General features: G+C 60.0%; 52 protein-coding genes and 2 pseudogenes. 35 read left to right on the top strand and 19 right to left on the bottom strand.

The genetic code is table 11. The annotated features are described in order from the left end of the window. Window positions 1-313: 313 nt before the first annotated feature. Window positions 314-706, bottom strand: coding sequence for an ester cyclase (locus tag ACCD05_RS25995; RefSeq protein WP_413396321.1), 393 nt, complete (start codon window positions 704-706; stop codon window positions 314-316). A 449-nt stretch (window positions 707-1,155) separates the two neighbouring features. Between ACCD05_RS25995 and ACCD05_RS25990 the strand changes: the two genes are divergently transcribed. From ACCD05_RS25990 to ACCD05_RS25980, 3 genes are read left to right on the top strand one after another with little or no spacing between them, the layout of a single operon-like run. Beyond that, the gene (locus ACCD05_RS25990) at window positions 1,156-1,908 is read left to right on the top strand and encodes an ImuA family protein (protein WP_111563919.1); all 753 of its coding nucleotides are present in this window, start codon (window positions 1,156-1,158) and stop codon (window positions 1,906-1,908) included. Continuing rightward, complete coding sequence (locus ACCD05_RS25985; protein WP_413396314.1) at window positions 1,829-3,340, top strand: Y-family DNA polymerase; 1,512 nt, start codon at window positions 1,829-1,831, stop codon at window positions 3,338-3,340. The genes ACCD05_RS25990 and ACCD05_RS25985 overlap by 80 nt, the downstream gene beginning before the upstream one ends. 16 nt (window positions 3,341-3,356) lie before the next feature. Further along, window positions 3,357-6,620: an error-prone DNA polymerase gene (locus ACCD05_RS25980; protein ID WP_413396312.1), complete on the top strand. Its 3,264-nt coding sequence runs from the start codon at window positions 3,357-3,359 to the stop codon at window positions 6,618-6,620. Between the two features lie 301 nt (window positions 6,621-6,921). Here ACCD05_RS25980 and ACCD05_RS25975 read toward each other — a convergent pair whose 3' ends face one another. From ACCD05_RS25975 to ACCD05_RS25955, 5 genes and pseudogenes are all read right to left on the bottom strand, one after another. Next, window positions 6,922-7,551, bottom strand: coding sequence for a hypothetical protein (locus ACCD05_RS25975; RefSeq protein WP_112436051.1), 630 nt, complete (start codon window positions 7,549-7,551; stop codon window positions 6,922-6,924). Between the two features lie 51 nt (window positions 7,552-7,602). Then, window positions 7,603-7,995, bottom strand: a complete 393-nt coding sequence (locus tag ACCD05_RS25970; protein ID WP_112436050.1) for a DUF2177 family protein — start codon at window positions 7,993-7,995, stop codon at window positions 7,603-7,605. Window positions 7,996-8,173: 178 nt separating this feature from the next. Beyond that, window positions 8,174-8,827: pseudogene (locus tag ACCD05_RS25965) on the bottom strand (SDR family NAD(P)-dependent oxidoreductase). A 196-nt stretch (window positions 8,828-9,023) separates the two neighbouring features. After that, a complete protein-coding gene (locus tag ACCD05_RS25960; protein WP_283193728.1) occupies window positions 9,024-9,164 on the bottom strand; it encodes a hypothetical protein in 141 nt (46 codons plus the stop codon). A gap of 150 nt (window positions 9,165-9,314) precedes the next feature. Next, the gene (locus ACCD05_RS25955) at window positions 9,315-9,989 is read right to left on the bottom strand and encodes an SOS response-associated peptidase (protein WP_112436049.1); all 675 of its coding nucleotides are present in this window, start codon (window positions 9,987-9,989) and stop codon (window positions 9,315-9,317) included. Between the two features lie 1,180 nt (window positions 9,990-11,169). On the opposite strand from ACCD05_RS25955, the gene ACCD05_RS25950 reads away from it, so the two are divergent. From ACCD05_RS25950 to ACCD05_RS25940, 3 genes are all read left to right on the top strand, one after another. Then, window positions 11,170-12,414, top strand: coding sequence for a DUF2252 family protein (locus ACCD05_RS25950; protein WP_112949252.1), 1,245 nt, complete (start codon window positions 11,170-11,172; stop codon window positions 12,412-12,414). Window positions 12,415-12,678: 264 nt separating this feature from the next. Next, window positions 12,679-13,065 carry a hypothetical protein gene (locus tag ACCD05_RS25945; RefSeq protein ID WP_413396310.1) on the top strand — a complete coding sequence of 129 codons (387 nt, stop codon included), beginning with the start codon at window positions 12,679-12,681 and terminating at the stop codon, window positions 13,063-13,065. 392 nt (window positions 13,066-13,457) lie between these two features. After that, window positions 13,458-13,901 (top strand): hypothetical protein, encoded by a 444-nt coding sequence (locus ACCD05_RS25940; RefSeq protein ID WP_112949253.1) that lies wholly within the window; start codon window positions 13,458-13,460, stop codon window positions 13,899-13,901. Between the two features lie 479 nt (window positions 13,902-14,380). On the opposite strand, the gene ACCD05_RS25935 is transcribed toward ACCD05_RS25940, so the two are convergent. After that, window positions 14,381-14,680, bottom strand: coding sequence for a DUF982 domain-containing protein (locus ACCD05_RS25935; RefSeq protein ID WP_113201238.1), 300 nt, complete (start codon window positions 14,678-14,680; stop codon window positions 14,381-14,383). Between the two features lie 775 nt (window positions 14,681-15,455). On the opposite strand from ACCD05_RS25935, the gene ACCD05_RS25930 reads away from it, so the two are divergent. Together ACCD05_RS25930 and ACCD05_RS25925 are read left to right on the top strand one after the other, a co-directional pair. After that, window positions 15,456-15,719, top strand: a complete 264-nt coding sequence (locus tag ACCD05_RS25930) for a hypothetical protein (protein ID WP_413396308.1) — start codon at window positions 15,456-15,458, stop codon at window positions 15,717-15,719. 72 nt (window positions 15,720-15,791) lie between these two features. Further along, window positions 15,792-16,334 carry a DUF1003 domain-containing protein gene (locus ACCD05_RS25925; protein ID WP_413396306.1) on the top strand — a complete coding sequence of 181 codons (543 nt, stop codon included), beginning with the start codon at window positions 15,792-15,794 and terminating at the stop codon, window positions 16,332-16,334. A 399-nt stretch (window positions 16,335-16,733) separates the two neighbouring features. Here ACCD05_RS25925 and ACCD05_RS25920 read toward each other — a convergent pair whose 3' ends face one another. Genes ACCD05_RS25920 through ACCD05_RS25910 form a run of 3 tightly spaced genes read right to left on the bottom strand, consistent with a single transcriptional unit; the run spans window position 16,734 to window position 20,176 of the window. Next, window positions 16,734-17,789: a Gfo/Idh/MocA family protein gene (locus tag ACCD05_RS25920; protein WP_413396304.1), complete on the bottom strand. Its 1,056-nt coding sequence runs from the start codon at window positions 17,787-17,789 to the stop codon at window positions 16,734-16,736. Next, window positions 17,786-18,775, bottom strand: coding sequence for an MDR/zinc-dependent alcohol dehydrogenase-like family protein (locus tag ACCD05_RS25915; RefSeq protein WP_283193724.1), 990 nt, complete (start codon window positions 18,773-18,775; stop codon window positions 17,786-17,788). The genes ACCD05_RS25920 and ACCD05_RS25915 overlap by 4 nt, the downstream gene beginning before the upstream one ends. Before the next feature lie 15 nt (window positions 18,776-18,790). Next, window positions 18,791-20,176 carry a UDP-glucose dehydrogenase family protein gene (locus ACCD05_RS25910; protein ID WP_413396302.1) on the bottom strand — a complete coding sequence of 462 codons (1,386 nt, stop codon included), beginning with the start codon at window positions 20,174-20,176 and terminating at the stop codon, window positions 18,791-18,793. 24 nt (window positions 20,177-20,200) lie between these two features. Between ACCD05_RS25910 and ACCD05_RS25905 the strand changes: the two genes are divergently transcribed. The 14 genes from ACCD05_RS25905 to ACCD05_RS25840 all read left to right on the top strand — a co-directional run bounded on the left by ACCD05_RS25905 (window position 20,201) and on the right by ACCD05_RS25840 (window position 35,198). Continuing rightward, entirely contained in the window at window positions 20,201-20,425 is a 225-nt protein-coding gene (locus tag ACCD05_RS25905) for a hypothetical protein (protein ID WP_162724834.1), read from the top strand. Between the two features lie 47 nt (window positions 20,426-20,472). Beyond that, window positions 20,473-21,579, top strand: coding sequence for an NAD-dependent epimerase/dehydratase family protein (locus tag ACCD05_RS25900; protein ID WP_112436072.1), 1,107 nt, complete (start codon window positions 20,473-20,475; stop codon window positions 21,577-21,579). Next, the gene (locus tag ACCD05_RS25895) at window positions 21,576-23,621 is read left to right on the top strand and encodes an NAD-dependent epimerase/dehydratase family protein (RefSeq protein WP_413396318.1); all 2,046 of its coding nucleotides are present in this window, start codon (window positions 21,576-21,578) and stop codon (window positions 23,619-23,621) included. Before ACCD05_RS25900 ends, ACCD05_RS25895 begins: the two co-directional genes overlap by 4 nt. Next, window positions 23,618-24,739: a glycosyltransferase family 4 protein gene (locus ACCD05_RS25890; protein WP_413396299.1), complete on the top strand. Its 1,122-nt coding sequence runs from the start codon at window positions 23,618-23,620 to the stop codon at window positions 24,737-24,739. Before ACCD05_RS25895 ends, ACCD05_RS25890 begins: the two co-directional genes overlap by 4 nt. Then, a complete protein-coding gene (locus ACCD05_RS25885) occupies window positions 24,739-25,869 on the top strand; it encodes a glycosyltransferase (protein WP_113201230.1) in 1,131 nt (376 codons plus the stop codon). The genes ACCD05_RS25890 and ACCD05_RS25885 overlap by 1 nt, the downstream gene beginning before the upstream one ends. Continuing rightward, entirely contained in the window at window positions 25,866-26,957 is a 1,092-nt protein-coding gene (locus ACCD05_RS25880; RefSeq protein ID WP_113201229.1) for a glycosyltransferase, read from the top strand. The genes ACCD05_RS25885 and ACCD05_RS25880 overlap by 4 nt, the downstream gene beginning before the upstream one ends. Continuing rightward, the gene (locus ACCD05_RS25875) at window positions 26,954-28,066 is read left to right on the top strand and encodes a glycosyltransferase (protein WP_112436038.1); all 1,113 of its coding nucleotides are present in this window, start codon (window positions 26,954-26,956) and stop codon (window positions 28,064-28,066) included. Before ACCD05_RS25880 ends, ACCD05_RS25875 begins: the two co-directional genes overlap by 4 nt. A 12-nt stretch (window positions 28,067-28,078) precedes the next feature. After that, the gene (locus ACCD05_RS25870; RefSeq protein WP_112436037.1) at window positions 28,079-29,110 is read left to right on the top strand and encodes a UDP-glucuronic acid decarboxylase family protein; all 1,032 of its coding nucleotides are present in this window, start codon (window positions 28,079-28,081) and stop codon (window positions 29,108-29,110) included. A gap of 3 nt (window positions 29,111-29,113) precedes the next feature. Beyond that, window positions 29,114-29,872, top strand: coding sequence for a TIGR04290 family methyltransferase (locus ACCD05_RS25865; protein WP_112436036.1), 759 nt, complete (start codon window positions 29,114-29,116; stop codon window positions 29,870-29,872). Window positions 29,873-30,592: 720 nt separating this feature from the next. Next, on the top strand, window positions 30,593-32,041 hold the full coding sequence (locus tag ACCD05_RS25860) for a hypothetical protein (protein WP_413396295.1): 1,449 nt from the start codon (window positions 30,593-30,595) through the stop codon (window positions 32,039-32,041). Beyond that, complete coding sequence (locus ACCD05_RS25855; RefSeq protein WP_413396293.1) at window positions 32,019-32,849, top strand: hypothetical protein; 831 nt, start codon at window positions 32,019-32,021, stop codon at window positions 32,847-32,849. The genes ACCD05_RS25860 and ACCD05_RS25855 overlap by 23 nt, the downstream gene beginning before the upstream one ends. After that, a complete protein-coding gene (locus ACCD05_RS25850) occupies window positions 32,849-34,000 on the top strand; it encodes a hypothetical protein (RefSeq protein WP_413396316.1) in 1,152 nt (383 codons plus the stop codon). Before ACCD05_RS25855 ends, ACCD05_RS25850 begins: the two co-directional genes overlap by 1 nt. Further along, entirely contained in the window at window positions 33,994-34,935 is a 942-nt protein-coding gene (locus tag ACCD05_RS25845) for an OmpA family protein (RefSeq protein WP_113201222.1), read from the top strand. The genes ACCD05_RS25850 and ACCD05_RS25845 overlap by 7 nt, the downstream gene beginning before the upstream one ends. Window positions 34,936-35,009: 74 nt before the next feature. Next, window positions 35,010-35,198 carry a hypothetical protein gene (locus ACCD05_RS25840; RefSeq protein ID WP_112991129.1) on the top strand — a complete coding sequence of 63 codons (189 nt, stop codon included), beginning with the start codon at window positions 35,010-35,012 and terminating at the stop codon, window positions 35,196-35,198. Window positions 35,199-35,386: 188 nt separating this feature from the next. On the opposite strand, the gene ACCD05_RS25835 is transcribed toward ACCD05_RS25840, so the two are convergent. Continuing rightward, complete coding sequence (locus ACCD05_RS25835) at window positions 35,387-36,463, bottom strand: ABC transporter ATP-binding protein (RefSeq protein WP_413396291.1); 1,077 nt, start codon at window positions 36,461-36,463, stop codon at window positions 35,387-35,389. Window positions 36,464-36,561: 98 nt separating this feature from the next. On the opposite strand from ACCD05_RS25835, the gene ACCD05_RS25830 reads away from it, so the two are divergent. The 8 genes from ACCD05_RS25830 (at window position 36,562) to ACCD05_RS25795 (ending at window position 44,145) form a co-directional block, all read left to right on the top strand. Further along, entirely contained in the window at window positions 36,562-37,239 is a 678-nt protein-coding gene (locus tag ACCD05_RS25830; RefSeq protein WP_111563927.1) for a GntR family transcriptional regulator, read from the top strand. 47 nt (window positions 37,240-37,286) lie between these two features. Beyond that, window positions 37,287-38,219, top strand: a complete 933-nt coding sequence (locus tag ACCD05_RS25825; protein WP_413396289.1) for an alpha/beta hydrolase — start codon at window positions 37,287-37,289, stop codon at window positions 38,217-38,219. A gap of 23 nt (window positions 38,220-38,242) precedes the next feature. Continuing rightward, the gene (locus ACCD05_RS25820; RefSeq protein WP_413396287.1) at window positions 38,243-39,445 is read left to right on the top strand and encodes an ABC transporter substrate-binding protein; all 1,203 of its coding nucleotides are present in this window, start codon (window positions 38,243-38,245) and stop codon (window positions 39,443-39,445) included. A gap of 64 nt (window positions 39,446-39,509) precedes the next feature. Continuing rightward, the gene (locus tag ACCD05_RS25815; protein ID WP_111563930.1) at window positions 39,510-40,433 is read left to right on the top strand and encodes a carbohydrate ABC transporter permease; all 924 of its coding nucleotides are present in this window, start codon (window positions 39,510-39,512) and stop codon (window positions 40,431-40,433) included. Continuing rightward, complete coding sequence (locus tag ACCD05_RS25810; RefSeq protein WP_413396285.1) at window positions 40,430-41,263, top strand: carbohydrate ABC transporter permease; 834 nt, start codon at window positions 40,430-40,432, stop codon at window positions 41,261-41,263. Before ACCD05_RS25815 ends, ACCD05_RS25810 begins: the two co-directional genes overlap by 4 nt. A gap of 61 nt (window positions 41,264-41,324) precedes the next feature. Beyond that, window positions 41,325-42,206: a sugar phosphate isomerase/epimerase family protein gene (locus ACCD05_RS25805; RefSeq protein ID WP_413396283.1), complete on the top strand. Its 882-nt coding sequence runs from the start codon at window positions 41,325-41,327 to the stop codon at window positions 42,204-42,206. After that, entirely contained in the window at window positions 42,203-43,198 is a 996-nt protein-coding gene (locus ACCD05_RS25800) for a Gfo/Idh/MocA family protein (protein WP_413396281.1), read from the top strand. The genes ACCD05_RS25805 and ACCD05_RS25800 overlap by 4 nt, the downstream gene beginning before the upstream one ends. 704 nt (window positions 43,199-43,902) lie before the next feature. Beyond that, window positions 43,903-44,145 carry a DUF982 domain-containing protein gene (locus ACCD05_RS25795; RefSeq protein ID WP_111563934.1) on the top strand — a complete coding sequence of 81 codons (243 nt, stop codon included), beginning with the start codon at window positions 43,903-43,905 and terminating at the stop codon, window positions 44,143-44,145. Between the two features lie 511 nt (window positions 44,146-44,656). Here the strand turns inward: ACCD05_RS25795 and ACCD05_RS25790 are convergent. Next, window positions 44,657-45,007 carry an RT0821/Lpp0805 family surface protein gene (locus ACCD05_RS25790; RefSeq protein WP_111563935.1) on the bottom strand — a complete coding sequence of 117 codons (351 nt, stop codon included), beginning with the start codon at window positions 45,005-45,007 and terminating at the stop codon, window positions 44,657-44,659. A gap of 996 nt (window positions 45,008-46,003) precedes the next feature. Between ACCD05_RS25790 and ACCD05_RS25785 the strand changes: the two genes are divergently transcribed. Then, window positions 46,004-46,288 (top strand): hypothetical protein, encoded by a 285-nt coding sequence (locus ACCD05_RS25785; RefSeq protein WP_111563937.1) that lies wholly within the window; start codon window positions 46,004-46,006, stop codon window positions 46,286-46,288. Window positions 46,289-46,361: 73 nt separating this feature from the next. Here the strand turns inward: ACCD05_RS25785 and ACCD05_RS25780 are convergent, their stop codons facing one another. Then, window positions 46,362-46,610 (bottom strand): hypothetical protein, encoded by a 249-nt coding sequence (locus tag ACCD05_RS25780; RefSeq protein WP_112950591.1) that lies wholly within the window; start codon window positions 46,608-46,610, stop codon window positions 46,362-46,364. Between the two features lie 277 nt (window positions 46,611-46,887). Between ACCD05_RS25780 and ACCD05_RS25775 the strand changes: the two genes are divergently transcribed. Next, window positions 46,888-47,142: a hypothetical protein gene (locus tag ACCD05_RS25775; protein WP_112980671.1), complete on the top strand. Its 255-nt coding sequence runs from the start codon at window positions 46,888-46,890 to the stop codon at window positions 47,140-47,142. 801 nt (window positions 47,143-47,943) lie between these two features. Here ACCD05_RS25775 and ACCD05_RS25770 read toward each other — a convergent pair. Then, entirely contained in the window at window positions 47,944-48,171 is a 228-nt protein-coding gene (locus ACCD05_RS25770; RefSeq protein WP_181459301.1) for a hypothetical protein, read from the bottom strand. 2 nt (window positions 48,172-48,173) lie between these two features. Then, window positions 48,174-48,527 carry a DUF983 domain-containing protein gene (locus ACCD05_RS25765; protein ID WP_162718086.1) on the bottom strand — a complete coding sequence of 118 codons (354 nt, stop codon included), beginning with the start codon at window positions 48,525-48,527 and terminating at the stop codon, window positions 48,174-48,176. 279 nt (window positions 48,528-48,806) lie between these two features. Here ACCD05_RS25765 and ACCD05_RS25760 point away from each other — a divergent pair, with 279 nt between their 5' ends. Next, on the top strand, window positions 48,807-50,183 hold the full coding sequence (locus ACCD05_RS25760; RefSeq protein ID WP_112436071.1) for a PLP-dependent aminotransferase family protein: 1,377 nt from the start codon (window positions 48,807-48,809) through the stop codon (window positions 50,181-50,183). A 304-nt stretch (window positions 50,184-50,487) separates the two neighbouring features. Beyond that, window positions 50,488-51,204, top strand: a complete 717-nt coding sequence (locus ACCD05_RS25755; protein WP_413396277.1) for a DUF72 domain-containing protein — start codon at window positions 50,488-50,490, stop codon at window positions 51,202-51,204. 192 nt (window positions 51,205-51,396) lie between these two features. Here the strand turns inward: ACCD05_RS25755 and ACCD05_RS25750 are convergent, their stop codons facing one another. Next, window positions 51,397-52,014: an outer membrane protein gene (locus ACCD05_RS25750; RefSeq protein ID WP_413396275.1), complete on the bottom strand. Its 618-nt coding sequence runs from the start codon at window positions 52,012-52,014 to the stop codon at window positions 51,397-51,399. Window positions 52,015-52,530: 516 nt separating this feature from the next. Between ACCD05_RS25750 and ACCD05_RS25745 the strand changes: the two genes are divergently transcribed. Continuing rightward, window positions 52,531-52,938, top strand: coding sequence for a hypothetical protein (locus ACCD05_RS25745; RefSeq protein WP_112436020.1), 408 nt, complete (start codon window positions 52,531-52,533; stop codon window positions 52,936-52,938). 142 nt (window positions 52,939-53,080) lie between these two features. Here the strand turns inward: ACCD05_RS25745 and ACCD05_RS25740 are convergent, their stop codons facing one another. The 3 genes and pseudogenes from ACCD05_RS25740 to ACCD05_RS25730 all read right to left on the bottom strand — a co-directional run bounded on the left by ACCD05_RS25740 (window position 53,081) and on the right by ACCD05_RS25730 (window position 56,939). Beyond that, a complete protein-coding gene (locus ACCD05_RS25740) occupies window positions 53,081-53,389 on the bottom strand; it encodes a hypothetical protein (RefSeq protein ID WP_112436019.1) in 309 nt (102 codons plus the stop codon). A gap of 2,727 nt (window positions 53,390-56,116) precedes the next feature. Continuing rightward, window positions 56,117-56,319 (bottom strand): annotated as a pseudogene (locus ACCD05_RS25735) (transposase); the annotation flags it as partial. Between the two features lie 347 nt (window positions 56,320-56,666). Beyond that, window positions 56,667-56,939, bottom strand: coding sequence for a hypothetical protein (locus ACCD05_RS25730; protein WP_112436017.1), 273 nt, complete (start codon window positions 56,937-56,939; stop codon window positions 56,667-56,669). Window positions 56,940-57,157 lie beyond the last annotated feature (218 nt).

Raw genomic sequence — 57,157 nt, 5'->3', positions numbered from 1 at the left:
CTGTTCCCGGCATCTAAGCCGAAGTCAGGCAGAAATTCCACTTATCCGTCCTGTCCAAATTTCCCGAGCCAGCTCTGTTTATCTCGCGAGGGTGCATCCTCAGGACGCGCCGATCCTGGCAAAGGCGATCAGTGACAGCATCATAGCACATCGGCCGCAATAGCAGTCGTACCGGGTCTGTAATTCCGAAGGCGTCTATGTGACGGTGATGTGCTTTGGTAGGGGTTTTCGTGATGCGAATGCGAGCCCGTACGATACGTCGGAATTGTGGTACCCGCCGACAGCGAAGATGATCATTGAGTGGCGACCAGGTTCATGTCCTGGACTTGAGGCGGCTTCCACCTGTATGGCGCGCGAGCCCATAATTGGAAAGCTGCTTCTCGATTTCGATCTTGTCGATCACCGACCATACTTCCACGATTTTCGCGTTGGCAAATTTGTAGATCACTTGTTCCGTAAACGAAATCTCTCGCCCGTTCACGGGGAGCCCGACAAAGCTGCCGATCGGTGAAGCTCGAAATTCCAGACGCGCCATCGGTAACGGCGGCTCGCACACGATCTTCGTTGCTTGGAAGTGGAGGTCGGGGACGGTTTTGAAGTCATCGAGCAGCATGTTTCGGTAGCCGGCGAGGCCGAAAGGGCGCTCGTTATGCCGAACATTCTCATCTACAAACTGTCCAAGCTCGTCCCATGCTTGCCGGTTAATTCAAGGTGGATTGCTCAATCGCCAAGGCCGCCTTTTCACCACGAGATAACGGCCATCGGGGTGTGAGGGTAGTGTAGGGTCGCGGTGACGGCATCCTGTCGGCTCGCTGTTTTCAGTATGTAACTAGAGCGTACGCACATGCTGGCCAGCGCGATGAAGGCCCGGAAGGACTGCTAAACCTTGTCGCCGCGCTAGAGCCAGCTACATTTAGAAGTCGAGCCCAACCTTTAACCCACTTAAAAATATTTTCAACCAGGTCACCGCCTTAGCCGCTTTCGCTACCAAATTGATTCGTTTCGCTAAATTTTCGAATCTCTAATCCACGCCGTAAGATTCCGGTTCCAAGGCATCTTGACGCCGTCATCGATACGGAACAGAAAGAGAACAACCGAGTTTTCACGGCATGATGTCGTACCTGTCCACCGCGACTTCCAGAGGATTCGTGACCGATGTCGGCTGCCCGCGAGCTAGCCATCGCTGAACTGCGCGAACGCATCTCCTCGATCGAGGGCGGCGTAGCAAAGAAGGCTGGCTGTCTGCCATTTGGTGTCCCGGAGATCGATGCCGTACTCCCGGGCGGCGGCCTGGCATACGGGGCACTGCATGAATTCGCCGGTGGTGGGTCAGGCACCGTCGACGGTGCGGCGGCCGCTCTCTTCGCCGCAGGTGTTGCCGCAAGGACGAAGGGCAAGATCGTCTGGTGCCTGACAAGGCCCGACCTTTTCATGCCAGCGCTGGCGCAGGCAGGCCTCCATCCCGACCGGGTCATCTTCGTCGAGGCCGGCAGGGAGGAGGACGTCCTCGCCAGCATGGAGGAGGCTCTCAGCTACGGTCGCCTCGGCGCGGTCGTCGGCGAGCTCGTCCGCCTGCCAATGGTGTCGTCGCGAAGACTGCAGCTCGCCGCGGAGAAGTCCGGGACACTCGGGATCGTGGTGCGGCGTTGGCGACGGCAGACTGAAGCGAACGACTTCGGACAGCCGACGGCGTCGGTGACGAGGTGGAGGGTGAGCGCGCTGCCATCGGACCCGCTGCCCGTGCCGGGTGTGGGGCGAGCGAAGTGGCTTTTGGAATTGATGAGATCGCGTGCCGGCGAGTGTGCTGAGTTTGAAGTTGGAGCCTGCGATGACAAGGGTCGTCTCGATATTTCTTCCCGATCTTTCGACCGACAGGGTACGGCGGGGCGATCCCTCTATTCAGCCTGAGCAGGCGATCGCCGTTATCGCGAGGTCAGGCTCGAAGCGCTGGGTCGCCGCCGCCGACGCTGCCGCGCGCAAGGCTGGATTGCGCGTCGGCATGCCTGCAGCGAAGGCGCAGGCCCTGTTCCAGGGGTTGATGACGGTCGATGCCGACCCGGCCGCCGACGCAGCCGCCCTCGAGCGTATCGCGCTCTGGGCGCTCGGCATCTATTCCCCGATCGTCGCGGTCGATGGCACGGATGGGCTGGTTCTCGACACCGAAGGCGCGGACCACCTCCAAGGTGGCGAGGAGCCGATGCTGACAGGTGTCGCCAATCGCTTCCGCGCGACCGGGCTGACCGCCCGCGTGGCGATTGCCGACACCTGGGGCGCGGCCCATGCTTGCGCTCGCGCGATCACCCGAGAGACTGTGATCGTTCCCCGTGGCGAGATCGTTCGCGCCGTCGAAAAGCTTCCGCTATCTCTTCTTCGGCTTCCCCCAAAGGTCGTCGATGACCTTCGGGTTCTTGGTTTCAAATTCATCGGCGAGCTTGCCAACACTCCACGCGCCCCACTTGCGCTTCGCTTCGGGCCTGAACTTGGCAGACGCATCGACCAGATGTATGGGCGCACTTCGGAGCCGATCGAGCCCATCCGATCACCCGAATGGATCGAGGTGACCCGCCAATTCGCGGAGCCGATCGGCGCTGCCGAGACAATCAACAGGTACGTCGGGCGGCTTGTCGTGGAACTGGTGGGCGAACTCCAGCGCAAGGGATTGGGCGTCCGTCGCACCGACCTCATCGTCGAGAAGGTCGACGGGACGCGCCAGGCGATCCGCGCCGGAACAGCCAAGCCAGCGCGCGACGTGTCGTGGCTCACAAAGCTCTTCAAGGACCGCACGGAGAAGATCGAGCCGGGCTTCGGAATCGAACGGCTGACGCTCGTCGCCGTCATGTCGGAAACGCTCGAGGAGGAACAGCGCTCGTCGTCGCTCGTCGATGATGACGACGATGACGTCACGCCGCTGATCGACATCCTCGGCAACCGCGGCAACAGGGTTTATCGCCTCGCGCCCGTCCCATCGGACGTTCCCGAACGAAGCTTCCATCGCATCGCCGCGGCTGCGGAACCCGTCAACGAGACTTGGGTCCACGATTGGAAGCGGCCCGTGCGACTGCTGGACCGCCCGGACGCTGTCGAGGTCATGGCTTTGATGCCCGACCATCCTCCGGCTTGGTTCTCATGGCGTGGCAAGCGTCGTCGCGTGAGGTGCGCCGACGGCCCCGAGCGCGTATTCGGCGAATGGTGGGTCCGCACCTCCGAGGCCGATGCTGTTCGCGACTACTTCGTCGTTGAGGACGACGCTGGCGAGCGCTTCTGGCTCTACCGCTCAGGCGACGGGGTCGATGCGGGCACGGGCTCGCACAAGTGGTTCATCCACGGAATCTTCGCGTGAAGGGCAGGGACGTGTCATGAGGTACGCGGAACTCCAGGTAACCACGCATTTCTCGTTTCTTCGGGGAGCATCGTCGGCCGACGAGCTCTTCACGACGGCGAAGGAACTGGGCATTGACGCAGTCGGCGTTGTTGACCGCAACTCCCTGGCGGGGATCGTCCGGGCGCTGGAAGCCTCCCGCGCCATCGGCGTCCGCCTTGTCGTTGGATGCCGCCTCGACCTGACGGACGGGATGTCACTGCTTGTCTACCCGACAGACCGGGCCGCGTATTCGCGGCTGACCCGCCTGCTGACGCTCGGGAAATCGCGCGGCGGGAAGGGCAACTGCATCCTGAGCTTGGACGATGTCGCGCTCTACGCCGAAGGACTTCTCGCTGTTCTCGTACCCGACCTTCCGGACGAGAGATGCGCAGTCCAGCTTCGCAAGGTCGCCGACCTCTTCCGTGACCGAGCCTACCTTGCGCTCTCCCTCCGGCGTCGCCCAAACGACCAGATGCGGTTACATGAGCTGAGCAATATGGCGACGAAGCACCGGGTCCGCACCGTCGTCACTAACGACGTCCTTTTCCACGAGCCCTCGAGACGCCAGCTCCAGGACGTCGTCACCTGCATCCGGGAGCACACGACCATTGACGACGTCGGTTTCAAGCGCGAGCGCCATGCCGACCGATATCTCAAGCCTCCCGAAGAAATGGCGCGCCTGTTCCCGAGATATAGGGAAGCCCTGGCGAGGACGATGGAAATCGTCGACCGCTGCAAGTTCTCGCTCGAAGAGCTGACCTACCAGTATCCCGAAGAGGCGATCGTTCCCGGCATGACCGCGCAGGAATCCCTCGAACACTATGTGTGGGAATGCGCACCTAATCGCTATCCGGAGGGCTTGCCGCCTGAAGTCTTGAAAACGGTCCGGCACGAGCTCGATCTCATCAAGACGATGAGGTATGCGCCGTATTTCCTGACGGTCTTCTCGATCGTGCGCTACGCGCGTTCGCAGGGAATTCTTTGCCAGGGCAGGGGATCGGCGGCGAACTCCGCCGTTTGCTACATACTGGGCGTGACGTCCATCGATCCCAGCACAAACGACTTGCTGTTCGAGCGTTTTGTCAGCCAAGAGCGCGACGAGCCGCCTGACATCGACGTGGACTTCGAGCACGAGCGACGCGAGGAGGTCATTCAGTGGATATACAAAACCTACACGCACCAGAAGGCGGCTCTCTGCGCCACCGTCACCCGCTACCGTGCGAAGGGCGCGATCCGAGACGTCGGCAAAGCGCTTGGCCTGCCTGAGGACGTCATAAAGGCTCTTTCGTCGGGAATGTGGTCGTGGTCGGAAAAAGTGAGCGACCGGAATGTCAAGGAGCTGAACCTCAACCCGAACGACCGTCGCCTGGTTCTGACGCTACAGCTTGCCCAGCAGCTCATGGGCGCGCCTCGGCACCTCGGGCAGCATCCGGGCGGCTTCGTGCTGACCCATGACCGCCTGGACGATCTCGTTCCCATAGAGCCGGCGTCAATGAAGGATCGACAGATCGTGGAGTGGGACAAAGATGACATAGAGGCGCTCAAGTTCATGAAGGTCGACATTTTGGCCTTGGGCATGTTGACCTGCATGGCGAAGTCCTTCGATCTAATCCGAGAGCACAAGGACGACGACCTCGATCTCACGAATATCCGCCAGGAAGACGCGGCGACCTATGCGATGATCCGGAAGGCTGACACCCTTGGTACGTTCCAGATCGAGTCTCGCGCGCAGATGGCGATGCTTCCCCGTCTGAAGCCAAGGACCTTTTATGACTTGGTCGTCCAGGTCGCGATCGTGCGGCCGGGACCGATCCAGGGCGACATGGTCCATCCCTATCTCCGCCGCCGCGAGGGCAAGGAGAAGGTAGAATATCCGACACCCGAGCTTGAGGCCGTCCTCGGCAAGACGCTCGGCGTCCCGCTGTTTCAGGAGTCCGCGATGAGGGTCGCCATGGTTTGTGCTGGCTTCACAGGCGGGGAGGCGGACCAGCTGCGCAAGAGCATGGCGACGTTTAAGTTCACGGGCGGAGTGTCACGGTTCAAGGACAAGCTCGTCGGCGGCATGGTGAAGAACGGCTACTCCGCTGAATTCGCGGAGAAGACCTTCTCTCAGCTGGAAGGCTTCGGCAGCTACGGATTTCCGGAGAGCCATGCCGCGTCTTTTGCCTTGATCGCCTATGCCAGCAACTTCATTAAGTGCCATCACCCCGACGTCTTCTGCGCGGCCTTGCTGAATAGCCAGCCGATGGGGTTCTACGCGCCCGCGCAGATCGTGAGCGATGCCGCCAAGCATGGCGTGGAAATCCGTCCGGTCTGCGTCAACAATTCCAGGTGGGACTGCACGCTCGAGCGCATCGGTAATACGGACCGCCACGCGGTTCGTCTTGGAATGCGGATGGTGAAGGGCCTCGCCGTCGCCGACGTCGCCCGGATCGTGGCCGCGCGCATGAACAAGGATTTCGAAACCGTCGACGATATGTGGCGGCGGTCTAATGTTCCGACCGAGGCGCTTGTTCAGCTTGCCGAGGCAGACGCGTTCCTGCCGTCGCTCAAGCTCCAGCGACGCGACGCGCTCTGGGCGATCAAGGCACTCCGCGACGAGCCGCTTCCCCTTTTCGCGGCCGCCGCCGAGCGCGAAGCGGCCGTCATTCCCGAACAGCAGGAGCCGGAAGTCGAACTTCGACAAATGACCGAAGGGCACAATGTGGTCGAGGACTATGGCCATGTTGGGCTGACGCTTCGTGAGCACCCGATCGCCTTCCTGCGAAAAGACCTCGAGAGGCGAAGCATCGTCACCTGCGCGGACGCCATGAACGCGCGTGACAAACGGTGGGTATGCACCGCCGGGCTAGTGCTCGTCCGGCAGAAGCCAGGCAGCGCCAAGGGCGTCATGTTCATCACGATCGAGGACGAAACGGGGCCCGCCAACGTGGTCGTGTGGCCCTCGCTGTTCGAAAAGCGCCGTCGCGTCGTGCTTGGCGCGTCGATGATGGCGATCCACGGCAAAATCCAGCGTGAGGGTGACGTCGTGCACTTGGTCGCCCAGCAGCTCCTCGATCTCAGCGGAGACCTGTCAGGACTTGCGGATCGCGAGATCGACGTGAAGATACCGACAGGCAGGGGAGACGAGTTCGCTCATGGATCGCCGGGAAGTCCTGACTCGAGGGATCGCCTAAGGCCTGTCCCGCAGGCGCGGGATATCTTTGTGCGGGACTTGCACATCGACACCCTCAAGGTGAAAGCAAGGAACTTCCATTGACGGGCGGGATGGCATGGCATGGCATGGCACTGGCCTTATCGCTCAACGGAAATCCACTAGCTTGCTCAAGTCTCGGTTTCAAAGAGGATGCCCAAGCAGGGTTCTCGCAAAAAACTGCTTGTTGCATTGGCGATGATTGCCGCCGGCGTCATGGCATTTTTCCTACTCCTCTATCTGACCGGGCACGACCCGGACGAAGTCCATTGACGCTGACCGAATGGGTCATTGGCGGGATTTTGATCGGGCCAGGCTTCGGCTATCTCATCAGATGGCGGCGCGAAAGGGAGAGCCGGCGTCGCGCTCAGCGAAGCAGGCCGTCGATGTCGAATTCGTCCCAACCTCGTAGCTGCGATGCCGCGTCATCTGGCTCCTCTCGCTTTGCTTCCTTCGTCTTGGCACGCGTCTTGAGGGACCTCTTCAACTTCGCCTCGTAAGCCTTCTTCTGACGTTTCTCAGCTTTGGCTTCGGCATCTTCAACGCGCCACTCATCGACAACACCTCGGTCGAGCAAGTCTTCAACAACCTTAGGATCGAAGACGTGGAACGTGATCTGCCGAGCGCGTCCGTTCAATCGGACGGTTCGGGTTCCCGCGCTTGGAAGTCGGCCGTCCGCCAGCCATCGGTGCCTTTCGGTCGGCTTGATCGTTAGAATGTCCTGGATTTCGCGTGGGATTACCGGAAGTGTCTCGGCCTCGGCTACTGTACTCGAGATGATCGACGAGGCGGCGTGGAAAGCGGCCTTCTCGCTGGCCGACAACGCCAATGTTAGCTCAACGCCATCCAATGAGATGGACTTCTTCGAAGCAGCGGGGAGACGAGCCTGAATTTCCTGGAGGATACCCTTGGCGCGCACCGCGGACCCTAAAGTCGCGGACGCTGGCAGCGTCCACCCCCGGATGAGTTCGACGTCGTTCTTCTCTTTTTTGCGCATTCCGAATAGATGGTGTAGGTCTCGTATATCGTCAATGCGGCGTTCAGTCTGCTAGGCCATGCCACGGGCGGCGGCATACCCGCAGGCGCTTGCAACGCTCGTTAGAATGGTCCCCCAGATCATGTCGACAATGCTGAGGCTAGCGGGCCATCCCTTCAACGTCGAAAGGTTGGTCATGTCGTAGGTGCCGTACGCGGCAAGCCCAAGGACTGCACCGTATCCGACCGCGCCCCACACAGAACCTGCCGGCCATACCGCCAGTACCACGATGGCGATCGTAAAGAAGACATAGAAGGCTGCCGCGATACCGAGATTGGGAGAGGGAAGCATGAGGCCGCCGAGCTGCTGGCGATAGAAATTCTTGGCCACCAGGCCCAGCCACACCGCATCTATGAGGAGGAAAGAAACGAGGGTCGCGATGTACGCAATGCCGAATGCCTTCATGGGTCGTCTCCTGTCCGCGTTTGAGCGGATCAGGAACCGTCACAAGACGAGGTTGTTCCCGGCGCTCCCGCATTTGAGTAAACAGATCGAGTTCCGACCAGTATTGCATGGAGATAGCTCTTAGAGATTGAGCGCGTCGCAACCACGGGTTCCTTCCAACGCGCGCACTAGTGGCTTGTCACCAGGGCACGACCGTTCCGTCAAAATAGACGTCACCTGTCTGCCCCTCCTCGCCCTGAGTGGCAAGCCGCCCAAGCCCGTTTGCGGCCTCCTCGACCGTCCGATAACCGGAGTGGCCTTTGAAGTCGGTCGCGGTATAGGCGGGATCGGCAGCGTTCACCCTTACCCCTGACCCCGCAAGCTCCTTCGAAAGAGCTGCGGTGACCGCGTTCAATGCGGACTTGGAGCTGTTGTACCCGGGAAAGTTTACGCCGTAGAACTGGCTGTCAGGGTCCGAGAGCCATCCAAGCGAGCCGAGGCCGCTGCTAACCATGATGACGTTCGCGGTGCCCGCGTTCCTCAGGAGTGGAAGGAAGGCTTGGGTAACCCGGATCGGGCCGAAAACGTTGGTCTCGTGGATATTGCGAACATCGGCGACAGACTGCTCAGAGGGCGCGACCATCTGACCCGAAATCGCGTTGTTGATCAGAACGTCAAGCCTGCCTTTTTCGGCTTAGGCGAGCGCCGCGGCTCGAATGATCGACGCATCGTCGGTGACGTCAATCGAGATCGGCTTAAGGTCAATACCTTCGATGGAGAGCACACAAGCGGCTTCCTCGCCTCGGGCGACATCACGACTTTCCAACCAGATGCGATGGCCCTGCCGGCCCAATTGGCGCGCTGTCTCGAAACCGATCCTTTTGTTTGCACCGGTAATCAGCTCCGTTTCTTTTCCACGTGCTTCTCCTTCAAATCGGGCGACGATCGCCGGAGATAAAAGAAGCTATGCGCTCACATCGGTTTTGCAAGCACCCGAATCACGCCCAAAGTGATCGCCGCGGCGAACAATGGCGGTAGCCCGGCGAGCCTCAGGCCGTCTCCCGGTTCAATATCCGCAAGGTTCTTATCTGGCTCGCCACCGCCAACAACGCTTTCGCACCGGTTTCGTCGGACATTTCATCAATGTGCTCGGCGATGTCGTCGATCACACGCTCGGTGGCTTCATCCATCGGGCAGCCTTTGCAGTCTTGATCAGCAATCCCCTTAGAGGCCCGGAGGCGGCAACGCCCCGTTCCACGAGACCACGTCGCTCACGAGCGCCAGCGGCTGAACGTTGTTCGCCGCCCGGACGAATTCCGCGATCATGTCCGTCGTCACCGTCACAGGGAGTTCTCCTCAGGCAGTGGTTTGCCCTCGAACTTCGACGAGTTCACATCCCGAGAGACTCGATGAAATTCAAGCTGATCGTCCAGGTTATCCTGCAACAGTTCTTTCGCCTTCGGCCCGGATGTCGACGGGTCGAGCCACTCCTCATAGGCTCCCGGGTCCAAAATCACCGGCTGCCGATCGTGAAGCGTCTTCATCGGATCGCCGGCCGGCATTGTTACGATCGTGCAGCTCGTCACGCCGAGCCTGTCGTTGCGGGCCCACAGGCCCGCAAAGGAAAATGGCAGGTCGCCGGGCAGGTGAATGTGCCAAGGGTCCTTTTTCCCGTCTTCCCGATTCAGCGTCCATTCGTAGAACGCCGACGCAGGTATCAGGCAACGCTTGCTTTTAAGCGCCTCACGGAAGGCCGGCGCGGTGTCGACCGTCTCGATCCTGGCATTGAACATCGCCGCTTTCGGCATCTCCTTTGCCCAGAAGGGCACCAGCCACCAGCGGGCCTCCTCGGCGATCTGGCGGCCTTCCGCGTCGTTGTGAACCACCAGAACCTGCTGAGTGGGCGCGATATTGAACCGGGCTGCCGTGTTTCGACCGCGTTCGGAAACCCATGGGAGGTTATAGAGATCGAAAAACGCCGACCATTCATGCTCGAACGTGAACCTACCGCACATGCCGCTTACAATCTCCTTTTCTTCAAGATCGCAAGATTGCGCTCGAGGCCGCGGTTGGCAAGGACCGGAGCATGTGATCGGGGGCAATCTCGACCATTGCAGCGGCGACCTCTTCGGGATGCCAGCCTGCCTCTACGGCGGCTGCGGCGGGTGTCGCAAAAGCGCCGTCGAGAGCTTCCTGACATCGCAGGAAGCGATCGGGGTGCGCAGGTGAGGAAGGTGCGGGTGTCCGGGTCATGACAGCAAAATGTCGCTCGTCATTTGGGCGTCAGTGCCAACCACTGTCCATCTTCGTCCGGATAGGTATCACAAGTGCGGTCGAGGGCTCGATCATGTCCCGAGGTGCCTTGATCGGATTTGCCCGTTTCGAGAAATAGTGAAGGGATGCTTGCGGTAACCCGCGAGGAACGCCTTGACCGGAACGCCGGCGGGCGCGCCAACATGATCGACGGACTCGACGACAGCTGTCCAATGGTGGATCGGGCCGCCGCAACGCCGGCGACCCTTCGAAAAGACAACAGTGTGAGGTCTGACGACCAGGATCACCCGCCCGGCGGGTCTTTTGGTTTCAAGACGCCCCGCATTAAGCCTAACGCTCCATCGACATTTTAAGCGCTCTGGTCGGGTAGCGGAACAATCCGGCGAGCCGTGGATTTACACGCCATGCCGGTCGACCGTCCGCGCTCAGCGGATCGCCTCTCCGGGTTCGTCGGACGGCATCGCAACGGACGGGGAGTGACGCGTGTCCACGTCCATAATGACGACCCGATGACCCAAGGAAGTCGTCGGGCGGTCTCGTCAATGTTTCAGGGATTGCGCGGGCTCACCCCAATCCGGTTATGTTCCGGCGAACGACCCGGACCACCCGCCCGGCGGGTCTTTCGGCTTTCAAGACGCCCCGCATCAGGTCAGGTGCTCCATCGACATTTTAAGTGCCCTGGTCGGGTGGCGGAACAATCCGGCGAGCCATGGATTTACACGCCGTGCCGTCCGACCGTCCGCGCTCAGCGGATTGCCTCTCCGGGTTTGTCGGACGGCATCGCGATCGCATTGGAGTTTTGCTGGCTATCTTGTCCCTCGAGTGGCGCCCGCCACTTTAACCCGCAACGGACGTGCTTCCGATCTTCCCGCAACACTCTTGTCCCCCCTCCAGCCACGCTCCACGGATCCACGGGCCCCCATGAAAACGAATGTTCTCCCCGAAGATCGCCTGCGCATACTACTTGCACATAAGAACCGGAAAATGGCGGCTTCGGCCCACGCCTACGTTCGGGGCAGCACCAAGCGGTTTTACGAATGGCTTGATCGAGCCGATCGGGTCGAGCTTCCGTCCGGGCCACGGCTATGGATCTGCGGCGACTGCCATGTCGGCAATCTCGGCCCCGTGGGGAGCGGAAGTGGAGGGCTCGCCATTCAGATACGCGATCTCGACCAGACGGTGGTTGGAAATCCGGCACACGATCTGGTGCGGCTCGGCCTGTCCCTGGCGATGGCCGCGCGTTCCTCCGATCTTCCGGGCGTTGTCACGGCGCTGATGATCGAAAGAATGGTCGAGGGCTACGCCTCCGCGTTCCGGCCGGACGCCTTCCCAGAAGCCGATGTCGCGAATATTCCGAAGACCGTCGAGCACGCCCTGCGCGCGGCGGCGCGTCGGTCGTGGAGGCATCTGGCTGACGAAAGGATCGAAGGCGAGGCCGTCCTGCCCCTCGGATCTCGCTTCTGGCCAATATCCGAGGAGGAGCGACGAGAGGTCGACAGCTTTTTTGGGCGGGACGACGTTCGTGAACTGGTGACAATCCTACGGCACGGGAAAGATCTTGAGCGGGTCAAGGTCAAGGATGCGGCGTACTGGCGCAAGGGCTGCAGTTCGCTGGGGCGTCTGCGCATGGCGGTTCTTCTCCAGGTCGGTAGGGGCGATGACCGCCGCTATTGTCTAATGGATATCAAGGAAGCGACTTCCGCCGCCGCGCCACATGATCCAGACGCGCCGATGCCCGAGGATCCCGCCGCGCGGGTACGACAGGGTGCAACCGCGCTGTCGCCATATCTAGGATCGAGAATGGTCGTGGGTCATCTTCTTGACCGCCCAGTCTTCGTGCGCGAACTGTTGCCACAGGATCTTAAGCTTGAGATCGAGGAGCTGTCCCGGGACGAAGCCGTGGCCGTGGCGGGTTTTCTCGCGCGCGTTGTCGGCACGGCGCATGCCCGCCAGCTCAACGCCGTGGATCGCGGCCGCTGGCTCGCTGAACTGGAAAGACAGCATGATGTCTCGATCGAGGCGCCGTCCTGGCTTTGGAACGCGGTGGTTGATCTGGTTGCCATCCACGAGGCCGCGTACCTCGAACATTGCCGACGTTTCGCGCTGAGGGCCTCGCGCGGCCGGTCGGATGCGGTCGACGAAGAAGAGCCTGATGGTGCGTCTTAAACCGTTGAGATGCCGCATCAATGAACAAGCGGTCGGGCAATATGGCGGGCGCGGCCTCCACATTGATCTCGATTTACGTCGGGATCGCCGGGGACACATGTGAACGCGCATCCTCCGCTCCGGATCATTGAGGACGACGTCCGAGGGCATACGAGGAAAAGGCACTGGGCTTATTTCCTCTACCCTCGGTCCAACGGCTTCCACTGCTTACCCGGAACCGATTGAACCAATGCAAGTTTCACCGTGATCGAAACGAGGAAAAAAATGGCAACCACATCAAGAGGCCGCGAGCGCGCTCGCGTTATATCGGGCCGGGACCACGACATTAAGGATGAGGCTGATAAGGAAGGCGTCTCCCAAGGAATGAAAGCCATCTCAGACTTCAGCAGGCTTCCCCCCCTAGAACGGCGCGCTGTCCTGGAGGGACTGGCGGTTACACTGGCGGATACCGCTGAACTGGCGGCGTCCGAAGGCGAAGACGCGCTCGAGATGGTCATGCGTTCGGTCGGAGCGGCGTTGCGGGAGGCCGCGGGCGATCTAGCCGATACCGACGTTGCTCTCGCCGAGGATGTGGCGGTTCGTGCGATGAGCCTGATCATGACGTTCCATGCGCGCCACCCTCATTTGTCATTAGAGCCGACCTTGCACTAGGGGGCTGTCGAGCCACTGGCCCCCGATCCAACGTCTGACTTGCCGACAAGCTCGTCCAAGCCCACGCTAGAAAGCGAACGCAGTCGACGCCCTTGCGCGAAGGGACGATCGCGCGGAACATCCTCGCCGTGGTCGTTCCATCCTAGGACCCGCCATCCTTTTGGAGATGCAGCTAAGCTATTCATGCGCTCACCCGCGATCCCCGTGGTATTCACACTCAGGATTTGCATGCGGGTGTCCATTCGCGGCGCAAGGACGTGGAGTAACGGGACGTTACAATGACTTGCCTGTCGGCCTTCAGGCTGGCGTGGTGCGGGGCATCGGACGCGGCCCCTTTGCCTTTTGTCGTTCTGCTAGGTATCGTCACACGATAACCTAGCCGCGCCGATTCCATGACTATCCTTTTCAAGACCACAATCTCCGAAAGCGCCGCATTCGAGTTGATCGAGCAGGCGATTACGCCAGGCCGCCCGTGTGACGGCTACTTCAACGCCGTGAGTGACGCCGGAGAGACGACATTGGTCTGGTCGCCCTCGAAGAGCGCGGAGGAGTTTCTAGCCGAGGTAAGGGAAATGCTTCGGCTCACCTGGGACGTCGCCCGCTTCTGGATCATTTACGAACGACGCGACAACGGCAGAGATCCGGAACCGACAGAGGTGCGCAATGCCGCCTTTAATCTTACCCGTGGCTTCAACGGTGTCATTGTCGCCTCACTGAGCATCCTCGGAAAGCGAGATGCCGATCATGATCTGGAGCTGGTCTTTGTCTGCTTCGCCGACGACTTCCAGCGCCGAAACTTCCGTCTCCGGTACGAAGGCAAGGCGATCTCGACCTGACCAAGCTGGCAAATCAGCAAGGAGTGGAGCTAAAGCGAATTTTAGATAATGAGTTCCCGGCTACGACGAGATGGCGTTCCGTTACCTTTTTGCGAGTATCGGTCGTTTCCGAAAAAATGGTCGGCGGACGGATTGTCTATCGCGAACCAAAGCGATCCGGTGTCCAACCCACGTCGCGAGACGCGGGCGGTTGGGGTCGGAAATTACAGCTCGCGGCCAGGGTCAGCCCATGCCGCCATGGGCGATATCGGGAGGCGCTCCGGGCGATACCTGATCCGACGCGGGTCGGCTCCTACCCACAGGAGAGGTCGATACGGATTTCGCGGCGATCGTACGCGCGGGGCTGGCTTAGACGCCTGCCAAGCCGGAAAAGCATGGCATTCGATCGAGAGGGCATGGTATCGCCGCGGAAGATTGAAACGCCGGATCAGAGGCCGGCTTGGAAGGCCGCGAACACTGCCCCCTCGATTGATCTTCTCCTAGGGACTCAGCCGGCCACCGCCGGTCGGGGTCTTGATCATCCACGGCTCGACGGCCGGTTGCTTCATCAAGATCCCCTTCTTGTGCCCAAAGGCTCGCACCGCGTCCCGTGCCACCTCGAATGGCGTGTGGCCATCGTGGGCCATGTAGCAGGCTTTAAGTGTCACCTCGTGCACGAGGTCTCGGTCCTTTTGGGGCCAGCCTTCGAGACAATCGATGGCGTCCGCCAGAGAGTTAATTTCCCGAACCAGGCCTTCCCGTTCCTTCAGATAGACGGGACGAGTAAAGTTCGCGTTCATCGCTACCTCACTGAAAACGTTGGTCTTCATCAAGTTGGCGGCTGGAAACCAGCGCCTTCCGCAGATTTATTTTCTCCCTTTTTCCATTTCAATACATGCCGAGGAAAAATTGTAGCGGGGCTAAACCGTGCCACTTGAAAAGGCTTTTCCCCTCAGGTCCCATCGTGGATCTAGCTCCCGATTTTTGAATCGTTAAGCGAAAATTCCGCCCGTGGTTTGCGAGCTCGCGATTGTCACACGGAGGAGGAAGGCGCGTCCATCCGCTGGATGGCACAACTTCACGCCGGTGATTAACCACCACGGATCCGGCCATTCCGCATTCTCCCATGCCGCGAATTCCGCCAGCGAGACTAGTTCCTTCCCGCCATATTCAATTGCATGGAGTACAAACGGCCATACATCGGATCAAGGCTTGAAGGCACCCGCGCGCAGCCCGTCTTCCGTTGGTCCTTCGTTCAAGAACAGACCATCCCCTCGGCTGTCGATCAATGTCGAATGCTTCACGCTGAGATGGATCAAGCCGCCGCCACGGACTAGGGATGCGCTCCGCCTGGGCGCCAAAATCCTCACGCGGCGCATCGTCGATGACGATCCCTCCCGTTCCTCAGCCATGCGGCCAAAACCCAGTTCGGGAACTGGGCCCTCGCCAACGATTTGGAAGCCCGCGACCTCAATGCGATCACGAAATGGTTGGCGTCTAGCCCATGAGCACTGGAACTTCGGTTCACCGTCAAGGTTATGAAGGAAATCAGGTGATGACACGAAGGATATAGCGATGAGCAGCTCCGAAACGACAACGGATCATCATATCATTCAGGAGTGGGTGGAGGCGCGTGATGGTCGGCCGTCGGTCATCCGCACGAAAGGGAAGGGCGGCGTTCTCCGGATCGATTTCGGACAGCCGGAGGACGACTTTGAGGAAATCGGCTGGGACGAGTTCTTCAAGATTTTCGACGAGAACAAACTCGCTTTCCTCTATCAAGGCGAAACAAAGGATGGCGAGACGAGCAGCTTCAACAAGTTCGTCGAACGGCAATGAGCGTCCTTGTCACTCTGACGCATCGCCGTGAGACCTCGAACGGCGACGCGGCATCATGTGGGCAACCTCACCATGGATTTTGAAAGTCCAACAACAGCGGCTGCCGGAGGCCTCACTCCGGCGCTCGCTCGCAATATCGAGGCGATCATGCGGCGTCGCCGTGACGCCAAGGCTGCGGCCGGCGCGCAAGAGCGTGCGGCCGCCGCCATTAGTCGCTTCGCCGGATCCATGGCCTTCGTCTACATTCACCTCGCCGCGTATGGCTCATGGATCTTGGCGAATACCGGACTTGTCCCCGCGCTGCCCGCGTGGGACCCCTCGCTTGTCATACTGGCGATGGCGGCATCCGTGGAAGCCATCTTCCTTTCAACCTTCGTGCTGATCAATCAAAACAGAATGGCCGCCGAGGATGACTTACGGGCTGATCTCGATCTGCAGGTCAGCTTGCTGAATGAGCACGAGACGACGCGCCTCATCGCAATGGTGGAGGCCATTGCCAGAAAACTTGAAGTCTCGACCGATGCGGACGATGAAGTCAAGGAACTCAAGCAAGACGTGGCACCTGAAGCAGTGCTTGATCGCCTTGAAGCCAGCGACGCCAGGGAAGAAGAATAAATGCTCGCGACGCGCTGGAGCTGGTGTTGCGCGAGCATGGCTGGGCCCATGCGCGGCTTAGATCGACGTGGGCCGCGGAGTTTTCGCTAAAGCCTGATCTCGCGGCGCGGAAAGGTGACGGAGCTCCATACGGATCAAGGCGACCGCTCGGTTCCCGATGCCCGGGATCCTTAGCAACTGTTCATCGGACAATGTGCAAATGAGGCTCATCCGCTTGATGCCGTGTTGTCGCAGCGCCGTGATGACCCATTGCGGCAAATTACTCCTGATCACTAGATCCGACGCGGTTTTCGTCCGCTCCCACTCAAATCGTCGCCTCGGCATTTTCAGCCCCTATTCGTTTGCTGTAGAACCAGGGCTGCGAGCCTTGGTTCCGCGCGGCCGGGGAGCTTATGCGATTTATTGACGCGACGGCGACCAGTCGCAGCTTTCGCTCCGATAGATCAGGTCGATAGCCTCCGAGACGTCAACGAGCTTTTCCGCGGCCGGGTCGAACCGGCCGCCGCCGCTCAACGTCGCGGCCCATGCGATCGCCGCTCTCCCGCCCCATTCATCCGGTGGATCAATCAGCCTGCGTCGATGCGTTCCGTGAAACTGGTCCGCGTGAAAGTCATGGAAAGATCCATCGACATTGCGCATCGCCGCACCGCCATCGGTCCCGTAAAAGCTGGCGTCGATGACGCAGTCGCGGCCGGCGTTCAGGCCCCAGGAGCATGCCAGGCGGACCACGGTGCCGTTTGCCAAATGCAGCGTCGCGACGGCATAATCCTCGACATCCTCCTGTGTTCGCGGAACCGGGCTCCCTTTAAACAAAAGCTTGCTCGACACCTCGACAATCTTCGGGAAATCGAGAGCCCAAAGCGCGAGATCGATCAGGTGGACGCCAAGATCGATCACGCATCCTCCTCCTGAGTGGGATCGTTGGTAAAACCATGGTTTATCGGGTCCGTAGGCATTGTGGAATGTCAGGTCAATGGCCATGACGTCGCCAAGTTCGCCCGATTGAAGCAGCTGCTTGATATGCCGCATCGCCTCGGTGTGACGGTAAGAGAGGTCGACGCCAAGAAGGCGGTCGGCGCCCTTCGCCGCGTCGATGACCGCCCGCACCTCGTTCGCTGTGCGTCCGAGTGGCTTCTGGCAAAACACCGCGAGCCCCGCATGCAAGGCTCGTATGGATTGCTCCGCGTGTTGGGCACTCGGCGTGGCGATGACGACGCCATCGAGCTCCTCTGATAGAAGCTCATCGTACGTCCTGACGATCTTCGCGTTCGGTGCCGACACAGAGGCGGCCGCCACCATCTCGGCGGAGGGCTCGGCGATCACCGCAGCTTCGACGTTACCTGTCGCGAGCATCGCCTCCATGCGATTGCGACCGATCCACCCGACCCCAAGAAAGCCCAAACGCGCGGGCCTGGTGGACGTGCGAAACGCTTCCCGTGGCGCGACACCGCTCATGAGTTGATCACCAAGGCCTTGATGAAGTTCCCTGGGCGATCGCGCGTGTCATTGAGAGCCTGGTCGAGCTGCTCCAGGGGATAACGATGGGTGTACAGCGACGACGGATCGAGCCCGCCTTCACAGACTGCCTTGACCGCCTCCCGCATTCCCTGAATGTAGATGGCGGGATCTCGCTCGTGAGCATTCACAACGTCTAGCCCGCGCCAATTCCACAGCTGCATGTTGACCTGTCTTGGACCATCCTGATGGTAGCCGGCGATCACGAGACGCCCACGCTCCCTTGTCAGTTCAGCGGCAAGATCGACGGGCCACTGCTTGCCGACGGCCTCTATGACGCAGTCACAAAAATGTCCATCGGTAAGGGCCTTCACATTCTCAATGATGCGCCAATGATCATCCATGGCGATGGTTTCGCACGCGCCCATACGCCTTGCCGCGTCAAGCGCCTCTTCACGACGCGATATGGCGATCACCCGAGCACCAGCGTGCACGGCAAGTTGTGTCAGAAGGGCCCCAAGAAAACCTATCCCGACGATAGCGACAGTCTGGCCGGCGCGGATTTCCGAGCGCTTGAATATATTCATGGCGCAGCCGAGGGGTTCGCCTGGAAAGGGTTTGCCATCCAATGCCGCGGGCAATGGTACGACCATCTCCACCGGAGCGAAATCGTGGCTTGCATAGGCATGGTAGGAGAGGGCCGCGACGCGGTCGCCCGCCTTTAGATGATCCACGCCTGGTCCCACCGCGTCGATGCGGCCCCAGCCTTCATGTCCAAGACCGCCAGGTTCCGTTGGAAACCGCATCCAGTCGGGTCCTGCCCAGGGTGTGAGGTTCGATGCACAAACACCACACCCCTCAAGCATGATCCGTATTTCGCCTTCACCCGGCTCGCGAAGCGAGGACTGGGTGATCTCAACTTTACCCGCGGCCGGAACGACCGCGGCCCTGAGCTTCGCTGTTCTCGGATAATTCATCGCGTCCATCGTGTCCTCCAAAGTTCAAAGCGGTGATGCCGCCACATCGGCCCATGACGGACTTGCACCCGCGACCTTCGTCCGTTGGCGGCTGTTGGACGGAACAGCAAGCGGACGTCCAAGACTATGGTAGAAGAGGCCGTGACGCGTCGCGCTCTCGGCGTCCAGGATATTGCGGAAGTCAAAAAGATGTCTGCCGGCCATGAGGGCGCTAAGCCTTTTCAGGTCGAGCTCGCGATACTCATCCCATTCCGTCATGATTGCCACGGCGTCAGCTCCACGAGCCGCCGAGTATGGGTCATCATGCCATATCATGCCGGGGCCCAGGATGGTCTCGGCTTGAGGCCGCGCCTTCGGATCATGGCCAGACACTTCGACACCTGCCCTCATCAGTGCTTCGATAACCGTCAGGGCTGCGGATTCGCGCACGTCATCGGTGCGCGCCTTGAAAGCCACGCCGAGTACCGCGACACGCGCGGCTTCGTTGCCCGAGATAGCGGTGAGGATCCGGTCCGACAGCATTGCCTTGCGTTCCTCGTTTGCCGTGATGAGCCGCTCGATCAGGGGCTGCGGCGATCTGAAGCGCCTGCCGGTGGCGGCAAAAGCGCGTGTGTCCTTTGGAAAACATGATCCCCCGAAGCCTGGTCCGGGCTGCAGGAAATTCTCGCCGATGCGCCGATCTGTCCCGATCCCACGTGCAACCGCGGCGACGTCCCCACCCGTATTCTCGCAAATATTGGCGACGTCATTGATGAAGCCGATCTTCAAGGCGAGGAAGGCATTGGCGGCGTACTTGATCAGTTCGGCATCGGTCGTGGTGGTGCTGATAAAGGGGACGCCTCGTTCGATCAACGGACGATAGAGCTCGCGCATCGCCGCGGCTGTGCCGGGTTCATCGGCACCCACGACGATGCGGTCGGCCCGCATGAAGTCGCTTATCGCCGAGCCTTCACGCAGAAACTCCGGGTTGGAGGCAACCCGCGTCGAACGACCGCCCCCGTGCTTCTTTAGGATTTCTCCAACGGCCCTCGCGGTTCCGGCCACGACCGTTGATTTGACCACGACGATGGCGTTATCCGCTATCGCTTGGCCGATATCGCGGGCAGCGGCTTCAACGAAGGAGAGGTCTATGTCGCCGTCTGGCCTTGAAGGGGTTCCGACAGCGATGAACACAAAATCCGCTGACGCCACTTCAGCTCCGAGATCGGATGAAAAGCGGAGCCTGCCAGCGGCTCTCGTCTGGGCGATCAAATCGCTCAGCCCGGGCTCGAAAATAGGGACTTCGCCTCGCGTCAGATCGCGGATGCGTTCCGCGTTCAGATCCACGCAGCAAACGTCACAGCCCAGCGACGCAAAACACGTACCCGTCGTCAGGCCGACGTAGCCCGCGCCGATCATCACTACTTTCATGGAAAACTCTCCGATCCAGGATGATTGTCGGAAGGCGAACTTCAAACAGCTGAAAGAGTTCCTGATGATGTTGAGGAAGACAATGTTCAAGATGATGGTCTGCTCGCGCAAACGTCCGCGCGCCAAACCTTCATCTCCCGCGTGGCTCAACACGACCAGGGATGCGCCTGTCGGCCGGACGATCTCATTGATGAAGTCAATGAAGTTATCAATCATGTTATAGAACAGGAACTTTCGGAGATTGCCTAAGTTCGCCTCTCATCGTGATCACAAAATCCAACAATGATGAGGTCGAGATGGCAAACATTCTGGTGACCGGCGGATGCGGCTTTATCGGTCGACACGTCACGGAAGAACTTCTGAACAACGGCTATGACGTCAGGATCCTCGATGCCCTGATCGACCAGGTGCATGGCGACACGGAAGCCGCCGTGCCCGAGGGCGCGGAGGTTATCCGGGGCGACGTCAGGGACAAGGCTAGTGTCGTACAGGCGTTGGAGGACATCGACGGTGTCATCCACCTGGCAGCCGAGGTCGGTGTCGGTCAATCCATGTACGAGATCGCGCGCTACGTTGGCGGCAACGATCTTGGGACCGCGGTCCTGCTGGATGCCATGATCAACAGGCCCATCAAACGAATTGTCGTTGCGTCCTCGATGAGCGTCTACGGCGAAGGCCGGTACATGACGGAGAGCGGCGACCAGCTTGGTATCGTGCGTCGTCGCGCGGAAATGATCAAGAAAGGTGAATGGAACCCACTTTCGCCGGACGGCCTTTCACTGACCCCGATCGCCACCGATGAGGAGAAGCCTGTCGATCTTGCCTCGATCTACGCTCTGACGAAATACGCGCAGGAAAAACAGGTGCTGATCTTTGGCGAGGCTTACGGCGTCGATGCCATCGCGCTGCGCCTTTTCAACGTCTTCGGCGCCGGCCAGGCGCTGTCCAATCCCTATACGGGCGTGCTCGCGAATTTTGCCTCCCGCCTCGCCAACAATCAGCCGCCAATGATTTTCGAGGACGGCGAGCAGCGCCGCGATTTCGTGCATGTGCGTGATGTCGCGCGCGCCTTCAGGCTGGCGCTGGAGAAGCCGAACGCGGCCGGCCACGTTATAAATGTCGGGAGCGGACAGGCCTATACGATCGCCGAGGTAGCGACCCTTCTGGCCGAGGCAATGGGCGTGCCGGAGATCGGCCCCGATATCATGAACAAGGCACGCTCGGGCGATATCCGCAACTGCTTCGCCGACATATCCAAGGCGCGCGAGCTTCTGGGCTTCGAGCCGCGACACCGGCTGGAGACCTCACTTGGACCGTTCGCGGAATGGGTGCGCGGCACCGGCGCCATCGACCGCGGCGCGGAGATGAAGCGCCAACTAGAAGAGCGGGGACTGGTATCATGACCTCACCCGCTCCCTCCGACAGGACGTCATCGATGGACAGGTCCTATGGTTTCGTGGAATGGTTTCGGCCGGGCGAATTCGAGCGCACGGAACGGATCCTTCCCGACATACTCGCGAGCGGCGCGCGATACCTGCGAACGCATCTTTCCTGGGCCGAATATCTGGCGCCGGGCGGCGAGGCCTGGTTCGATTGGCTGATGCCGCGGCTCGGCGCGGATATCGACCTGTTGCCCTGCATTCACTATACACCCCCATCCATGTCGCGTACCGGGCGGTCATCCGGAGCGCCGCATGATCTAAAGGCCTATGCCGACTTCGTGGATCACGTCCTGACCCGCTACGGAAGGCATTTTCGACATATCGAGCTTTGGAACGAACCAAACAACCTCCTCGACTGGGACTGGCGCGAGGACGGCGACTTCCAGCTGTTTTGCGAAATGGTCGGCGGTGCCGCGTACTGGGCTAAACATCGCGGCTGGAAACCCGTGCTCGGCGGCCCGTGTCCCTTCGATCCCTATTGGCTGAACCTGATGGGAGAACGTGGCGTGCTGGGCGTCGTCGATGCCGTTGGCTTTCACGGGTTTCCGGGCACCTGGGACAGCGAGGAAGGCACCTGGGGCGGGTGGGACATGCATCTCGGGGAGATGCGACGCATTCTCGACCGCCATAACCCCGAGGCGGAGGTCTGGATTTCAGAGACCGGCTATTCCACCTGGCGCAATGACGAGATGGAGCAGGCACGGCGCTTCATGAAGGCGTTATCGGTGCCGGCGGACCGTCTCTACTGGTATTCCTGGGCGGATGTCGCGCCGGATATCGCCGTACAGGAAGGGTTGTGGTTCGACCCGCGCCATTACCATCTCGGCGCGGTCACGCATGACAATCAGCCCAAGCTACTGGCACGCCTCCTCAAGGAAGGCGGTGTGGCTCGGCTTGACGATGTGACGAAGCTCGCCGTCCCGAACCTTGCCTCCGGCACGGCCCCAATTGTTGTCACCGGCGGCAGCGGATTCATCGGGTCGAACCTAGCCGATAGCTTTCTGCGCGATGGCGAGGATGTGATCATTCTTGACAATCTCGGGCGCCCGGGCGTCGACGAAAACCTCGCCTGGCTGATGGAACGTCACGGCAAGCGGGTACATCCGGTTTTATCAGATGTTCGCGATCCACGCGGCATTGAGGGCGCCTTCGACGACGCGAAGGCCGTATTTCATTTCGCGGCCCAGACGGCGGTGACGACAAGCCTCGTCCACCCCATCGATGATTTCGAGGCGAACGCTCGCGGCACGATCAACGTCCTTGAAGCGGTGCGCAAGGCCGAAAGAAACACGCCCGTCATCTTCGCCAGCACCAACAAGGTCTACGGCTCACTCGAGGATCTTAAGATGCTGGAGCATGACGATCGTTACCTGCCAGCCGACGCCAATATCCGGTTGAATGGCATCGGTGAAGACCGGCCGCTGGACTTCTGCACGCCGTACGGCTGCTCAAAAGGGGTTGCTGATCAATATGTGCTCGACTACGCGAAATCCTTTGGCATCCCGACGGCCGTATTGCGCATGAGCTGCATCTATGGTCCGCGCCAGTTTGGCACCGAGGACCAAGGGTGGGTCGCGCATTTCCTTATCCGGGCATTGAAGGGCGAGCCGATCTCCGTCTACGGCGACGGCAAGCAAGTGCGCGACATTCTGCATGTCGATGATGCCGTGGCCGCCTATCGGGCCCTGCTCGGTCACATCAACCTGGCGAAGGGCAAGGTCTTCAACCTTGGTGGCGGAACTCGAAACGCGGTTAGCGTACTTTCCGTGCTTCGAGAGATCGAAACCGTGACCGGTCGAACTGTCGAGACCGGTCACGGCGATTGGCGCGCGGGAGACCAGTTCTACTTCGTCGCTGACACACGGCGGCTGCAACGCGACCTGGGCTGGAAGGCGAGGATCGGCTGGCGCGATGGTGTCAGACATCTGGCCGAGTGGCTGGCGGAGCATCGCTTCGGCGACCATGCGCGGCTGGTCGAGCCGCGGCATAAGGTGGTGGCATGATGGACCCAGCACGGATTTACGGCAGGCCGCGGATACTGATGACGGTCGACGCCGCTGGCGGCGTTTGGCGTTACGCCGTGGATCTCGCCGCCGGTCTTCGCGATCTCGGCATCGACACGGTGTTTGCCTGCTTCGGCCCGCGGCCGAACCGGGCGCAGCAGCGGGAAGCCGAACAGATCGGAGGGCTTGTTCAGTGCGACGCACCGCTCGACTGGATGGTCGAGAACGAAGCCGCGCTTGTGCAAGTGCCGCGGATCATCGCCGATCTCGTCGGGCGCGAGCATATCGATCTCGTGCATCTCAACCTGCCGTCGCAGGGCGCGGATCTAACCGTCGATGTTCCGGTTGTCGCGGTCTCCCATTCCTGCGTTTGCACCTGGTTTCAGGCTGTTCGCGACAATGGCGTGCCGGAAAGTTGGGCTTGGCAGATCACGATCAACCGTCGTGGCCTGGAGCGTGCCGATGCCGTGGTTGTCCCGAGCCAAGGCCATGCCGGTCTATTGCGGCAGGTCTACGGGCAGGGGACACCACCGATCCATGTGGTCTACAATGCCAGCCTAGTTGAACCGTCTTGCGCCCCCAAGGCGCCTTATGTCTTTGCCGCGGGGCGCTGGTGGGACGACGGAAAGAACGGTCCGGTTCTCGCCGCGGCCGCGGCAAGCATCCAATGGCCGGTGATCATGGCAGGCGCCAACATAGGCCCGAACGGCCAGCATACGGCGCTTCCCAACATCGATCACCGCGGCGAGCTGGATCACGGCGAGACGATGGGCTTGATGCGCGAGGCCGCGATTGTGGTATCGCCGTCGCTTTACGAGCCGTTTGGACTGGCTGCCCTGGAGGCTGCTCGATCCAGCGGCGCGCTCGTGCTGGCTGACATACCAACCTATCGCGAGCTCTGGCACGGCGCCGCCTTATTCGCGGATCCTCGCGATCCCGCCGCCTTCGGAGAGGCGATCAACCGCCTGATCGCCGATAAAAGCCTTCGGGCCACCTTGGGCAAACAAGCGCAAGCGCGTTCTCTTACCTTTTCACCCGTGAGGCAGGCCCAGGCGATGAGCGGAATCTATGACCGCCTTCTTGCACCAGCCCACGCCCTAAACGCAGCGGAGCTATGATGAAATTCGTTTTCTACACCCATTCGTTGATCTCTGACTGGAACCATGGCAACGCCCATTTCCTACGCGGTGTGATGCGTGATCTCGTACGGCGCGGCCATGAGGCACTGGCGCTGGAACCGCTGCGAAGCTGGAGCCGCGACAACCTTGTTCACGATCAGGGGCGGGTGGTTCTTGACAGGTTCAAGGACACCTTTCCCGACCTCCGCTCACAGATTTATCCACCGGATTTCGATCACGAAGCGGCCATGGCCGACGCGGATGTGGTTATAGTGCACGAATGGACGGAGCCGGCGCTGGTGGAGCGCATCGGCAAGGCCAAGCGCGACGGCGGCCGTTTCACCCTCCTGTTCCACGACACCCACCATCGCGCCGTCTCGTCGCAAGGGGATATCGCCGGGCTCGATCTTGGCGATTACAATGCCATCCTCGCCTTTGGCGAAACCCTGCGCCAGCGTTATCTCAAGGCTGGTTGGGGCAAACACGTCTTTACCTGGCATGAAGCCGCGGACGATAGCTTGTTCAAACCGCGGCCGGAGGTCTCCAAGCAAGGCGATCTCATCTGGATCGGAAACTGGGGAGACGACGAGCGGTCCGCCGAGATCGACGAGTTTCTGGTTCAGCCGGTGAAGGACCTGAAGCTGAAGGCGACGGTGCGGGGCGTTCGCTATCCCCAGCATGCCCTGGATGCTCTGAACGACGCCGGCATTCGGTATGATGGTTGGATAGCCAATGCTGAGGCAGCGACAGCGTTCGCCAGACACCAGGTGACCGTTCACATTCCGCGCCGCCCCTACGTCGAGCACCTGCCCGGCATCCCAACCATTCGTCCGTTCGAGGCCATGGCTTGCGGCATCCCGCTAATCTCGGCACCTTGGGATGATGCGGAAAACTTGTTCCGGCCCGGAACCGACTACCTCATCGCACGCGATGGCGCGGACATGAAGGGGCTGCTGAAGGACGTTTTGTCGGATGCCGCGCTTCGCGACAGCCTGATCGCCTCGGGGCTGGAGACAATCCGTGCCCGCCACACCTGCCGCCATCGCGTCGACGAGCTTCTTGCCATCTTGGCGCGGTGCGGCACGCCTGGCGCCACTCAGGCCAGCGCCGGACGGGAGGCCGCCGAATGAAGATCGCGTTCTATGGATCAAGTCTCGTTTCCGCCTACTGGAACGGCGCCGCCACCTATTATCGCGGCCTGTTGCGAGCCCTGGCGGGCAAGGGTTACAAAATCACCTTCTACGAACCCGACGTCTATGATCGCCAGAAGAACCGCGATATTGACCCGCCGGCATGGTGCAAGGTCGTGGTCTATGATGGAACGATCGACGCGCTTAAAAAGGTGACGGCGGACGCCGCCCTGGCCGATGTGGTGGTCAAGGCGAGCGGCGTCGGCTTCGAGGACAATCTCCTGATGCGGGAAGTCCTAGGCCATGCCCGTCCCCACGCCTTGAAGGTGTTCTGGGATGTGGACGCGCCAGCAACACTCGCTGAACTGCGTGCGGCGCCCGATCATCCGATGCACCAAGCGCTGCGCGAGCTCGACCTGGTTCTCACCTATGGCGGCGGCGACCCCGTTGTTTCCGCTTACCGCGACCTTGGCGCGGCAAAGTGCATCCCGATTTATAACGCGCTCGACCCGCAAACCCACCATCCGGTGCCGCCCGATCCGCGTTTCCAGGCCGATCTCGGCTTCCTCGGCAATCGCCTTCCGGACCGTGAGGCCCGAGTGGAACACTTCTTCCTGGAGCCCGCCTCGCGCCTGCTCCAGAACTCTTTCCTGCTCGGCGGCTCGGGCTGGCACGACAAGCCGATGTCACCTAACGTCAAGTATATCGGCCACGTTTCGACACGCGACCACAATGCCTTTAACGTCACGCCGAAAGCCGTGCTCAACATTTCCCGTGCGAGCATGGCCGAAAATGGTTTCTCACCCGCCACACGCGTATTCGAGGCCGCCGGTGCCGGCGCTTGCCTGATCACTGATTACTGGGAAGGCATCGAGCGGTTCCTGCGGCCGGATGAAGAAGTGCTGGTTGCCCGCGACAGCCGGGACGTTACCGACATCATGGCCGGTCTTGACCGGCGGCGGGCAGCCGCGATCGGTGAACGGGCGCTGGCCCGCGTGCTCGCCGAACACACCTATGATCATCGGGCCCGAGAAGCGGATGCCATCTTCAAGGCATACGCCGCGAGCCGGAAGGAGGCGGCCGAATGACCAACTCTCTCGATATCGTGTTCATCGGTCTTACCCTGTCCTCGTCCTGGGGGAACGGCCACGCCACGACGTTTCGCGCTCTTATCCGCGGGCTCGACGCGCAAGGGCATCGCGTGTTGTTCCTCGAGCGCGATGTACCCTGGTATGCTAGCAACCGCGACCTTGCCGACCCGGACTTTTGCGAGCTCTCCTATTACTCCGACATCGACGTCATGCTCACGTCCCATCAGGATCGCCTGCGCCTCGCCGATGCTGTGATCGTCGGATCCTATGTCCCGTCGGGTGTCGAGCTCATCGACAAGCTGGCGCGGATGGGCCTCAGGCGCCTTTGCTTTTATGATATCGACACGCCCGTGACGCTCGCGAAGCTCGATCGCGGCGAGGAGGAATACCTCGCCCGACGCCAGATGCCACTGTTCGACGCCTATTTCTCATTCTCGGGCGGCCAAGTGCTGGCCCGGCTGGAGAACGAGTACGGCGTCCGCAAGGCACTAGCGCTCTACTGCTCCGTGGACGCCGAACGCTACAAAAACACCAGCGAAAACTATCGTTGGGACCTTGGTTATCTCGGCACCTACAGTCCCGACCGGCAGCCGACGTTGGACAAGCTTCTGATCGAGCCCGCGCGCCGCCTGCCGCATCTTCGCTTCGTGGTGGCTGGTCCTCAATATCCAGATGAGATTGATTGGCCCGCCAACGTCGAGCGCATCGAGCATCTGCCGCCGGACGACCATCCAGGCTTCTACAGCCGCCAACGGTTTACGTTGAACGTTACCCGCGCGGACATGATCGCGGCCGGGTGGTCGCCGAGCGTGCGTCTGTTCGAGGCATCAGCCTGCCTGACGCCGATCATTAGCGACCATTGGCGAGGCCTCGACGAGCTTCTGCCGAACGGGCAAGCCATCGTCATCGCCCATCGCACGGAAGATGTGGTTGACGCCTTGGAAGGAATTGTCGGAGCCGACCGACGACTTCTCGCCGCCGCGGCCCACGAAATCGTTTCGCGGGACCACACGGGCCTGGCCCGCGCCCGTGGGCTTGTGGCTGATCTTGGACAAGTGCCCGAGCAACCCGGCCAGCCGGAGCAGCCGCGTCGTATTTCAGCTTAGAGGAGAGGCAAAATGCCGCTTGGAACCCGAAATGAAAAAGGCAAGACCGTTGTTGTCGCCGGTGGCGCCGGCTTTGTGGGCTCGCATCTTTGCGACGCACTGCTCGCCCGCCGTGATCGAGTGATTTGCGTCGACAGCTATATCACCGGCTCGCGACACAATGTCCGCCCGCTGATGAACCACGCGAACTTCCGGTTGATTCAGAAGGACATCTGTGCTCTGTCGGAATTGGACGAGCCGGTGGACCAGGTCTATAACCTCGCCTGCGCGGCCTCCCCGCCACAATACCAGGCCGACCCCGTTCATACGATGATGACCTGCGTGGGTGGCACTGGCAATCTCCTGAAGCTCGCCGAACAAAATGGCGCCTCCTTCCTTCAGGCCTCCACCAGCGAGGTTTACGGCGATCCGGCCGAGCATCCGCAGCGGGAAGACTATCGCGGCAATGTCAGCTGCACCGGCCCTCGGGCATGCTACGACGAGGGGAAACGAGCCGCCGAGGCGTTATGCTTCGACATGCTACGCACCGGTCGCGTCGATGCCCGAGTGGCGAGAATCTTTAATACCTACGGTCCACGCATGCAGCCCAATGACGGCCGCATCATTTCAAACCTGCTCGTTCAGGCGATCTCCGGTGAGCCATTAACGATTTATGGCACCGGCGAACAGACACGTTCCTTTTGCTTTGTCAGCGATTTGGTCGCCGGGCTGATGGCGCTAATGGATGTCGATCCCAATCCGGGGGCACCGGTCAACCTTGGCAACCCTGGCGAGTTCACCATCAACGAGCTGGCCGTCAAGGTGATGGACATGGTTCCTTCCGCGTCGCAAATCGTTTATCGGCCCCTACCACAGGACGATCCGCGGCGGCGGCGTCCGGATATTTCCCGCGCGAGCGAACTGCTCTCCTGGGAGCCGCGCGTGCCGCTGGCCGAGGGTCTGAGGATGACGGCGGACTGGTTCGTGAAGGAGGTTGGGCGTGCTGGGGCGGCCATTCCCAGCGGGCAAGCCGTTCAAGCCGCTGACCTGCGCATGGGGGTATGAGGCATGGATACCCACCGCACGCTGCCTCAAGAAGACCTGCAAGCAAGGATCATCGAACTCGGCCCTTGGTTTCACAACCTGGACATCAAGGGTGTGAAGACGGCACCGAACCACTTTCTTGGCGACTACCCAAACTTCAAATGGCAGGGATTTCGAAATATCATTCCCGAGGATCTTGAAGGGCGGAGTGTCCTCGACGTGGGGTGCAATGCCGGTTTCTACTCACTGGAGATGAAGAGACGGAATGCCGGCCGGGTGGTGGGCATTGATTCCGACCCGCGCTATCTTCGCCAGGCTCGTTTCGCCGCTGAACAATCGGGGCTCGACGTGGAGTTCCGCCAAATGTCGGTCTACGATGTCGGTAAACTCGGCGACACGTTCGACCTCGTGATCTTCATGGGCGTCCTTTACCATCTGCGCCATCCGCTGCTCGCGCTTGATCTTCTCCATCAGCATGTCGTGGGCGACCAGATGCTATTTCAATGCCTGCAACGTGGCGACGAACGAATTCCAGACCTCCAGGAGAACTACGAGTTTTCGGAGTGGGCGATGTTTGACCGACCCGACTATCCAAAACTCTTCTTCGTGGAAGAACGCTATGCTTCCGATCCCACGAACTGGTTTGTTCCCAATAAGGCGGCGATGGAGGCGATGCTTCGTAGTTCTGGTTTCACGATCGAGAGCAATCCCGAACGTGAGGTCTATCTTTGCGGGCGCGGATCGCGGCACTACGCCGTGGAGCTCCCGCCGTCCATTCGCTGATTGTGGGCCAGCGCATGGAGCTCGAATCCTGGAGTGTTTCCTCAACGCCGACGACGCTCAAAGACCGATCGATCATTACTTATGCCGACGAGTGCGTCATGGCGGAGGGCATTCCGGCACCGCCTTACCACGTCCCATCGGCGAGTTCACGCCGCCCCGCTGGGACCGGGGCCCCGTGTTTTGTCTATTCGCCACCACCAACCTCTCCAAGCATGCTGAAAATACCGTCTCGATCTCGCTCCACCAGGATCAGGGCCTCGCGTGCATCGATCCTGATCACATGAATCGGGTCGGGGAGCGAATGCCTCCGCTTCCTCGGCGGATCCCGTCCCGCCCGCCTCGACAACCATCTCCCGAATTTTGAGTGGCTCCAGGCGGTCCTCGAGGACGAAAGTGAGCATGCTGATTGATGTCTACGCTCCCGCCATCGGTTTCCTTCCTCACCTTCGCGGGAATTTTCCTGGAGCCTGGCGCGGACACGTTCCGCCTCCACGCCGGTTGCCTCGATCGGCTGACTGGAAACGTCTTGGACGGCGGCACCGACCCGGACAATCGCGGCAATGCGGGTCGCATCTTGCCTTGGGGCGAACGAACAGGACACAGATTAACCGTGCTCGGTGATTAAAGTCTTTCGGCGCCAATGTCACTGGACCGATTAAAACCTCTGAGATACGCCTTTCAAGGTCACACAATAGCAACCATGTTTCCGACGAGGATGCCTTGCCGTTTGATGCACTAAACAACCTTTGGTCCGGCGTTCGTGAATCCAGCCACGACTTCCGCGCCTCGACGGAGATTTTCCCACAGCTCGACACGGACAAGCTTATCCACGCACTGAATGTCCGTGAGAAGGGCGAGGCAAACGGACGGGCGAACCGCCCCGCGACCTCGGCACAATCCCTGGATGAAGTGGAGCAGCTGGTGGTGGGCCGCATCGAGCAGGAGAAGGCATCGGCTTATCAAGTCCTCGAGGATCAGTTTCAGACATTCGAGACCAGGTTGCGGAACCTGGACTTCGAGGGTCAGTTCGGGCTCATTCGCCAGGCGAACGCGTCCAGCCTCTCGGACTTCAAGGCCGAGATCGCCAGTGGGGTCGACGAACTGCATGGCTTGCGCCGCGACCTCAAGATCGCGGAAGACGAAATGACGTCGTTCAAGCGTCGCCATGGGCTCGATCGCGCGGCCAAGGTCCCAAGCGCGGGCGCGACAAGCGTCAAGATTGCCCTGCTTGTCGTCCTCATCCTCGTCGAAATCGTCATGAACGGCAACTTCCTCGCCAAGGGCAGCGAGCAAGGTATTATCGGTGGCATTACGGAGGCAGTCGTCTTCGCTGTCCTCAATATCGGCTCGGCACTGCTATTCGCCATCTTCTGCGTCCGCAACCTTGTGCATCGATCCTGGCTGATGAAGCTATTCGGCTTGGTCGGCCTGGCTGGCTACATCGCGGTCGCGCTCGCGGTCAACTTCGCCTTGGCCCACTACCGCGAGGTTTCAGCCACCATCATCGAGGGGGCGGGGACGGAGGTCATTCGCCGCATTCGGGAAAATCCGCTCGGATTGGTCGAGCTCAATTCCTGGATGCTGTTTGCCATCGGGATTTTCTTCTCGATCCTGGCGTTCATCGACGGGTGCATGTTGACCGACGCATATCCAGGTTTCGCGGGGGTCCAAAGGCGGTTGGACGAGGCGAGACAAAATTACATCTCCGGGAAGCTTGATCTCATCGACAACCTTCGCGAAATCCGTGACGAGCACAACGGAAAGATCGAGGAGATCGTCAGGGACCTGAGTTCGCGTCGTCGGGAATCCGCCGCCATCATCGCCCATCGTACACGGACCATGGGGCTTTTCGCCGAATATCAAGGTCATCTGGAGCGGACGGCGAATTCCGTCCTCACGGCGTATCGGGAGGCCAACCGTGCCGCGAGAACGGACGCCGAGCCCCAGTATTTCGCCGTCGCTTACAAGCTCGAGCGGATCAACCCGGTGGTGAAGACGAGCGAGGACTGGGACGATCGCGTTCTGACCGAACGAATCCAGATCGCCCAGGCTGAACTCAACGATCAAATCAGCAAGATCGGCTTCGCCTTCGAGGCCGCGGTCGCGCAATATCACAAACTAGACAATCTATTCCCGGAGGCAGGCGTTGGCTCGCAACAGGCGGCGTAGCAGTCGATCAAGAAAAGGCGGCTTCTCGACAGGCGCCGTGATTGGAACGATTGCGCTTTCGGCCGTGGCGCTGGGAATGGTCGGAGCCTTCGGGTGGCTCAAGTATCAAGCGATGTCGACGATCTCGTTGGACAAGGCGTCCCTTTGCCCAACTATGGGGCCGAAGAGCGAGATAGCGGTCCTGCTGGATGTGACCGATCCGATCTCCGAAGCGACATCAATCGATCTGAAAAACCAGTTCCAGCGATTGGTTTCAAGCGTGCCTGTCAACGGCGCGATCGATGTTTTCGCGTTGACCGACGAGGAGGGCAAGCTTGAGCGGACTTTTCATGGTTGCAATCCTGGTAGTGGCGCTCTCGCCAACGAATGGACGAGCAATCCCAAGCTCGTGCAGCAGCGTTGGGAGAAGGGTTTCCAGAAGCCCCTGGACAACATCGCGGGCAAGCTCGGCTCGGGTGCTTCGGGCGAGTTCTCCCCGATCATGGCGGGCATCCAGCGGATAAACCTCGAGGCGTTTCAGCCCTTGCCCGCCGGGATTAATAAAACCTTGTACATAGCCTCGGACATGGTCGAGCATACAGCTGACTTCTCCAGCTACCGTGAAGGGGTTTCGGTAGCGAAGTTCGAAGCCAGCCCGGCGAGGGAGAAGTTCCGGACGTCCCTGGATGGAGTGCAGGTTAAAATCCTTGCTTTTCAAAGACCGGGGCAGAAGTTCAAGATGGAGGACCTCGCCACGTTTTGGAAATCATGGGTGGAGAACAACAACGGGGAGTTCGCGGGCTTCACCCGGTTGGAGGGGTTACGGTAATGGCGACGAACGATACCGGAAGGACCGCTCTTCGAGACTGGGCTCCGATCGTGTTGTTTGCCGCCGTGACGATCGGAGGGATGGCATTCATCTGGTCGGCCAAACTGGCCGCTTGGTCCACCCTAGTCGTGACCGCGGTTCCACTGGCGCTGATGGCCATCTACTTCCTGGCCTCGATCGCGCTCGCCGGCTTTCGTCTCCACAACGAGCAAGCGGGCGACAACCTCTATTACATGGGGTTCCTCTTCACGCTCTCCAGCCTTGGCGTGTCGCTCTACCTGTTTGCCGGCGAAACCTCCATCGAGACGATCGTCCGCAACTTCGGTATCGCGGTGACGTCGACGATCGCCGGCGTGACATTGCGCATTCTGTTCAACCAGATGCGCCGCGATCCGATCGACATCGAACGCAGCGCCCGCCACGAGCTGGCGGAGATGACGAGACGCGTACGCACCGAGCTCGACACTTCGGCTCGCGAGTTCTCGAACTACCGTCGCGTCAGCAACCAGATGCTGACGGAAGGCTTCGAGGAGATCGGCCGCCAGGCGGAGAAAAACGGCGAGGAAATCCGCAAGGTGATCGAGGCGATCTCCAAGGAGGCGATCATCCCAATCCAGGAAGCCGCAACCAAACTCTCTTCCATTCTCGAGGACCACAATAGGTCGGTCACCGATCAGGCAGCGGAAGCAACAAGGAAACTAACCGAGACGACCGACAAGCTCTCCACCATCATCGACAAGTTTGGGGTGGCCGTCGAGGGCGTCGGCGCGCGCCTTGGCGAAATCAGGAAGCCGGAGGACCTCATCCGATTGGAGCTCAACCCCGCGGTCGATGCGATCAAGGACATGACCGACGCACATTCGCGCAGGATGGAGGAGGGGCTCGCCGAGGCCCGTTCCCAGGCTATCAAGATCGACGAGGCTCTCAAACCACTCAATGGCATGGGCAGCAAACTGGATCGAATTGCCGAAGCCCTGGAACGCCAGGGAGAGCCGCTTTCCCCTACCTCGTCTCCGCCGGATACTGATAACATTGACGCCGGGGCGGGCGATCAAACGAACGCGGACGCCACGAGCGGCACGTTGGAGGATGTCGGCTCCGGGCAACCGGGTCCGGACACCGAACCGAAACGGCGGCTGTTCAGATGGTGACCAGGGCGGAAGCGAGCCCCAAGCTCGAACATAAGGGCTATAATCGCGGCCTCATCCTCGGCCTCACCATGGCCGAGTCCATGCTCCTGCTTGTTTTTTGCCTGCTTTTGGTCGCCGCAGCGATGATCACCGCCGAGCGCAAACAACGCATGGTCGCGGAACAGCGGCTGGTACAGCTGGAGACACAGAACATGGAGTTGTCGGCACGCCTTGTCGAGGCGCAGTCGAAACTTGGCTCGCATATCACACCAGCTGACCGCGCCAAGTTCGAGAGCCAATGGCGTGAACTGGTGTCCGCTCGGCAGATCATGGACCGGCTCAAGATGAATGACGCTAGCCCCGCCGATCTTGAAAAGCTCGCGGCCGTGGCGAAGGTTCTCGCCAAGAACAACATTCCCCTCGACCAAGCACCAGGCAAACTGGAGGAGGTCCTCAAGGGCGACGTCCAGCCGCGCGAGTGGCCTCCCATCATAAATCTGTCAGAAGCGGGAGGCTACTACTTCACATCGGGCAGCGCGGCGCTGACACCCGAGTTCGCGGGAAAGCTTGAGACTTCGATCGCTGAACAGATCTCCGACAACCTGGAGCGTTACAAGGTCGACGTTGTCGAGGTGATCGGTCACACTGACGAGCAACGCGTCGCCAGGAGCAGCTCCAATCTCGACGACGCGTCGATCGGCGTCATCGACGGCCGACTCCCTGTCGACGCCCTCCAGCCGGCCGATAACGCCGGACTCGGGCTTGCCCGGGCAATCGCGGTTGCCAATGTCTTGAAAGCCAATGCGAACCTAAAGGACGTCACGGTCTTGCCGATGTCGGCGGCTCAGCTTGTCGTCCCAGGTGACAAGCTCACCGCGGGACAAGCAGGGGATGTCCAAGAGCGTCGACGCATTGAAATCCGGATACGCGGCCGGGCGGAATCTCTCCAGCCCTGATCTTCGAGCCGGAACCATTTGGCCGCGGCGTCATTTGATGTGGAGATTTCACGTCGCGCCAACGGAGCTTGAAAATGTCCCATGCTAATAGTGGCAGCACTCGATCGACTACCACCGGAACAAAGTCCTCCAACCGACAGTTCGCTCAAGGCGGCAATCCAGCCTACGGCCAGGCAACGCCGAAGGCTAGCAATGTTCCCGAGAACCGTGAGGTCGATGACCTTACGCTGATGATGCTGCAGGCGAGGGAAGGGCGCGCCTAGGCCATTGCGCATGCCACAAGCCCCGTCCAAAGCTGGGTGCAAGAGACTGATGCGAGGCATGTCCCGGCTGGCCAGTCGGCGCAATGGGACCAGCCTCATGATGCACGCTCAGAAAGTTTCTTCCACAATTCCCTGTGGTAGGTGAAGCAGAGCATATGCGCCCGACGCGGCGGCCCTACCGTCTTACCTCACACCGACAACCTCGCTCCGTTGCTCGCGTCGAAGAGGTGGATGGTCCCGCTTGAGCAGCTGAAATGCATCGTGTCGCCGACAGTGAGCTCGCTGTTTCGCGGAAACTCGACGCTCAACATTTTCGAGTGGCCGATTTCGACGTAGCCGTAAGTCTGGCTGCCCAGTCGCTCGGCGACCATCAACTCACCGCTGAACCAGGCTTCCTCCTCGCAACATAGATTGAGATCTTCCGGCCGGACGCCAACAACAACGTCCCGTGTCGAGGGTGCTGACGCAACGGGCAACTGAAGCGGTAGATGCCGGCCAAGGATCTGAATGCCCGCGCTATCGGCTGCCAGCGTCGCGGGTATCGTATTCATGGTCGGGCTGCCGATGAAGCGGGCGACGAAGAGGCTGGAGGGCTTGTGGTAGAGATCGAGCGGCCTGCCGATCTGCTCGACGACGCCGGCGTTCATGACGACGATGCGATCCGCCAGTGTCATCGCCTCGACCTGGTCATGGGTGACATAGACGGTCGTTGCCTTCATGCGGTTGTGCAGCTTTGCGATCTCGAGCCGCATCTCGACACGGAGCGCTGCATCGAGGTTGGATAGAGGCTCGTCGAACAAAAAGGCCGCGGGCTCCCTGACGATCGCCCGGCCCATGGCGACGCGCTGGCGCTGTCCTCCGGAGAGTTGGCCTGGACGTCGCTCGAGGTAATCGGCGATCTTCAGCACATCGGCTGCCTGTCCCACCCGGCCCGATATTCGATCGTCCTTCTCGCCCCGCATTTTCAAGCCGAAGGACATGTTCTCGCGGACCGTCATATGCGGATAGAGCGCGTAGTCTTGAAACACCATCGCGATATTGCGCTCGGCCGGCGCAAGGTCGTTCACGCGTGCGCCATCGATGATCAGGTCGCCTCCGGATATCTCCTCCAAGCCGGCGATCATCCGCAGGAGCGTGGATTTCCCGCAACCGGATGGTCCGACCAACACAAGGAACTCTCCGCTCCTGATGGTCACGTCGATGTCGTGAATGACCTTCAGCGCGCCGTACGACTTTTCAATTCTTTTCAGTTCGATTCCGGCCACATGTTCCTCCCAGATCGAAATTTCTGACTTGACGCTCATTATCGAGATCAATATCGATAATGATACTTGATTAGATTGGCAACTCTTCGGACCAGCACATGGCATATTTTCCTCCCAGGCAGACAGCGAGCAGGCCGGCAAAGGCGGGGGCCGCCTTCGATGCCCTGAAGCGCGACATCATGCTCGGCGTACTGGAGCCAGGCACGGGGCTCACCGAGCTGGATCTGGCCGCGCATTTCCAATGCAGCCAGGGCACCGTTCGCGAAGCGTTGCTGCAGCTACAGGAGGAGGGACTCGTGTTGCGAAAGGGGCGGCGAGGCACGCAGGTCTCGGAATGCACCGAAGACGAGGCAATCGAAATGTTCCGCCTTCGCCAGCAGATCGAAGGAAACGGCATGGCGCGTGTGATGCGGGCGCCGAGCCGGACGTTGATCAGGGATCTGAACGAGCTGTTCGAGAAGATGGTGTCGGCGGCAAGGATGGGTGACGAACTGGAGCTGGCCGCCTTCGACAGGGATTTCCATCGCCGCATTTTCGAGGACGCAAACCTTCCGGCCCTCGACCCGATCCTGCATCGCTGCCTTGTTCATAACCATCGCTTCAAGATTTCCCGCAGCCCCGCGGCCCGGGATCTTGCCGCAACGGCGGAGCGCCATCGCAGCATTATCGACTGCATCGAAAGCGGCGACGCGCTTCGAGCCACCAAGGCAATGCAGCATCACATCGCGACGATTGTCGATCTTGGCCCCGAGGTGTTTCCGGAGGCGACGCAGTGAGCTCGTCAGTGGATTTGTCGGGAGAACTGTCCGAGGAGTCGATCGCCTTGATCGAGGCGGTTTACCTGGAACTCGGTGCTCTGCCCGATCCGACGACGCTGCCGCCCGCTGAAGGGCGTGCTCAATCGCTCGCCGCAAACGCGCGGTGCAATACCGATTTGCCGAGAATGGATTTCGCCGGCGATGTCTGGGTGGACGAAGACGCGAGCCTGGGAGCGGGGCGGACCCGTCTCAAGGTGCTGGTTCCGCGAGACGCTCGCCCCGGTGTCATTCTTTTCATCCACGGTGGCGGTTTCGCCTTCTGTTCACCCGATACGCACGAACGTTGTGCACGGGTGCTCGCTGTCGAGAGCGGAATGCCCGTGGTCCTGCCGGATTACCGGTTGGCGCCGGAAGATCCGTTTCCCGCCGGGCTCAAGGATGTCGTCTCGGCGCTGCGAAGCGTCCTTGCCGCGACGAAGGAGGCAGGCGTCAGGAGCGGGCCGGTTCTGATCTCGGGTGACTCGGCCGGGGCGAACCTCGCATTGGCCGCGATGCTGCACGAGCAGGCAACCGGCGGAGCCAAGGCCGATGGCGCCTTGCTGTTCTACGGAAATTACGCCCGCTCGTTCGAGACCCCGTCCTATATCCGGTTCGAGAATGGCCCCGGCCTGACGCGGCCGAAAATGCAGCGTTACTGGAGCTTTTATGCCGGCGGGCAGGCGATTGACGGCAATCCCCTGGCTTGCCCGCTGATGGCTGACGATGCCGACTTGGCGTCGTTGCCTCCGCTTTATCTCATGGCGGCGGCCGTAGATCCCCTGCTCTCCGACACACTTGAGCTTGGCCGGCGCCTTTGGGCGCTTGGCCGTGACGACGAACTGCAAATCGTCCCGGGCGTCATGCACGGGTTCTTGCAGAACACTCGTGAACTGGCCGCGGCGCGGGAGGCGCTTCATGCGGCGGGAAATGCGGCAAGGCTTCTGACCGGCCGCCAATAGCGTTATAATAAGAGGAGGAAGGCATGAAAATTCTGAAGACTTTGGCGCTCGGCGCCGCCTTGACTGCTTCGGCCGCCTTTAGCCAGGCCATGGCGGCGGAGACCGTCCGTTTCTGGTACCATTTCGACAATCCCGCCAATCCGATGTCGGATCTGGTGAAGAAGTTCGAAACAGCGAACCCGGATATCAAGATCGAAGCGGAAAACGTTCCATGGAACAGCTATTACGACAATCTCTACACGTCGATCGTGGGCGGCAACGCGCCTGACGCCGCCATGGTGAAGCTGTTCGCACAGCCGAGGCTCGTCGAGATGGGCGCGCTGGAGCCGCTCGGCGAGCGGATCGATGCCTGGAGGGGCAAGGCCGATTTGCTCGACAACCTGCTCGAGCTGAACAAGGGACCTGACGGCCAGCAGTATTATCTGCCGATCCAGTATGTCGTTCTCTACCTCTATTATCGCACCGACCTCTTTCAGGCCGCGGGCCTGAAACCGCCGACCACCTGCGAGGAGTTCAGGGACGACGCGATCAAGCTGACGAAGGCACCGGATACCTACGGCTTCGGACTGCGTGGCGGTAAGGGCGGATGGGACCAGTGGGGCTCTTTCGTCATGTCGCAAGGCGCTGAACTGAAGCCGGGCGGTCTGACGACCCCGGAAGCGATCACTGCCAACCAGTGGGTTGTCGACCTTTTCCAGAAGGACAAGGTCATCCCTCCCTCGGCACCGAACGACGGCTTCCAGGAAATCATAGCCGCCTTCAAATCCGGAAAGACGGCCATGACCATCCATCACATCGGATCCTCCAAGGATCTCGTGGCGGCGCTGGGCGATAAGGTATCAGCCGTGCCGGTGCCGAAGTGCGGCAAGGGACAGTGGACATCCTACGGCGATGAATCGCTGGCGATCTTTTCGTCGTCGGCGGTGAAAGATGCGGCATGGAAGTGGATTTCCTTCCTCGCAGAGGGCGAAAACAATGTCGCGTTCAACAGTGCGACCGGCCAGATGACCGTGACCAAGAGTGGTTCGGCGAACTGGAAACTGCATGAGCGCCGCTTTGTCGACGCTACGGTGCAGTCGCTGCCCTTCGCCAAGGTACTGCCGCAGACGTCGGCCGTGACGGAGTTCGTCAACACCGCGTGGCAGACGAACATGCAGCAGGCTCTCACCGGACAGATCACCGCGAAGAAGATGATGGAACAGTTGCAAACACTCTTCGCCGAGTAGTCCATGGGCGACGGCTCCGGTTTATTCCGGGGCCGTCCACCGCAGTTCGTCCCCGGAGCCGATCATGTCCTTATCGACGACCTCTCCCCCGATGCGCCGAAGCCGAATCCAATGGCGTTCGGAACGCGTCCTTCCCTACATGCTCTTGGCGCCGGCCGTCTTCGTCACGCTCGTCATCGTCTTCATGCCTATGATCCAGGCGGTATGGACGAGCTTCCACGATCTCGTGCTCTTCAGGCCGAATGCCAGCAAGTTCGTCGGCTTCGCAAACTATGTGAAGCTGTTCAACGATCCTGTCTTCTGGGTGGCGCTCTGGAACACGATCATCTGGATCGGCCTGACCGTGCCGCTACAGATGGGGCTCGGCCTGTTGACGGCGCTGCTGCTCAATCGCGAATTTCCGTGGCGAGGTCTCGCCCGGGCACTGATCATTATTCCCTGGGCTCTGCCGAGTGTCGTCATCGCGCTGATGTGGCGCTGGATCTACGATCCGAATACCGGCGTACTCAACGACATCCTGATCTACCTCTCGATCGTCAAGGCAGCGGTTCCGTGGCTTGCCGATCCCAATGTCGCGATCTACGCGATCATCGCCACCCTGACCTGGCAGGGATTCCCGTTCTTCGCGGTGATGATCCTCGCTGGCCTGCAGGGAATTCCGAAAAGCCAATACGAGGCGGCGTCGATCGACGGTGCGTCTCCGTGGCGTCAGTTTCTTCACATCACCTTGCCCGGGATCGCACCGGTTCTGGCGACCGCCGGGTTGCTCCGGGTGATCTGGGTCGCCAATTCGATGGACGTGATCTTCGTTATGACCGGCGGTGGGCCGGGCTACGCAACGCATACGTTGCCTCTCTACGCCTTTATCAAAGCGCGCCAGAATCTCGATTTTGGCTACGGAACGGCAATCGCCGTGACCTTCACCCTTTTCCTCGGCGCATTCGTCGCCGTCTATCTGGCCCGGACGATGCGGGAGGTGCAGAAGTGAAAAAACCCGGAACCCTTCGGCGCATCCTGACGACCGACGTGCCGGTCGCGTTGCTGGTGATCTTCGCAATGGCGCCGTTCGCCTGGATGATCATGACGTCCCTGACGCCGACCGCGGCGCTCAACGCCAACGGAGTGTCGTTGTCGCCGGCGGCATGGAGTGGCGACAACTACGTCAGGCTTTTCGAGCAGACGTCGTTTCTGAAGAACATGATGGACAGCCTGATCATCGCCGGTGGGACTGTCGTCGTCGGCCTGATCGTCTCGGTCACGGCGGCCTATGCCTTCTCGCGGTTTCGCTTTCCCGGCCGGAAATTGTTGATGCTCCAGTTCCTGCTGATCAACATGTTCCCGATCGTGCTCCTTATTCTTCCGCTATTCGTGCTGATGAGAAAGTTCGGAATACTGGACACGCATCTTGGCCTGATCCTCGCCAACGCGACCGTCGCCATTCCTTTTGCCGTCTGGATGCTGACGAGCTATATCGGGGCGATCCCGAAGAGCCTCGACGAAGCGGCGATGACCGATGGTGCCTCGCGGCTGACGGCGTTGCGGAAGGTGGTGCTGCCGCTGACCATGCCGGGGATCATCTCGACAGGCATCTATATCTTCATCACCGCCTGGAACGAATATCTCTACGCCCTGACGCTCGGCGGCCGAAACGTGCGCCCCGTCACCGTCGCGATCCAGACCCTGATCGGAGAATACCAGATCGAGTGGGGTCTGCTCGCGGCGGGCGCCGTCGTCGGCGCCATGCCGGCAACCATCCTCTTCCTTCTCGTGCAACGGCGCCTGATCGGCGGCCTGACCCAGGGGGCAGTCAAGGGCTGATGTCCATCGATTCTCCATACGGTTCGAAAGTTCGAACCCCGCTCATAAAAAGGAATGGCGAATGAACCCGATCGGGTTGATTTCAATGCAGTATGCGCGACCTTTCACAGCCGAGCATTTTCAGCTGTTTGCGAAGATGCACGAACACGGGTTTGATTTCGTGGAACTTCTCGTTCCCGAGGTCGGTGAGCTCGACATCAAGGAGACGCGCAAGGCACTTGAAGACGCCGGGCTGGGCGTAGTGCTCGCAGCCCGTGTCAACCTCCAGCGCAATCTCGCATCGGCCGAGATCAAGGCTCATCGGTCCGGGGTCGAATATCTCAAATACACGATCGATTGCGCCGCGGGGCTCGGCGCGAAGATCGTCGGTGGACCGCTGACCGGCAACCCCCTGGTATTCGCGGGCCGACCGCCGCAGCCCATTGACGAAAACGAGCGGCTGGCGCGCAAGGATCGCTGCGTCATGGGGTTGAGGGAGGCGGGGGACCATGCCCGCAATGCCGGCGTTGCCCTTGCGGTCGAGCCGCTCAACCGGTTCGAAAGCGACGTCCTTTGCACGACGCAGCAGGCCATGGAACTGCTCGACGCTGTCGATCATCCCGCCGTGAAGCTTATGCTGGACACGTTCCACATGCACATGGAGGAGAGCTCTCTCGCCGAGGCCATCCGGCTCGGTGGTGATCGCATCGTGCATTTCCAGGCGAACGAAAATCACCGCGGCTTTCCCGGCACCGGCATGACCAACTGGGTCGAAGTCTGCCGGGCGCTGCACGAGGTTGGCTATACTGGCCCGATATCGCTTGAGCCTTTCCGACGGACGGACGACCGTTTCGGCGTGCCCTTCGCTCAGTGGCGCGCACCCCACGAAGACGAAAGCGATCGCCTCTCGGCATCGAGCGCCTTCATGAAATCCCACCTCCTGCTTACGGAATATCGTCGATGACCATGAAAATCGGTTGGATCGGTTGCGGCATTCACGCAACACAAATGCTTCTCCCGCAGCTCGTCCGTCATGACGTACAGCTGATCGGACTGTGCGATATTGACGGCGCGCGCCTGAAGAGCGCCGGCCGCCAGTTCGGTGTCACCAATCTCGTGACCGATGTCGAGGATATGCTGCGCACGCCTGGCCTCGACGCCATCGGCATGGCGGTTGGCCCGGACCAGCATCTGGCCTTCGGCAAGGCGGCGCTTGAGAGGGGCTTGCCCGTCTTCATGGAAAAACCGCCATCGGGAAGCGCGGCAGGCGCACGCGAACTGCTGGCCGCCTCCGAGAAGGCGAGGAAGCCGCTTCTGCTGGGCTTCATGAAGCGATACTCGATCGGCAACCGGATGGCTGCGAACATCGTCAGATCTGGCCGTTTCGGTGAGGTGATGGGACTAACCGGCTATTATATGACGGCGCCCGGATACTTCGCCGGAAACGTCGATTACACCGGCTTCTTCCTGCACCACTGCGTCCACTATATGGACCTTGTTTCATTCCTCGTTTCGCCCGTGCGCGCCATTACGGCCCGCAAGGTCGAGAAAACGCCCGGCCGCGTGCTCTTCCATGTCGGGTTCGAATTCGAATGCGGAGCGATCGGCAACATTGCGATGGGGACCATTCAGTCCCGCGGAACGCCGGTGGAGCGTATTGAGTTGATGAGCGATCACCAGAGAATTGAGGTCGACGACGTGATCGAGATCAAATGGCACCGCGATCCCCCATTCAAGATCGACGACCTAGGCGCGACGCTCAAGGACGATAGCGACACGCTAACGTGGAAGCCAAACTTCACCGCGGCGGCAAATGAAGATCCGAAGGGTTATCACTCACTACTGGCAGACGTTGTTCCCGCGCTCGCCGGTGCATCAACTCCGGCGCCTGGTATTGCTGACGGAGTAATCGCAATGGAACGGCTGGAGACGCTTCGAGCAGCTCTCGACATCTAAGCTCAGGCCTAAATCGATTTGATCCGCGACACGGATTCTCTATTCGAGGCTCCGATGGACGAATTGTTTTCGCTGAGCGCGGTTCATGCTTCTTTCGAGCCTGGTTAAGTTGCCTTTCGGTAAGCAGTTGGACATCAGCCTCTCCTCCGTGGCTTAGATATCAGCGGCCGGCGCATTCGTTCGCAATTCTCGCTTCGGCCCGACAGCGGAGATTTTTCAACGGCGCCACGACAGGGGCTTGTCCATTACCTGCTTGCAACCAACGGCATTGACGTAGCCGCACGCCCCGCCGCTCCTTGGGTCGAAGCAATATCAAACGAGCCAATCGGCCCGCCCGACCCCATGTCATAGGCCTCGACCGATAAGACAGACCATTCCTGGTGCCCTGGCATCATAAGGAGAACGGCCATCAGAAGCGGATGGGCCTCGGCGAGAGATGCCTCGCCCGGGGTCGTCCAATAGGTCCCTATCTCGTCTTCAGCCCATGGCTTCTTGATCGGCGTCCTGGTCATCGCCAGCATCCTTTCCTGTTCTTTTTGTTCTCCTTGTTGCCGGAGCCAATATCTTGATGAGGACAAGACCCGGAAGCCTCTGGAGGAGACCTCCGTCCGGGACCGTACCAACACGAACTCGATGCTTTTCTAGACCGCTCCGCTCCCTAAATAAATTTGCATACGAATGTTCAGCGTCGCGAGGAGGATAGGATGCCGAATAATGCTTGGAATGCACCAGTTGCCGTCGATTTCCCGCACCAAGAGCGGAAGATAGTTGGCGGTCCGTTTGAAGCCATGACGTGCCTTATCGACCGATGGCCCAATATGAGTGGTCTCAAGTTTCTGCGCGCCCGCATGGCATGCAAGGCTGCTCTGGACGGCCGCATGAGCGCGGATGCCGCCCGCGTGATTTTCGTGGAAGCCGTCGGCGAGGCGGGTGGCAAAGCGCACTGAACCTACCGTTCCCGTGGTCTACGCCACCTTGATGGATCTTCAAAGGTGAGAGTCCGCTGGTTTCGTGAAGAAAATGGCGGACTTTTCGATATCAAATCCACCGAGCGCGGCCCCGTCCCGATCCCCATGACACCTTGACGCAGAACGAGTGAGAAAAAAGCGACCTGTGGCGTCCAGGGCGCTTCAGCTCTCGGGAGTTGCAGCTGGTGCGGAGGCAGCGCCGGTTGACACGAAATCTTCAGACGGGATTGTATTTGCCCAGTCGCGGGACGAAATATGCCGCGGCACGATCGCGGACGGCGATAGGAAGAATTTTCGCCTTCCAGGAAATCGCGCGGCGCTGGCTTTTTCCGGCGCAGTCTATTCGCTCCGCCGAAGCGACCTCAAATAAACAGGGCGGGTGTATCGGGAAGTGGTGATGAGGTCGCCGGCGGCTTTCGAGCTTATCGCGTGATCGGTTGCGTGAGCCGGGTACCCTCCGCCCATGTCTTCTACAAGGCGGGAAACCCGACTAGCCATTGATTTTCCAATGGTTGTTACCCGAGGGGCAGGCGATGCCGTCCAACGTTGAGCTTCCGGTGATCGTCTGATGCGTGCTGATGAATTGCCTGCAGCCTTGCCCCCCATCCAGGACAGGTCCCACTTGCTGAATGACGCCAGCGCTGCCAGTTGAAGGGTTCGCCCAGGCCAAGGGGCGCAAGCCAGCGTCGGAACGTCCAACCGTCTCGGCGATCACCGCTTGATCAGTTTGGCGCGGGGCTTGGGGCTGCGTCGTGGAGGCCGTGACAAGAGGCTCGGTCGTCGAGCAAGCGCTCACCAAGAGGAGAACCGGAAAACTCAGGCAGCGCCAAACTCTAAGCATACATTTTCCATTTCACATCACACTGCTGGCCACCATAGCGGCCTAGCCATTACCTAACGGTTACCGACCCGTAAATGTTCGCGCGCCAAAAGAAAAACATTCAAGGATCGAAAGTATGCCCTCCGCCGGAGAGCAGGTCGACATCATGGTGACCAGGGTGAGTGCCACCGTGGTTCCGACCCCTCGCTAACATTGCCATGAGAGATCGGCGCCGTCCACAAGGTGATCGACGGCCAATCCTCCTCTGAAAGCGTCTTGCTTGCCGCGCGCAAAGCCTCGCGAACCTTGATACCTCGAAATCCTTCGGCATGGAGCCGGTGGCGGGACGCGGCTAAGCCGCGGGCGGCGTCAGGAGCCTCTCGGAAAAACCCTTTTATCGCGTTCCACTGAATACCTTGGCGAGGCCATGGGTTGCCCTTGGCCACCGCGCATTCCTCATTGACGCGTGGCGAAGTCGACATCGTCCCACCGACCCGGGAGCCGATTTTCAGCGACCAAGGTCGGGTTCCCGAATGGCCTCGATCAAGACGAGGGTACGCTTTCGTACGGCGACCTATCTTCGTCTTCGGCGTTTCCTTTATAGGAGGATGTCATTATGACCCAAGATCAGCCCAAACGCCGAAGGTCGTTGAGCCAGGCCCAGCGGGTGGAGGCGCGCGACAGAACCGATGAAGTCGCACGGGAGACAATCGAGGAAGAGCGTCGCCGACGTGAAGCTAAGACCTGGCGCCTTCGGGCAGCGCGGATGCAAGCGCAAGAGCGCCAAGATGGCACGGCGACCGAGACTGGAAACCGCACCTTGCCTTGAGGCCTTTCACGGTTTCGACGAGACGAAACTTGAAGTCCGGAGGGTTCGCGCTAAATCCCCCATTGAATTGTTTCCGACGATCTTCACGGAGGTCAGGAGGTCGTCGTTGAGGCAGGGGCAAGGTCGGGCGCGAGAGATCCGCCCGACCTTGCCATTTTCGAAACAAGCGCTTCCAGAAAGCCTGGAGAATGTCCGAAGATCTCAAACCATCCTTGATGACACCGCGGGAGATCACCGCTGTCCTAGTTAGATTCGGGAAATTGTTGGATGGGTTCGCGTTGCAACTTCCGACTGATAAGAATTTGCTCGCCAAGCTGGTCAGGGACGCCGCCGCCGCCATCAAGGAACTTGCGCACGACGTGGGTAGCGGCGATCCGGATATCGCGGTCGAAATCGTGAAATCGGCCGCGCGCTTGGTCGCCGCGATACGCGAGCAAGTCACGAAATCTCCCCCAGGCGTGACTATCCATTGATGGTTGTCCAAGCCATGGATCGGTCCGGGTCGGTGGCCCCCGGTAACATCAAGGGGTCAATTTCCACCTCCGTCTAACGACCGATCAGATCGCTGTCACGAGTACCACTCGCGAGGTCGTGCAGCGCCTGCGTGTCCTCCGGATCATATTCCGCGGACATGATAACGGTCAAAAACGCCGCCCGTGCTATGTCTTTCTTGGAGGCATTGGGGTGCCTTTCCTTGACCGCTTCAATCAACGCTTTTGGCTTCATACCGGGGACCGCCAATTTTCTGATCGTCTCGGCCACAAACTCTGTTTCTCGAAGCTTCTTCTCGCGCATCCTGTCTCCCTAGGTTACGGGGTGATACTAGGGGAAGGTCATGTGAGATTTTTGACGCCCCATTCGCTAGCCGATGGGCATGGCCGCATGGCGGTCCTTCTCGGTCTTGCCGGTGCCATGTTCGATCGCCACTTATGGAGGCAGGGCCGCCACGTCCGGGAATTGCCTAAACCAGAAAAGATCATCGGCACGGGTGAGGCATCGCGACCCAGATTGGTTCGCAGCGTCCGAGAGGATTGCCCTGACGCTCATGCCGCGAGACAAAAAAAGGAGCACCATGCCATTTAAACCACGCAGCGGCGACGTTTGCCTGTTTGAAAATGAAAAAGCCGGACACGAGGACGCACCTGACCACCGGGGTTATTTCGTGGCGCACCGCGACATCAAGGCGGGAGAGAAAATCCAGTTCGTGTTATGGTCCGGGCGAAAGGGCAGCGCTCGGTCGTTCGGCGGAAGGATCGACGAACCGTCCTCGACCATCCGCTCAAAAGCTGTTCCAACCGACCTGTTCGGCAACCCCGTCTCGGAATGAAGCCTCGGGACGATCAGACGGCGGTCGTGGCGATGAGAACCGCTTACGGACGTCTTCGGGATGGCCTGGCGATTCCGCGAGGACGCAGTGACCGCGCGGCTCGGTCAGGGCGATTAGGCGCTCCTTGATGCTCCTCATAGTGACAAGAGACAACGAACGCCTGGGCGTGCGTGCGCCATCGGGTCTCGCGCGGGTTAACCCCGACGCCGCGACCGGAAGCTGCGATACGATCTGTTTCGAGGATCCGTTCACGCGGGACCTGTCATGCCGCGCTCGCCCCGGCGCTAGCAGACCTGGTTCCTCGGTTTTCCGACTTGATCCGTCCTAGGGCAGGTGGCTTTGGCGTGGTAACCAACGAACCTAGTTCAGGAAATGAGCACTCGTTGCCTGAGCGGGGACAACAATCCCCGAGTACAGCACCGCGACACCTTCCGGGCCACGAAGGGCCTTGCCGTAAGCGGCAAACAAGCGGAAATCTCCGTCGTCCCCCTGGACGCGGTAGTGTCTTGTTGCGGGATGTCCGCGATAATTGCATCGATGATTACTTGCGCCAACTGGGGTCGGTCGTCCGGGTGCACTCGAGACAGGTATTCCTTAAGTGGAAGCCCTCGTTTGGTTTGACGCGGATCCAGGCCAAAAAGTTCCGAGGCCGAACGTGGGACAAACGTGACATCGGATGGCGGAACTATATTTGCCAGATGCAAACCCTAAATCGGGTACCAGGGCTCGCCCGCCTGGCGGGATCAAGCAGGCACGGCGGCTTCGACATTTTCCGCCAGACAACGCCTGTCCGCCACGCGCTCAGGGATAACTCAGATCCAGACCGAGCATGTTGCTCAAGACGAACGCGAAGAGCACCACGGTCAGGAGCGTCAATAGGAATGCGCCAGCAACCTTTCCGCCCATGCGCAGCAGAGCCCGCGTCCCGCCTTTCTCGCCCTGGTCGTAATGCCATTTGATTGCATAATACATTGCCACGCCCAGCGCGAGCGCCTTGAAGGTTCCAAGGGCTATGGGTATCCACTCCATGATCAAGACTCCTTGCGCTCGCGCGTCCTGGCTTCATCCGCGGACGCCGAAAACTTCCAGCTGGGCTTTCGTGTAACGACGAACGGCCCTATCGCGGCGACCGTGGGCGCATCGTCGCGGTCAGGGGTCGCGCGTTCCGGCGCTTCCTTGGCGCGTGAAAGCCAAACCTTCAGCAGTCGCAAGGGCAGGATGCATGCGACAAATACAGGGGGTAGGGCGACGAGAAGGTGGGTCCACGGGGACGGCGCGTAAACGACCTGGATACGCAACGCCAGCGCCGCCGCGGCCAGGCCGATGAAGCAGTAAACACACAGCGTCAAATGATCCCATGGCTGGGTGGATGCCCGCTCGTTCATCGGCGATATCGGCGACCGTTCATAACTCATGGCTCGACTTCCACTTATTGATGGGATGCTGCTTACATACATTCTCCGATCAAAATCGCATATTATCCAAATTGTCGCAGCTCGTTGAACGGGGAGCGATGTTCGGCCGATCAAAACGAAAATCCCGCCAGCTCGCCCTAAAATTGGCCAAAGGCGGGTGCCCGAACGCGCGTTCCCGGTAGTTCGCTTGACAAGGCTTTCCATCTTAGATCCATATATTACGGAATTGATTGGATCACGATGGAACCGATGGCAAAAACGACATGGGCACCGCGGCTAGACAACAGCGGGGGACCGATTTACCTCGCGATCGCCGACGCGCTCGCGGCTGACATCGCCAGTGGACGTCTCGCGCGAGGCGATCGTCTTCCAACACAACGCAAGCTCGCCGATGACCTCGCCATCGACTTCACGACGGTTAGTCGGGCATACGCGGAAGCTCGCGGCCGCGGCTTGATCGAAGGACGGGTTGGTCAGGGAACCTATGTCACGGCAGGCCGGAGCCTTGCATCGCGCGCCGAACCTTCGGGTCTGGTCGACATGACCATGAACCTGCCACCTCGTTTCGCCAACAGCTCCATCGAGCAGCGTATGTGGGAGGCGGTTGGCGACCTACGGGATCGTGGACTCGATTTGCTGATGCGCTACCAAGAGCCCGGAGGCATCATCGACGATCGAGCCACCGCTGCCTCCTGGCTCTCGCGCAGGCTGCCTGATGTCACTCGTGATCGCGTCCTCGTCACGGCGGGCGCTCAAGGAGCTCTCCATGCGGTTCTGAGTGTTCTCGTGGAACCGGGTGACACGGTTTGCGTGGAGCATTTGACGTATCCAGGTTTCCGCGCCGTCGCGTCACACCTTAGGCTCAAGCTCGCTCCGTTGGAGATGGACAATCATGGACTTATCCCGGAAGCGTTCGCGAGAGCATGCAAGGCAATGAAGCCGAAGGCATTGTATTGCATGCCGACCCTGCACAACCCGACCACACGCACGATGCCCCTGGCGCGCCGCCGAGAGCTGGTCGAGTTGGCGCGAGTAAACGATGTTCCGATTATCGAGGATGATGCCTACGGTTTCCTGGCTCCCGACGCGCCAACACCGCTCGCCGTGCTCGCGCCGGACAGCGTCTACCACCTCGCGAGCCTGTCCAAGTGCCTGTCTCCCGCCTTGCGCGTTGCATACATCGCGGTACCTGAGGGGCGAGCCCATAGGGTCACCAACGCCATCCGCGCATCCGCCTCCCTGGTCTCGCCTCTCACGAGCGCAACGGCTTCTAGATGGATAGAGACCGGCCTGGCGGATACCGCGCGCAAGGAAATCATGCGGGAAACCGCCGCGAGGCTACGCGTCTTGCCTGAAACGTTATCCACCTTTGCCGAGACTTCCCCTCGAGGTTTCCATGTCTGGCTAAACGTGCCGGAGCCCTGGAACAGGGGTGAACTGGTCTCGAGATTGCGTTCGGTTGGGATTGGCGTCGTGGCCAGTGACGCGTTCGCGGTGGTGGACGCTCCAGAGGCCATTCGGCTTGGCCTAGGCGCGCCCGCCACCATCGAGGAATTGCGACGGAGCATGACAGTCCTCGCGGACCTCCTGTCCCAGCAGCCGGCCATTTCCATGACGGTGGTATGATCCAAAGGTCGTCGCGGTCATGGCTGGAGCGCGCGTCGATTTCAAGCTGCGCCCACGCGGACGACATTGCAGCGTTAACGTCGCGCGCGGGATAGCTCATCCACCACCCAAACCTAGCGACGTCGGTTAGCCGACGCTGACGCGATATCCCGTTTCCTTCCCCGTGTTGGGAAGAGCTGCTTGCCACGGGATCAGCTCACGCTGATCTCGGAATCAATTTTTCCTAGACGTTCCTCGCTTTAGGGCCAGGGACCTGGGTGGATTGCGGAACCTTGAAATCATCCTCGTCGTTTCAGTCTGGTGATTGCGAGCTAGAGAGGAGCACGATTTGCCGATCATCGCCACAGCGGGCTGGTCCATTCCCAAAAATGTCGCTGGCAGCTTCGAAACGGAAGGAAGCAATCTCACTCGATACGCCTCGGTCTTCAACGGTGTCGAGATCAACTCAACCTTCCATCGCAGGCACAGGAAATCGACCTTCGCGCGATGGGCCGCCGCCGTTCCGGCCCGCTTCAGGTTCGCGGTCAAGATGCCCAAGACGATCACCCACACCCACGCGCTGAAAGACGTCGCCAAGCCGTTCAGGACCTTTCTTGAGGATATCGCGCCGCTCGGGGAAAAACGCGGGCCGCTCCTTTGCCAACTGCCGCCATCGCTGCCGTTTGATGCTGGTGTTCTTGATAGCGCGTTCCAGGCAATCCGGGATTGCTGTGACGGGCCGATCGTCATCGAGGCCAGGCACAAGAGTTGGGCCGCGGCCGAGGCACTGGAGCTATTGAAGGCCTATGCGGTTGATCGGGTTTTCGCCGATCCCGCCCTGGTCTGGGAGGCGGGGGAATTCGAAGGGGCGCCGAGATACTTGCGCCTGCACGGCAAGCCAAAAACCTACTATTCCAACTATACAGCGAACGAGATTAGGTCATTCTCGGGCATGGTGGCGTCGGACGGCTGGTGCGTGTTCGACAACACGGCCTCGGGAGCGGCGATCGAGAACGCGCTCACCATGCTTGGTGACCCGTGAAGTTCCAAGCCAATCCGCGTTGGTTCCCAACAAATTGGTGGATGCTGGGAGGGAGCCCCGCGACCGGCGCATGACAAGGCGATGTCGCGTCATCGGAAAGAAAGACTGGCGCCACCACGACGGCACCCTTGAATTTACGAGCCGCGAACAAAAAGCCCTGCGGAAGCGGGGCTTTATGTCGCCATGGGAGTTTTAGAACTTCACGCCGAGGCCTATCTTGACCACATGCTGATCGGCATCGACATCGAAACCAAGCAGATCCTTGCTGCCGTAGTCATTGTACCGATACTCCACGCGGCCAAAGACGTTGTTCGTGAACGCGTAGTCCAAACCCGCGCCGACGGTGTAACCGTTGAATGTCTTCGTTTCCTTGTCAAAGCCAGGAACGTCCACGAATCCACGCGTCGCGGTCCACCCAGCGGCGCCATAAATCAGCGCATTATCAAATGCATAGCCAACACGGGCACGCACGGCGCCAGACCAATCGCTCCCGACATTGGCGCCCAGGAAGTCCTTGTCGTTCCAGTTGTATTCAACATTGCCCTCGACGCCCAAGACGATGCTATTGTCGAGCTGCCAGTTGTAGCCGACGAACCCGCCGAACATGCCGCCGTTAAAGTCTTCCGAATCTGATGGCCCGCCGGCGGAGAAATCACCGTTCAACCAACCGGCACCGCCGTCGATACCGAAATAAGGACCGCTCCAAGTGAAGGGTGGGGCGGTTGCGACAGGCTGCTCAACCAAATCCGCCGCGAAAGCCGTGGTGCCCGAGGCAAGAACGAGCATGGCCGCGACAAGGAACTTCTTCATGACGCTTCCCCTACTAAACACTGCGCTAAACCTAAGGTATTTCGAGGCGAATGTCTGTAGCGACAATGCAACAGTGAGTAGAGCAAGATGCCGAAGACACGCTCCCGTTGATCGCTATTCCGGCATGAGCCAGGGAAAGCGGCGACAACGGCAACGCCGCGGCCGTTAGCCAAGGGGAAGTAGCCCTGTGGCCGCCCCTGGCAAAAGCTGGACGAAGTATCGATCGTCAAGCGTGATCGTCCGTCTTACCCGCCGCGCCAGCTCGATCAGGCCAAGGCACCATATCTCGCCGCAGCCTCCAACGGCTACCTTCGAACTCGTCACTAATCCGATCGCCGAAAACTGCTCGCCAAGCGATTACTACACGTGGGCCTTCAACCAACCCATCACCTCGCCACTCTCCGCTCGAAGGCAGCATGCACTTCCCATGCGCGCAGAGCGAATGGAACAAAAGCGAGCCCAGCGACGTAATCCGTCATTGGAAGCGCCGGCCAACCGTTCGCAGGGAGCAACATCATGCCAATCAAGAAAGAACACCGAACCCTTACCGACCACGCGGCTAAGATTGGTGAACCCGTACCTCGCGGCATAGTCGACACGAGCACGGCCGAAGTTGGGGTTCCGATTGAGCCAGGTTTCGACGCGAAAGACGAGATTGGACAACTCCGGCGGCAGGTGGAAGCGTTGCATGAACAGGTTTTCAATCTCGCTGGCACAATGAAGAGCGGCGCTCGCCACGTTGCCCGCCGGACGGAAGCGACGGTCAAGCTTCACCCTCTCTCAACGCTGATCGCGATCGCCGCCATCGTGGGCACCGTCGCTTTCACGGTCGCTGGCGCGAAGTCCTTGCCGAAACGTTCGCGATACGACAAAACGTTGGACGAATTACGCGATGCCTATGGCCGGATGCGCGAGAGATTTTAACGCGCCATCATGGATGGGTCGCACAAGAAGTCCCAAGTACGGAGTTCGTCATCCGTTTCGCGGTGGCTAACTGTGGAAACGGCTGAAGCGCGAATTGAAAAGCCGCCATCTTTACGATGACGGCTTTTTCGCCGGTGGCGGCTCAGTTATTGTGGGCCGCGCAAGCTTCGTCTTCTGGCGTGGCGTTGCTCTTGCCACCCTGGGTTTGAAGTTTGCCGGTTCCAGCGCTGCTCGCCGGATTGGCGCACTTCGTTTTGTCCATCTTCATTGTGCTTCCAGTGGACGTTTTATCGACTGCCTTTGGTTTCTTCATGTCAGTGTTGGCGCCGCCACCGGTATCACCGTGGTTCTTGTCCATCGTCGATCCAGCCGGCGCTGGGTTGGACTGAGCGAAAGCCGCCGTTGACATGCCAGCCACGAGGATTGCCGCGGCGATCATCTTCATACGCATTGTGTTTCCTCCTCAGGATTCTGCGCTATTGACCGCGGCATAACAACGGCTCGGTCACGTTGTTCCACGCTCGAAGGGAAAATCTGCTCCCCGACCGGTTGATATCCAAGACGCCCTCGGGCGGAACAGGCAAGATGATGGGACACCCGCCGCGATTAGTGGCCAAAGAAACCACGTTGGCCGCACGTCACTTGTTCAAGCGGTCGCTACCTAAAAGGAGCCTTTACGATCCCGGTTCCTAGACTATCCGAAAGACAACAAGGTGGCGTCGGGACCGCCTCCATCACAATGAACCGCGAGCTCAAGCTGATCACTCGAGGAGAGCCACGTTGATAGCTCATGGGCATCAAAATCAATTCCATCCGAGCCGCTCCTGATTGAACTTGGCGGTCTTGCCCGCCGATCGCTTGAGCGCTCGCTCTCAATTCAATTTCGCGAATGACCACCGCCCGCGGTGGCGACGCGGCGGGAGATCCTCGTGCTTTCAAAAAAAGAACCCCGCTTCAAGCGGGGTCAGGGGTGCTGCCCGGAGCAGCGGACGGATTGATCCTAGCACTGTCTCACTCCGCTTCAAGGACTTTTCGAATACCCGATGGCTTTCGCTATTAAAGCGTGGATTTTGGAGCCAATGAAACGCACCATGCCGCTGGTCCCCGAATTTCATCAAAGGGTGAGGCGCCGGCTACCCGCTCCAATTCCCTGACCGCGAATTGTCAGCGGCGAGTGAGTTCCAACATCATCGGCGATGCGCCTCATCAACATGTCCGCCATTTTTATCGCGGGGTTTGCGATCACCGGAGTGTCGCCGCGGATAAATTGAAGGCGAGGGGTGTGGAGAGCCGGGAGAGTTACAGGGGCTCGAGGCCCTCCACGTGTCGGGAAGTGTTGAGGACTATCTCGACGGCAGCGAAACATTAAGTACGTCGAAATGTTAGGCCCGGAAATTCCACCGGCAACGGTTATTAGCGGCCGGACGAAATTGACGGGTGTCGACGTCGAATAGGCGGACCCGCAAGAGAACACGTTTGACGAATATGATGCTCGTCCTTGATGGCTAACATCGCGATCGGAAGGCTCGGCGCGATGACACGTCGCCCTGATCCGGCGGTCCCGCCCAGTAATGGTTCATGTTCCGTTCATGACGCAAGGTCCATGGTCCTAACATTCACACTGGAAAGGCAAAACCATGAATAGAAACATTTCGCGTATCGGCACTGCCTTGGTTGCGGTTGTCATGGCGGCATCTAGCTAAGCCAGGCCTACTGGTGCTCGTTTGCTATTTTTTTCGTTTCGCCCACCAAACGTGTCTCGGGATTCCCGCTGGTGAGTGCTTGCCCATTACGCGTTACCCGGGGGATGGAAGTGAACGCAAGCCTCGGCGGTCGATCGTGTGAGACGCCAAGGCGCCTCCTGCGTATCGCTCGGCAATCAGAAGCAATTTATTCGTGCGGTCGCTGTCGAAGTTATTGGTGACAAGAATTCGACCTCCTCGCGAGGCCGAATTCTCTCTTTGCCGCATGTCCCAGGAAGTGGACGGTGGCGCATCTAGTCGATCGGGTGTCATCGGTCAAGCATGCCATGAGGGATATCAGTGCAAGCCGACCACTTCTCTGACCTCTTTTGTGGGGCAGCCCCTCCGAGAGATGAAAGGTGCTGGCTGAAAGACAGATGAGGAACCCGTAAGCCGGTCATCGCGTGCTTGCTTGGATTGGCGACGGTGTCGAGCCAGTGCCAGAACTGGGCGTTCATGTCGTCGAGGCTGCCACCAACGAGATCCTCGTGAACATGCCGAAAAGGCCGCTCGACCTTGCCTTTTGCCCTGGCTCGGAGGCTTTGCACGCGTTGGGATGAAATCCATAATCGCGAACCACGTCAATGAGAGCAGGGCTGTGGATAATGTCCTGCGTTTGACCCTCGCCGACAACAGCGGTCTTCATTCGGTCGTGGAGCACCTCCCGCGGCGCACCTCGGAAGCCGCGATGTAACAACGTACGACGGTCGGCAGGCCCTGGTCCATGAGGAAACAAGCGCGGATCACAGGCGTCTTTTTAGAAACGTGGTGCTCCACGAGAATATCTCAAGGTCATCGGATACATCCGTGGAGATCCAGCCCGATAGGCGGCCTTCATGGAAATTCGTCCTCGTGGCCTCTTCACTTGCCATCCTCGGCACGGTTAACCTTGGGCCATGGGGTTGCCGACCGTCTTCCGCCATCGAGTAAGAGAGAGCCGTCGCGTTGTGGCCGCCGGTGCCGCGGCGTCGGGGGCTTGAGATCGAGGTCTCTCTTTTCCAAAAAGGCTCTACCCGCTCTTCACCAAGCGGTGGCTCCATGACGCCGCCCGCGAGCGTCGCTCCATCGGGCGGTCCACCATTGGTCTCGGTCCGCTGGCGGGCAGGCGAACATACAAGCGCTCCGTCACGTGCCGACGGCGTCATGCGAGATCCAGCGCGGAATGAGGTAACCCTCGATTGTATATGCAACCCTTCGCGGAACTGATAGGCCCGACCCACATCATCTCGCCGGCAATAAAGTGCACGATCACGCCGAGCGAAACGACGCCATCGAAATCGTCAAGCGCGACGGCTAAAAAGAAACCCCGCGCGGGGCGGGGTGAATTGGAGAGAGGGTAGCCGCGCGGGCATGGGGTATAACCGCGGCTGTCGATGAAACTCCCCGCGCGCCAGAATGTTCCCTGTCAACTCAGCGCCGCGCCATGGCCGCCGCCTGGCCAGCAGCTTCTTAAGCTTGGCGGTCTCGTCTTCCAAAGCCTTCAGCTTGCGGGCATTGGAAATCTCCATGCCACCGAACTTCGCCTTGTATTTGTAGAAAGCCTCTTCGGATATCCCGTGCTTGCGCCCGTCCTCGGGCCGTTTTCCTGCTCTTTCAATATCCCGATGATCTGCTCATCCGTGAACCGTGAATGTTTCATGCTGTCCGCCTCCTCAGAATGACGGACTCTCCCAAGATTTGGAGGGAGTTTTGGGTCTCAGGTCATCGCCAATCGATTGGCGACGCTTCGAAAGCGCTCCAAAATAATTTCGGGTCTTCGCAAGGCGAGTAAGGTCCAACCATGGGCAACGTGGTCGATGTCGGTCATATTCGCTACACTCGTTGGGATACGAGAAAGTTGATGGCGAAGGGCTCTTTGGGAAAATCCGCTTTGCCTGTCCCTCGAGCTTCGAACTCTCGAGCTTGGAACTCTCGAGCGACAACCTATGTTAGCCGATCTAGAGAACAGGCCAATGCACGCCGATAGGTAGCAAAGGTTCTTAAGAATCAATGAAGCGTGGCGTTAGGAATGTCCAGTTCAAATTTGCCGAGAAGCAGTGTGGCCTCTTCAACGACAGCGCTCGAGGAGGGTGAGTAGTCCTCCGCGATAGCTAATTGATTCAGGTCAAGCTGGTTGGCTAATTCCTCAAGCATAGTCCATAGCTTATCCCCGTCATGCTGAGCAATGGACGCCAGTAAGTGCAGCCTTTTTGCTAGCGTTTCAAGGTGCAATTCGCGTTGTTCGATGGACATTTGTGAAAACTGGCTGATTCCAGACATCGGTTCGCTCCCTGGGGGTGCGCTGTCCGAAAACTGACCGAGAAGAGAGGTGACAACCATCCTTCGAATAGCATGTTGAAGATAGCGCAATTCACGCAAGTATCAATGCCCGCGCCTGGTGGCGCGATCGTGCCCCGTAGCGTGGTGTAAGTCGACGGTAGCAAAGCCGCTCGCGAGCGCGCCCTTAGCGCGCTGTAGCGAGTGAGCGGCTTTGCGGG

The sequence above is a fragment of the Rhizobium sp. Rhizsp42 genome (assembly GCF_047304155.1).
In the GTDB taxonomy this organism is placed as follows: Bacteria; Pseudomonadota; Alphaproteobacteria; order Rhizobiales; family Rhizobiaceae; genus Rhizobium.
Note: the sequence above shows the minus strand (reverse complement) of the source record. Positions and strands in the feature narration are given on the sequence as shown.

Excerpts from the sequence above, each read along its gene's own strand:
- ACCD05_RS25990 (WP_111563919.1), top strand. The coding sequence starts at position 1,156 with ATGTCGGCTGCCCGCGAGCTAGCCATCGCTGAACTGCGCGAACGCATC.
- ACCD05_RS25985 (WP_413396314.1), top strand. The coding sequence starts at position 1,829 with ATGACAAGGGTCGTCTCGATATTTCTTCCCGATCTTTCGACCGACAGG.
- ACCD05_RS25980 (WP_413396312.1), top strand. The coding sequence starts at position 3,357 with ATGAGGTACGCGGAACTCCAGGTAACCACGCATTTCTCGTTTCTTCGG.
- ACCD05_RS25975 (WP_112436051.1), bottom strand. The coding sequence starts at position 7,551 with ATGCGCAAAAAAGAGAAGAACGACGTCGAACTCATCCGGGGGTGGACG.
- ACCD05_RS25970 (WP_112436050.1), bottom strand. The coding sequence starts at position 7,995 with ATGAAGGCATTCGGCATTGCGTACATCGCGACCCTCGTTTCTTTCCTC.
- ACCD05_RS25960 (WP_283193728.1), bottom strand. The coding sequence starts at position 9,164 with ATGGATGAAGCCACCGAGCGTGTGATCGACGACATCGCCGAGCACATT.
- ACCD05_RS25955 (WP_112436049.1), bottom strand. The coding sequence starts at position 9,989 with ATGTGCGGTAGGTTCACGTTCGAGCATGAATGGTCGGCGTTTTTCGAT.
- ACCD05_RS25950 (WP_112949252.1), top strand. The coding sequence starts at position 11,170 with ATGAAAACGAATGTTCTCCCCGAAGATCGCCTGCGCATACTACTTGCA.
- ACCD05_RS25945 (WP_413396310.1), top strand. The coding sequence starts at position 12,679 with ATGGCAACCACATCAAGAGGCCGCGAGCGCGCTCGCGTTATATCGGGC.
- ACCD05_RS25940 (WP_112949253.1), top strand. The coding sequence starts at position 13,458 with ATGACTATCCTTTTCAAGACCACAATCTCCGAAAGCGCCGCATTCGAG.
- ACCD05_RS25935 (WP_113201238.1), bottom strand. The coding sequence starts at position 14,680 with ATGAACGCGAACTTTACTCGTCCCGTCTATCTGAAGGAACGGGAAGGC.
- ACCD05_RS25930 (WP_413396308.1), top strand. The coding sequence starts at position 15,456 with ATGAGCAGCTCCGAAACGACAACGGATCATCATATCATTCAGGAGTGG.
- ACCD05_RS25925 (WP_413396306.1), top strand. The coding sequence starts at position 15,792 with ATGGATTTTGAAAGTCCAACAACAGCGGCTGCCGGAGGCCTCACTCCG.
- ACCD05_RS25920 (WP_413396304.1), bottom strand. The coding sequence starts at position 17,789 with ATGAGCGGTGTCGCGCCACGGGAAGCGTTTCGCACGTCCACCAGGCCC.
- ACCD05_RS25915 (WP_283193724.1), bottom strand. The coding sequence starts at position 18,775 with ATGGACGCGATGAATTATCCGAGAACAGCGAAGCTCAGGGCCGCGGTC.
- ACCD05_RS25910 (WP_413396302.1), bottom strand. The coding sequence starts at position 20,176 with ATGAAAGTAGTGATGATCGGCGCGGGCTACGTCGGCCTGACGACGGGT.
- ACCD05_RS25900 (WP_112436072.1), top strand. The coding sequence starts at position 20,473 with ATGGCAAACATTCTGGTGACCGGCGGATGCGGCTTTATCGGTCGACAC.
- ACCD05_RS25895 (WP_413396318.1), top strand. The coding sequence starts at position 21,576 with ATGACCTCACCCGCTCCCTCCGACAGGACGTCATCGATGGACAGGTCC.
- ACCD05_RS25890 (WP_413396299.1), top strand. The coding sequence starts at position 23,618 with ATGATGGACCCAGCACGGATTTACGGCAGGCCGCGGATACTGATGACG.
- ACCD05_RS25885 (WP_113201230.1), top strand. The coding sequence starts at position 24,739 with ATGAAATTCGTTTTCTACACCCATTCGTTGATCTCTGACTGGAACCAT.
- ACCD05_RS25880 (WP_113201229.1), top strand. The coding sequence starts at position 25,866 with ATGAAGATCGCGTTCTATGGATCAAGTCTCGTTTCCGCCTACTGGAAC.
- ACCD05_RS25875 (WP_112436038.1), top strand. The coding sequence starts at position 26,954 with ATGACCAACTCTCTCGATATCGTGTTCATCGGTCTTACCCTGTCCTCG.
- ACCD05_RS25870 (WP_112436037.1), top strand. The coding sequence starts at position 28,079 with ATGCCGCTTGGAACCCGAAATGAAAAAGGCAAGACCGTTGTTGTCGCC.
- ACCD05_RS25865 (WP_112436036.1), top strand. The coding sequence starts at position 29,114 with ATGGATACCCACCGCACGCTGCCTCAAGAAGACCTGCAAGCAAGGATC.
- ACCD05_RS25850 (WP_413396316.1), top strand. The coding sequence starts at position 32,849 with ATGGCGACGAACGATACCGGAAGGACCGCTCTTCGAGACTGGGCTCCG.
- ACCD05_RS25845 (WP_113201222.1), top strand. The coding sequence starts at position 33,994 with ATGGTGACCAGGGCGGAAGCGAGCCCCAAGCTCGAACATAAGGGCTAT.
- ACCD05_RS25840 (WP_112991129.1), top strand. The coding sequence starts at position 35,010 with ATGTCCCATGCTAATAGTGGCAGCACTCGATCGACTACCACCGGAACA.
- ACCD05_RS25830 (WP_111563927.1), top strand. The coding sequence starts at position 36,562 with ATGGCATATTTTCCTCCCAGGCAGACAGCGAGCAGGCCGGCAAAGGCG.
- ACCD05_RS25820 (WP_413396287.1), top strand. The coding sequence starts at position 38,243 with ATGAAAATTCTGAAGACTTTGGCGCTCGGCGCCGCCTTGACTGCTTCG.
- ACCD05_RS25815 (WP_111563930.1), top strand. The coding sequence starts at position 39,510 with ATGTCCTTATCGACGACCTCTCCCCCGATGCGCCGAAGCCGAATCCAA.
- ACCD05_RS25805 (WP_413396283.1), top strand. The coding sequence starts at position 41,325 with ATGAACCCGATCGGGTTGATTTCAATGCAGTATGCGCGACCTTTCACA.
- ACCD05_RS25800 (WP_413396281.1), top strand. The coding sequence starts at position 42,203 with ATGACCATGAAAATCGGTTGGATCGGTTGCGGCATTCACGCAACACAA.
- ACCD05_RS25795 (WP_111563934.1), top strand. The coding sequence starts at position 43,903 with ATGCCGAATAATGCTTGGAATGCACCAGTTGCCGTCGATTTCCCGCAC.
- ACCD05_RS25790 (WP_111563935.1), bottom strand. The coding sequence starts at position 45,007 with ATGCTTAGAGTTTGGCGCTGCCTGAGTTTTCCGGTTCTCCTCTTGGTG.
- ACCD05_RS25785 (WP_111563937.1), top strand. The coding sequence starts at position 46,004 with ATGTCCGAAGATCTCAAACCATCCTTGATGACACCGCGGGAGATCACC.
- ACCD05_RS25780 (WP_112950591.1), bottom strand. The coding sequence starts at position 46,610 with ATGCGCGAGAAGAAGCTTCGAGAAACAGAGTTTGTGGCCGAGACGATC.
- ACCD05_RS25775 (WP_112980671.1), top strand. The coding sequence starts at position 46,888 with ATGCCATTTAAACCACGCAGCGGCGACGTTTGCCTGTTTGAAAATGAA.
- ACCD05_RS25770 (WP_181459301.1), bottom strand. The coding sequence starts at position 48,171 with ATGGAGTGGATACCCATAGCCCTTGGAACCTTCAAGGCGCTCGCGCTG.
- ACCD05_RS25765 (WP_162718086.1), bottom strand. The coding sequence starts at position 48,527 with ATGAACGAGCGGGCATCCACCCAGCCATGGGATCATTTGACGCTGTGT.
- ACCD05_RS25760 (WP_112436071.1), top strand. The coding sequence starts at position 48,807 with ATGGCAAAAACGACATGGGCACCGCGGCTAGACAACAGCGGGGGACCG.
- ACCD05_RS25750 (WP_413396275.1), bottom strand. The coding sequence starts at position 52,014 with ATGAAGAAGTTCCTTGTCGCGGCCATGCTCGTTCTTGCCTCGGGCACC.
- ACCD05_RS25745 (WP_112436020.1), top strand. The coding sequence starts at position 52,531 with ATGCCAATCAAGAAAGAACACCGAACCCTTACCGACCACGCGGCTAAG.
- ACCD05_RS25740 (WP_112436019.1), bottom strand. The coding sequence starts at position 53,389 with ATGCGTATGAAGATGATCGCCGCGGCAATCCTCGTGGCTGGCATGTCA.
- ACCD05_RS25730 (WP_112436017.1), bottom strand. The coding sequence starts at position 56,939 with ATGTCTGGAATCAGCCAGTTTTCACAAATGTCCATCGAACAACGCGAA.